Origin of the sequence: Streptomyces sp. NPDC090499 (assembly GCF_044769305.1) — a bacterium.
Classification (GTDB): domain Bacteria; phylum Actinomycetota; class Actinomycetes; order Streptomycetales; family Streptomycetaceae; genus Streptomyces.
Genome location: NZ_JBIVXP010000023.1, coordinates 87,963 through 144,732, shown reverse-complemented (window position 1 = coordinate 144,732; position 56,770 = coordinate 87,963). Strand labels below are relative to the sequence as shown.

Here is a 56,770-nt window from a genome sequence, read left to right as displayed (position 1 = left end):
ACGATCTCCCAGAACCGGCCCTGGTGCGGGGTGTCCGGGGTGCCCTCGTACATCACCTGCGTCGCGCCGTTGGCCAGCGGCCCGTACACGATGTACGAGTGGCCGGTCACCCAGCCGACGTCGGCCGTGCACCAGTACACGTCCGTCTCCGGCTTCAGGTCGAACACCGCCCAGTGCGTGTACGACGCCTGGGTGAGGTAGCCGCCCGAGGTGTGCAGGATGCCCTTCGGCTTACCCGTCGTGCCGGACGTGTAGAGGATGAAGAGCGGGTGCTCGGCGTCGAAGGCCTCCGGCGTGTGCTCGGCCGACTGCCGCTCGACGATCTCGTCCCACCACACGTCCCGCGAGTCGTCCCAGGCCACTTCCTGCCCGGTGCGGCGCACGACCAGCACGTGCTCGACGTTGCCCGCCTTGCCGACCGCCTCGTCCACGGCCGGCTTCAGCGCGGCCGGCTTGCCGCGCCGGTAACCGCCGTCGGAGGTGATGACGACCCTCGCGTCCGCGTCCTGGATACGGGTGGCCAGTGCGTCCGCCGAGAAGCCGCCGAAGACGACGGAGTGCGCCGCGCCGATCCGGGCGCAGGCGAGCATCGCGATCGCCGTCTCCGGGATCATCGGCATGTAGACCGCGACCCGGTCGCCCTTCTGAACTCCGAGCTCCAGCAGGGCGTTGGCCGCCCGGGAGACCTCGTCCTTCAGCTCGGCGTAGGTGATCGCGCGGCTGTCGCCCGGCTCGCCCTCGAAGTGGATGGCGACCCGGTCACCGTGCCCGGCCTCCACATGCCGGTCCACGCAGTTGTACGCGACGTTGAGCTCGCCGTCCTTGAACCACTTGGCGAACGGCGGGTTCGACCAGTCCAGCGTCTCGGTCGGCTCCTTGGCCCAGGTCAGGCGGCGGGCCTGCGCGGCCCAGAAGCCGAGCCTGTCAGCCTTGGCCTGTTCGTACGCCTCGGCCGTGACATTGGCGTTCTCGGCCAGGTCAGCGGGCGGCGCGAAGCGTCGCTCCTCCCTCAAGAGGTTGGCCAGGCTTTCGTTGCTCACGACATCTCCCTTTCGAAGGGTGTCCGTTGTGTCCCAGGCCACAGCTCATCAGACCTGGGGCCCCGGTGACAAGGGCCGCCGAACAATTGGTTTAGACCTATCAGGGTCCGGCGGGGCAGGGTACGGCGGGGGTGCCGCACGGGTGCCGCGGCGCGACCGCCGCGGTCGGGCACGCTGAGCCTGCCAGGGTCCGGCGTGCCGGTGCACACCGGACCCGCCGATGCGTACCGACTCAGCCGACCCAGCCGACCCAGCCGACTCAGCCGACTCAGCCGACTCAGCCGACTCAGCCGACTCAGCCGATGCCGCCGACCTCGCCGATGCCGGCCGTGTGGCGGCGGCGGGCCCGGTCATCGCGTCGCTCACGCCGGGCTGGGCAGCTCCTCCGTACCGGGCACGCCCTCGAACACCCCTCCCTCCCCGTCCGCACCGCCCCGGCGCAGCAGGTACGCCTGCGCCTCGCCCACATCGAAGTACATCCCGTGCAGCTCCAGCGCACCCGCCGCCAGCGCCCGCGTCACGGAGTCGTGCGCCCGCAGGTGCTCCAACTGCTGGACCACGTTGGTCAGGCACAGCCGCTCCACCGTGTCCGCCGCCGCCCGCCCGGCCAGCCGGGCCCCCGCTCCGCCCTCGTCGGCCAGCCGCGCCAGGCTCGGCAGCCCGTGCCGCAGCCAGCGCCCGAGCGGGGTCGCCGCACCCCCGGTCCCGGAGCCGAGCAGCGCCTGCATCGCCCCGCACCCGGAGTGCCCGCACACCGTGATGGACCGCACCTTCAGCACGTCCACCGCGTACTCGATCGCGGCCGCCACCGAGTCGTCGCCGTTCTCCTCACCCGGAAGAGGGACCAGGTTGCCGACGTTGCGGACCACGAACAGGTCACCGGGACCACTGGAGGTGATCATCGAGGTGACGAGCCGGGAGTCGGCGCAGGTGAGGAAGAGCTGCGACGGCCGCTGCCCCTCGCGCGCCAGCCGGGCCAGCTCCGCCCGGACCAGGGGAGCGGTGTCCCGCTGGAACGCGCTGATCCCGCGGGCGAGTTCATGACCCGTGCCGGCCGATCTCCCGTGCCGACGCCAGGGACCGTGACCCGCACGCGCGCCGGGACCGTGACCCGTGTGCGGCTCGGCGCGGCGGCCGGGCTCCGGTCTGTGGCCGTACTCCGGTGCGCGGACGCCCGCGCGGCAGCCGGTCAGTTCGGCGGAGCCGCCCTGCGCGGTGTGGGCCCTGCGCCAGTCCCGCAGCGACTCGTACGCCGCGTGGTCCATGAACGAACCGTCCAACTCCACCACGGCGCGGGCACCTTGGGGTACGAGATGCAGGACTCTGCTGAGCCGGGGCACCGCGAGGAACGTGAGCTGTCCTCTTACGTGTACGTGATGGACTCCTTCCTTCTCTTCGTGGGTGATGCGGGTGCGGGTGAGGCGGTGCAGGGCGACGGCGACGGCCACGGAGACCCCGAGGACCACGCCCTCCAAGACGCCGATGAGGGCCACCCCGAGCGTGGTGACGGCGTACACCAGCACTTCTCGGTGGCGGGTCACCGTGCGGATGTGGTGCAGGGACACCATCTGGATGCCGACGGCCATCACCAGGGCGGCCAGCGAGGCGAGCGGGATGAGATCCAGCACCGGGACCATCAGCAGCGCGGCGACTACTACGAAAACGCCGTGCAGCATCGTGGAGTTCCGGCTCACGGCACCGGATTGCACATTCGCCGAACTCCGTACCGCGACCCCCGCGACCGGCAGCCCGCCGAGCGCCCCCGACACGATGTTGGCCGCGCCCTGACCGAGCAGCTCCCGATCCAGGTCGGAGCGGCCGAGCCGGGACTGGGGTCCGGTGCGGCCGGCCACCAGTTTGTCCACGGCGACCGCACCCAGCAGTGACTGCACGCTGCACACCAGCGTGGTGGTGAGCACGGCGGCGACGAGGCCGAGTGCCGGCCCTTCGGGCAGCCCGGCCAGGGCGTGACTGCTCCAGGACGGCAGGTCGACCCGGGGCAGGGAGAGCCCGGTGAGCGCGGCGGTCGCGGTGGCACCGGCGACGGCGACCAGGGCGGCCGGGATCGTGTGCAGCAGGCGGCCCGCTCTGCCCGGGATCCGGGGCCAGCCCAGCAGCAGGGCCAGAGTCAGTGCGCTCATCGCGACGGCGGCCGGGTGCAGGTTCGCCAACTGGGCGGGCAGCGCACGGACGTTGGCGAGGACCGAGCTCTGCGGGGTGCCGCCGAGGACGATGTGCAGCTGGGCGACGGCGATGGTGACGCCGATGCCGGCGAGCATGCCGTGCACCACGGCCGGGCTGACGGCGAGCGCGGTGCGGGCCACGCGCAGGCAGCCCAGGCCCAGTTGGGCCAGCCCGGCGAGGACGGTGATGCCGCAGGTGGCCCGCCAGCCGTACCGGTGGATCAGGTCGGCGGTGACCACGGTGAGGCCGGCGGCGGGGCCGCTGACCTGGAGCGGACAGCCGCCGAGCCGTCCGGCGACCAGGCCGCCGACGGCCGCCGCGACCAGGCCGGCCTGGAGCGGGGCGCCGGTGGCGAGGGCGATGCCGAGGGAGAGCGGCAGGGCGATCAGGAACACCGCGACGGCCGCGGACAGGTCGGCGCCCGCGACGGAGAAGCGGCGGCGCGGCGGCGTCGGCGCGGGGGGCGGGTGCTGCGGCTGCCGGTCGGCGCCGGTGACGGCCTTGGGAGTTGTGGCCCGGGCCAGGCCGAGGCCCTCGGGGTGGGTGGGTACGCAGGCTGATGACATGTTTCCCGTCTCCTCCGGGGCGGCGCGGTCGCGGATCTGGGCGGGATGAACCAAAGTTCAGTAAATGAATCGTAATGCAGGGTAAAGGTCGGGCATGGATTTTCTTCGCAAATGGGGCATCCATTCACCTCAATGGATGAAGTGAGCAGTTCATCGGCTTGTCGTATTAATCCCTCTCTCGGTCCTATGCGATCTTGGCCGCGCTGTCGGCAGATACCCGGCACATCGCCATGAAACGCCGTCACCGGCGTTAGCCGAGAGAAGGAAGAAGGTGAGCGGAATTGGCCGCCACCCAGAGGATTGCGGTCGGTGCCGTGGCCGCCGCGGCCTGTGCCGCGTCGGTCGCCGGTTGTGCGACCGGTACCAACTCCGAACAAGGGGCGCCCGGACCGCAGAAGGGAGCGCCGGCGCCCCAGAGCGTGGTCCGTCTGATCGGCGACGGGTCCACCGCGTACACCGGGGCGCAGCCGCATCTGCCCCGGCCCGAGCGGCTCAAGGCCGGTGAGAAGCCACCGCAGTTCGTGGTGTTCTCCTGGGACGGCTCGGGCGAGGACAGCCAGAAGCTGTTCTCGCACTTCCGCAAGGTCGCCAAGGAGAACCACGCGAACATGACGTTCTTCCTCAGCGGTGTCTACATGCTGCCCGAGGAGAAGCGCGACCTGTACCGGCCCCCGCAGCACTCACCCGGCAGCTCCGAGATCGGCTTCAACGACGAGCAGGGCATCACCGACACGGTCAAGCAGCTACGGCTGGCCTGGCTGGAGGGCAACGAGATCGGCACCCACTTCAACGGGCACTTCTGCGGCCCCGACGGCGGGGTCGGCGAGTGGTCGGTGGCCGAGTGGAAGAGCGAGATCGCCCAGGCCAAGCAGTTCGTGAAGACCTGGAAGACCAACACCGGCATGAAGAACGCCGCACCGCTGCCCTTCGACTACGACAAGGAGCTCATCGGCGCCCGCACCCCCTGCCTGGAAGGGCAGAAGAACTTCGTGAAGGCGGCGAGCCAACTGGGCTTCCGCTACGACACCAGTGGCGTCAACAACCAGGTCTGGCCCAAGAAGAGGGAGGGGCTGTGGGACCTGTCGATGCAGCTCGTCCCCTTCCCCGGCCACACCTACGAGCAGTTGACCATGGACTACAACTTCATGGTCAACCAGTCCGGCACGTCGACCCAGGGTGACCCCGACAAGTACGACTACTGGGGCGACCAGATGCGCGACGGGCTGCTCCAGGGCTTCAACCGGGCCTACAACGGCAACCGTGCACCGCTCGTCATCGGCAACCACTTCGAGTCCTGGAACGGCGGCACCTACATGCGCGCCCTCGACGAGGTCGTCGCGGACGTCTGCAACAAGCCCGAGGTGCGCTGTGTCTCCTTCCACCAGCTGGCCGACTGGCTGGACGCCCAGGACCCGCAGGTCCTGGCGAGGCTGCGCACCCTGAACGTGGGCGAGGCCCCGCGGCAGGGCTGGGAGTCCTTCCTGTCCGGCCGCCCCGCCCCGGCACCGAAGGGGGTGCCCGGGGCGCCGGCCGTCAAGCAGTAGGCGCGGAGCCGGAGCCCGCCGCCCGTCAGGCGGGGGCGGTCACTCCCTCGCCGAGCACGAAGCCGGGGTCGATCTGCGCCGCCAGGTCGGCCCCGGTGCGCTCGTTCCCCCACGACAGGGCGTTCTTCAGGTGGAAGTGGACCATCTGCCGGGTGTAGCGCTCCCAGTCCCGCAGTTGGTACGTCGCGTCGGTGGCCACCTTCAGGGCGCGAAGGGCGCGGGAGTTGGGGGTCTCCAGGAGCTCGAACCGGGGCGGTCGGCCCTTCTCCATGGCGCGCACCCAGTCCGAGTGCCCGACCGTGACCAGCAGGTCGTCCCCGACCTCCGAGCGCAGGAAGTCGATGTCCTCCTGCCCCTGCACCTTGTTGCCCACGACCTTCAGGACGACGCCGAAGTCCCGGGCGTACTCCTTGTACTGGCGGTAGACGGAGACCCCCTTCCGGGTCGGCTCGGCGACGAGGAACGTGATGTCGAAGCGGGTGAACATGCCGGAGGCGAAGGAGTCCGAGCCCGCCGTCATGTCCACCACGACGTACTCGTCGGGGCCGTCGACGAGGTGGTTCAGGAACAGCTCCACCGCCCCCGTCTTGGAGTGGTAGCAGGAGACCCCCAGGTCGGCGTCCGTGAAGGGCCCGGTGACCATCAAACGGACGGCGCCGCCGTCGAGTTCCACCGGCCGCGCACAGGCGTCGTACACCGGATTGGGCTCCCGCACCCGGACCAGGCGTGAACCCTCGCCGGGCGGGGTGGTCTTGATCATCGTCGCGGCGGAGGCGATGCGCGGGTTGTGGCCGCGCAGGTAGTCCTTGATCAGAGAGAGCCGCTCGCCCATCGCGGGCAGTGCCTCCGCCTCCGCCTCGTCGAGGCCGAGCGCCGGGCCCAGGTGCTGGTTGATGTCGGCGTCGACTGCGACGACCGGCGCGCCGACGGCCGCGAGATGGCGGATGAACAGGGAGGAGAGCGTGGTCTTGCCGCTGCCGCCCTTCCCGACGAAAGCAATTTTCATGTTCACGAAGGGTAGTCGCATAGTGGCTTAACGTGTCATACGGAGTGAAGAAGACCACTCCTTCGTGGAGCCCCGGGGCGGGGTGCGTACTGTCGTACTCATGAGTACGACTGGTGCGACCGCCGATCCGCTCGCGGCCCTGGGCGCGCTGCCCGGGGTGGCCGAGTCCGTGGAGTCCGTGCGCAAGGCCGTGGACCGGGTCTACGGGCACCGGGTCATGCGGCGCCGTAGCAACGCCGTCACCTCGGAGGCCGCGCTGCGGGCCGCCCGGGGCAGTGCCGCACTGTCCGGTGCCGACTGGGCGCTGGAGGAGGTGCGGCGGCGCTCCGACTTCGGTGTGGACGACGACGCGCGCGTGGTCGGCGCGGCCCTGCGGCTGACCGCGGAGGCGGGCCAGCTGCTGTCCATCTGGCGCCAGTCGCCGCTGCGGGTGCTTGCCCGGCTGCACCTCGTGGCGACCGCGACGGGCGGCGACGAGGTCGGCAGGCCGCGCCGGGCCGGCGAGGCCGTCGACGAGCCGCTGGTGGAGCTGGCGCTGCCGGCCGCCGACGAGGTGTCGGGGCGCCTGGAGGGGCTCTCCGAACTGATCGTCGCGGGGAGCGAGGCGCCCGCGCTGGTGACGGCGGCCGTGGTGCACGGCGAACTGCTTGCGCTGCGGCCCTTCACCTCGGGCAACGGGCTGGTCGCGCGCGCGGCCGAGCGGATCGTGCTGATCGCCAGCGGCCTCGACCCCAAGGCCGTCTGCCCCGCCGAGGTAGGCCACGCCGAACTGGGCCGTGCCTCCTATCTGGCGGCTCTGGACGGCTATGTCTCAGGCACTCCGGAAGGGATGGCGGCCTGGATCGCGCACTGCGGGCGCGCGGTGGAACTCGGCGTGCGCGAGTCGACGGCGGTGTGCGAGGCGCTGCAGCGCGGGGCGGCGTAGGAGCCGGGACCGGGCGGACGGCCGCGCGGGGCTCCGGAAAAGGGTTGCGGCGGTACGAGATCTCGTACCGCCGCTGGCATGCTCACCGGGTTACCAAGCGTCCTCGATATGTCGCCCATCAGGTCGGGAACTTTGCCCGTCACCTGGTGCGGCTGGCCCGTAATCGACGGGTCGACGTCGCGTGGGTGCCTAGTGTCCATGCTGGGTCCGTGGGGCCAAATGCGTTTTAAAGGTGATCCTCTCGGATGTCCTTTGGTCTCGCGGGCCGCTAACCCCTTTGTACTGCAAGCCCGGAGCAAGCGGAACCCCTGCCTGCAGTTCTTTACTTTTGGGTTCAAACACGCACCAAAGGGGCGCGCTTAGGCCGAGCGGGTGAAGAGGGCCTGGGGTGCCGGTTCAGGCGACCGTGCTCCGGCGCCGGCTCGCGTACCAGACCAGGCCCGCAGTGGCGGCCGCCGCTCCTATGGCCGCCGCGGCGACCAGGGCCGGCCGCGGGGGCGCGGAGATCCGCTGCTTGAGCCGTACCGGCCGGTGGAAGTCCAGGATCGGCCAGCCGCGGGCGAGGGCCTCGCGGCGCAGCGTGCGGTCCGGGTTCACGGCGTGCGGATGCCCGACGGCCTGGAGCATCGGCAGGTCGGTCGCCGAGTCGCTGTAGGCGTAGCTGCGGTCGAGGTCGTACCCCTCGGAGGCGGCCAGCTCGCGGACGGCCTCGGCCTTGGTCGGCCCGTACGCGTAGTACTCCACCTCGCCGGTGTAGCAGCCGTCGTCGCCGACGACCATGCGGGTGGCCACCACCCGGTCGGCGCCGAGGAGTTCGCCGATCGGCTCGACCACCTCGGCGCCCGAGGTGGAGACGATGACTACGTCCCGGCCGGCCTTGTGGTGCTCCTCGATGAGGGAGGCCGCCTCGTCGTAGATGATCGGGTCGATCAGGTCGTGCAGGGTCTCGGCGACGATCTCCTTGACCTGCTGGACATTCCAGCCACGGACGAGGCCGGACAGGTATGCGCGCGTGCGCTCCATCTGGTCGTGGTCCATACCGCCGACCAGGAAGACGAACTGGGAGTACGCGTTGCGCAGCGCCGCCCTGCGGTTGATCAGACCGCCTTGGTAGAACGACTTGCTGAACGTGAGCGTGCTCGACTTCGCAATGACCGTCTTGTCCAGGTCAAAGAAGGCTGCTGTGCGGGGCGAGGAGTGGTTTTCCACGCCCCCGAGCATAGGCGCCCACCATTCGGCGTAAGGTGGGGCGCGTGGGTTTGCCTGAGAGGGCTCTCGGGTACACCATGGAAGTCACGGATCGTTCGCGACCGTGCTAACGCGGTCCGGCTCCTCCCCCCCCGAGTCGGCCGTGAAGACGACCCCCACTCTCCCCCCCGGTGGGGGTCGTCGCATGTCCGGACGGGTTTTTCCTCCTCTCTCGCGGGCCGTGAGGCCAGGCTGGGCGGCTTCGGCCGCCCTTTTCGCATACCCATGATCCGTCACGTTGAGTAGTCGTGACGCTGCGCTGTGGAAGCCGCGCAGAGCCCGGAACGGGCCTCACCGGTATGGGTGACGGCGATATTCACAACCATCGAGTTGTCCACAGTTTTGGACCAAGATCCACACGATTTCCGGGTTCGCTGCACCGTGATTCCAGCGCGCTCCGGCGGCGGCGAGTTCATGGCCGGTTCCGTTTGTCGGGCGCCAATGGCCGGTTTCTGTCGGCCGTGCATATGGAGCCGCTTGCCGGTTCTTCGCACGTTTGGGAATCGCGTGGCCGCAGGGGCCATGCGGGAGAACGCAGCCAAGGGGGAAGCTCACGTGGCCGGAACCGTCACCCACGACCCGCCGTCCGCCGCCTCGGGACGGCCCGGACGCCCGATGATCGTCACCGAGGACGCCGAACTCCTCGACGACCTGCTCCGCCTGTGCGCCGCGGCGGGCGCCAAACCCGAAGTCCACCACGGCCCGCCGGAACGCGGCGGCGGCTGGGAGTCCGCCCCGCTGGTCCTGGTCGGCGACGACGCCGCACGACGGGTGCGCGGGGCCGCCCGCAGGCGCGGGGTGGTCCTGGTGGGCCTCGACCAGGACGACCCCGACGTGTGGAAACGGGCCGTGGAGATCGGCGCGGACCACGTCCTGATGCTGCCCGACGGCGAGCAGTGGCTCGTGGACCGGATCGCCGACGTCGTCGAGGGCGTGGGCCGCCCGGCCCTCACCGTCGGCGTCATCGGCGGCCGGGGCGGGGCCGGCGCCTCCACGCTGGCGTGCGCGCTCGCCGTCACCTCCGCGCGGGAGGGACTGCGCACCCTGCTGGTGGACGCGGATCCGCTGGGCGGCGGAATCGACGTACTCCTCGGCGGCGAGACCGCCGAGGGCCTGCGCTGGCCCGCCTTCGCCGCCTCGCGGGGCAGGCTCGGCAGCGGCGCCCTGGAGGAGTCCCTGCCCGAGCTGCACGCGCTGCGGATCCTCAGCTGGGACCGCGGCGACTGCGTGGCGATCCCGCCGCCCGCCGTCCGCGCGGTGCTCGCCGCAGCCCGGCGGCGCGGCGGCACGGTCGTCGTCGACCTCCCGCGCCGCCTGGACGACGAGGTCGCCGAGGTCCTCACCCAGCTCGACCTCGCCGTCCTGGTGGTCCCCGCCGAACTCCGCGCCGTCGCCGCGGCCGGCCGGGTGGCGGCCACCGTCGGCATGGTCGTGCGCGACCTCAGGGTGGCGGTACGCGGACCGTACGCGCCGGGTCTGGACGACCGCGAGGTGGCCCGGCTGCTCGGCCTGCCGCTGGCCGGGGAAGTACCCGCCGAACCCGGCCTGTCCCGCCCGAACCGCAAACCACCCGGGGCCGTCCCCCGCGGACCGCTGGCCCGCTTCTGCAAGGGCTTCTGGGAACGCACCCTGGTCGAGGCCGGCGGTGTCGCATGAGGCCCGGCACCGCGGGCGCGGACGGCCCGGCCCTGCTCGACGGGGTACGGCGCTGGCTCGCCGAGAGCGGCGCCGAACCGACACCCGCGCGGGTGGCACAGGCACTGCGCGCCCAGGGGCGGGTCCTCGGCGACGCCGAAGTCCTCGGCGCGGCCGAGCGGCTCCGATCCGAACTGGTCGGCAGCGGACCTCTGGAGCCCCTGCTCGCCGACCCCACGGTCACCGACGTCCTGGTGACCGCCCCGGACCGGGTCTGGGTGGACCGCGGCGGCGGCCTGGAACTCACCCCGGTCGCCTTCCCGGACGCGGCGGCGGTACGGCGCCTCGCGCAGCGGCTGGCCGCGGTGGCCGGCCGGCGCCTGGACGACGCGCGTCCCTGGGCGGACGCCCGGCTGCCCGACGGCACCCGCCTGCACGCGGTCCTGCCTCCGGTGGCCGTCGGCTGCACCTGCCTGTCCCTGCGGGTGGTCCGCCCGCGGGCGTTCACCCTCGACGAACTGGTCGCGGCCGGGACCGTGCCCCCGGGCGGCGACCGGATCCTGCGGGCCCTCCTCGCGGCCCGACTGTCCTTCCTGGTCAGCGGTGGTACGGGCACGGGCAAGACAACCCTCCTGAGCGCCCTTCTGAGCCTCGTCGGCCCCGGCGAGCGGATCGTGCTCGCCGAGGACTCGGCGGAGCTCAGGCCCGAACACCCGCACGTCGTACGGCTGGAGACCAGACCCGCCAACCAGGAGGGGGCCGGCCTCGTCACCCTGGAGGACCTGGTCCGGCAGGCCCTGCGGATGCGGCCCGACCGACTCGTCGTCGGCGAGGTCCGCGGGCCCGAGGTGGTGGACCTGCTGGCCGCGCTCAACACCGGTCACGAGGGCGGCTGCGGCACCGTGCACGCCAACGCGGCCGCGGACGTGCCGGCCCGCCTGGAGGCCCTCGGCACGGCCGCCGGGCTCGACCGGGTCGCTCTGCACAGCCAGCTCGCCGCCGCGCTGTCGGTGGTGCTGCACCTGGTACGGGACCGCGCGGGCCGGCGGCGGATCGCCGAGGTGCACGTCCTGGAGCGGGACTCGGCCGGGCTGGTGCGCACGGTACCGGCACTGCGCTGGGACGCGGCGGCGTTCGCGCGGGAGCAGGGGTGGGAGCGGCTGCGGGGGATGCTCTGCGGTGACGTGGGGGAGCCGTGAGCTCCGGTCCGAAGTGACGTCAGTGATCAGTGACTTGAAAGGGGTGTGTGATGGGTGAGACGACGATCGGTGCGGCCCTGGTGTGCGGTGGGGTCATGGCCTGGCTGCTGGCCGAGCGGCACCGTGAGGTACGGCGGACGCGGCTGCTGCTCGCCGGCGGCGGGGTGGTGGCCACCGGGCCGCCCTCCTGGGAGCAGGCGCTCGGGGAACTGCGGCGGCTGCGCGGCCGTTGGCGGGGTGAGTGGTGGGCCCTGGCCGCCGGCTTCGCGCTCGCGCTCCTCGCCGCCTCGGTCCTTCCGGCCCTCGCGGGGGCGGCCGGGGTGCCGGTGCTGCGCCGGGTGCGGCTGGCCCGGCAGGCGCGGCGGACCCGGCAGGCGCGCGCCGACGCGGTGATCGCGCTGTGCGGGGCGCTCGCCGGTGAGGTGCGCGCGGGACGGCAGCCGGGTGAGGCGCTGCTGCGGGCCGCACGGGACTCCGGCGGGCTCGGCGAGGCCCGGCCGGCCGTGGTCGCGGCGGCCCGCTTCGGCGGGGACGTGCCGGGGGCGCTGGCGCTGGCGGCGCGGCAGCCGGGCGCCGACGGCCTGCTGGGGCTCGCGGCCTGCTGGCGGGTGGCGGTCGACCAGGGCGCCGGACTCGCGGCCGGTCTCGACCGCCTGGACGCCGCCCTGCGTGCCGAGCGCGATCAACGCGCGGATCTGCGGGCCCAGTTGTCGGGTGCTCGGGCCACCGCGGTGCTGCTCGCCGCGCTGCCCGCCCTCGGTCTGCTGCTCGGCTCGGCCATGGGTGCCGACCCGCTGCGGGTGCTGCTGCACACCGGGGCGGGCCTGGGCTGCCTGGCCGTGGGTGCGGTGTTCGAGGGCGCCGGGATGTGGTGGGCGGCTCGGATCGTGCGGGGAGCCGAGGCGGCATGAGCGCGGAGGTTGTCCACAGGCTGGGGGTGACGGTCGCGGTGCTGATGGCCCTGGGCTGGTCGGCATGGCGGCTGGAGCGGGCGCGGCGCAGGCGCTGGGCCCGGCGGAAGGTGGCCGAACTGCTCGGCCTGGAGCGCCTGGAGCGCCTGGAGCGGCTGGAGCCGGCGGAGAAGCACTCCGCCGTCAGCGGTGCCGTCCGCGGCTGGCTGCCGGTCGTCGGGGTGGTGTGCGGCGGCTGGGTGCTGGTCGGCGGGGTCGTCGGGGTGCTGCTGGGGCTGGGCGTCGCGGCGGGGCTGTGGCGTTGGCGGAGCGGGGCGGGCAGCCTCGACCGGACGGCTGAGGCGGAGGCGGCCGAGGCCGCCCGTCAACTCCCGCTCGCCGCCGACCTCCTGGCCGCCTGCATCGCCGCCGGGGCCGGTCCGGTGGTCGCCGCCCAGGCCGTCGGAGAGGCGCTCGGCGGGCCTGTCGGGGAGGCGCTGGCGCGGGGCGCGGCGGAGGTGCGGCTGGGCGGCGAACCGGCTGTCGCCTGGCGGCGGTTGGCGGGACTGCCGGGTGCCGCCGCCCTGGCCCGGCTGCTCGCACGCGCGGACGAGTCCGGGATGCCGGCGGCCGCCCCCGTCGCCCGGCTCGCCGCGGACGCCCGTGCCGACTGGGCGAGGAGTGCGACCGCACGGGCCCGACGGGCGGCGGTGCTGATCTCGGCGCCGGTCGGGCTGTGCTTCCTGCCCGCGTTCATCGCGGTCGGTGTGCTGCCCGTGGTGATCGGACTCGCGGGCGGGGTGCTCCGAGGGGGTGGTGGCTGAAGGGCACGACAAGCGGGGCCGCCGACAGGAACTGAAGTGAGATCCAAGCGAATTCAAGCTGGTTCGAGGGAGTCGAAATGCGTGAGATGTGTTGGAAGATGTGGAAGCTGGGGCGCCGGGACGCCGGAATGGTCACCTCCGAGTATGCGATGGGGATCATCGCAGCCGTCGGGTTCGCCGCGGTCCTCTACGCGGTCGTGACGAGCGGGCAGGTCAGCGCGGAGCTCCAGGCCATCGTGAAACGAGCCCTCAGTGCGCGGATGTGAGCGGGGGCGCGGGGCGGACCGGGGGTTCGTGACCGCGGAGGCGGCCGTGGTGCTGCCGGTGCTGGTGGCGTTCACGATGGCACTGGTGTGGGGGCTGCTCGTGGTGGCCGCCCAGATCCGGTGCGTGGACGCCGCCCGCACCGGGGCACGGGCCGCGGCGCGGCAGGACGCCGAGGACGCGGTGATCGCGGTGGCGAAGGAGGCGGCGCCGGACGGGGCGAGGGTGACGGTGGGGCGGGAGGGTGACCTGGTGCGGGTGACGGTGGTGGCGAGGCCGCCGGTGCTGGGCGCGTTGCCGTTCGAGGTGCGGGAGTCGGCGGTGGCACTCGCGGAGGGGCCGACGGGGGCGGGGCGGTGAGGGGGCGTGCGGTGGCCTTTCGGCTGCGGCTGCGTGGGGGCTGGTCGCGCAGTTCCCCGCGCGCCTGTGGGGCGCGTCGCAGCGAGGCGCGTGATCGAGGCTCGGCCACTGTCTGGAGCGTCGGGGCGATCGCCGTGCTGTGTGTGGCGTTCGGGGTGGTGCTGGGGCTGGGGCACGCCGTAGTCGTCCGGCATCGCGCGGCCGGTGGCGCCGACATGGCAGCCCTCGCGGCGGCGGACCACTGGGCCGAGGGGACGGCGGCGGCCTGCGCCCAGGCCGACCGGCTGGCACGGGCACAAGACGCGCGGCTGACCCGGTGCGTGATCGTCGGTGACATCTCGGATGTCTCGGCGGCCTCGGGCGGCGGGCCGTTCACCGCAGAGGTCAGGGCCAGAGCCGGCCCCGCTACACCTCGCCCCTGACAACACGCCCCTGACAACACGCCCCAAAGGGGCGCGGGGAACTGCGCGACCAGCCCCCACCGACCCGCAGCCGAACGACTACCCCACCGGCGCCCCCTTCAACAGCACCGTGAGGAGCCGCACCGCCCCCCGCTTGTGCAACGGCTCGTTCCCGTTCCCGCACTTGGGGGACTGGATGCAGGACGGGCACCCGGCATCGCACTCGCACGCCGCGATCGCCTCCCGGGTCGCCGTCAGCCACGTGCGGGCCGTGTGGAAGGCGCGCTCCGCGAAGCCGGCGCCGCCGGGGTGGCCGTCGTAGACGAAGACGGTCGGCAGGAGCGTGTCGGGGTGCAGCGGGATCGACACGCCGCCGATGTCCCAGCGGTCGCAGGTCGCGAAGAGCGGGAGCAGGCCGATGGAGGCGTGTTCGGCGGCGTGCAGGGCGCCGCCGAGGATCTCCGGGTTGATCCGGGCCTCGTCGAGCTGGTCCTCGGTGACGGTCCACCACACCGCGCGGGTGCGCAGCGTACGCGGCGGGAGGTCGAGTTTCGACTCGCCCAGGACCTCGCCGGTGATGAGCCGGCGGCGCAGGAAGGAGACCACCTGGTTGGTGACCTCGACGGAGCCGTAGCAGAGGCGGCCGTCGCCCCAGGGGATCTCGGTGTCGGTCTCCAGGACGGAGATGGCCGTGGTGTCGCGGGCGACCGTGGAGTACGGCGGCTCGGCCTGCTCGACCAGGGCCACCGAGTCCTCCAGGTCGAGGGAGCGCACGAGGTAGGTGCGGCCCTGGTGGAGGTGGACCGCGCCCTCGTGGACCGTGGAGTGGGCGGCGCTCGCGTCCACCGTGCCGAGCAGGCGGCCCGTGCCCGCCTCGACGACCTGCACCGGGCGGCCGCCCTCGCCGCGGATGTCGGTCAGCTCGGCGGCCCGTTCCCGGCGGGTCCAGTGCCAGGCCTTGGTCCGGCGGCGCAGCAGCTTCGCAGCCTCCAGCTGCGGCAGCAGCTCCTTGCTGGCGGGGCCGAAGAGGTCGAGGTCGTCGTCGGTGAGCGGGATCTCGGCCGCGGCGGCGCACAGGTGCGGGGCGAGGACGTACGGGTTGTCGGGGTCGAGGACGGTCGATTCCACCGGTTGGTCGAACAGGGCCTCGGGATGATGGACGAGGAAGGTGTCCAGCGGGTCGTCACGGGCGACCAGGACCGCGAGAGCGCCCTGCCCGGCGCGGCCCGCGCGACCCGCCTGCTGCCACACAGAGGCCCTCGTACCGGGGTACCCGGCGATCAGTACGGCGTCCAGCCCGGAGACGTCCACGCCCAGCTCCAGGGCCGTCGTGGCGGCAAGTCCGAGGAGTTCCCCGGAGTGCAGCGCGCGTTCGAGGGCGCGCCGCTCCTCGGGGAGGTAGCCGCCCCGGTAGGCCGCGACACGCCGGGCGAGGGAACGGTCGACCTCGGCCAGCCGTTCCTGGGTGATGACGGCGATCAGCTCCGCGCCGCGTCTGGAGCGCACGAAGGCGACCGAGCGCACCCCCTGCACGGCGAGGTCGGTCAGCAGGTCGGCGGTCTCGGCGGTGGCGGTACGGCGGACCGGGGCGCCCTTCTCGCCGTGCAGCTCGGTCAGCGGCGGCTCCCACAGGGCGAAGACCAGCTCGCCGCGCGGGGAGGCGTCGTCGGCGATCTCCACGACCGGCAGGCCGGTGAGGCGGCCGGCGGCCACGGCCGGTTCGGCGGCGGTCGCGGAGGCCAGCAGGAAGACCGGGGAGGCGCCGTAGCGGGCGCACAGTCGGCGCAGTCGGCGCAGTACCTGGGCGACGTGCGAGCCGAACACGCCCCGGTAGGTGTGGCACTCGTCGACGACGACGTACTTCAGCGACTTCAGGAAGGAGGACCAGCGGGCGTGCCCGGGCAGGATCCCGCGGTGCAGCATGTCGGGGTTGGTGAGCACGTAGTTGGCGTACTGGCGGATCCACTCCCGTTCCTCGTAGGGGGTGTCGCCGTCGTACACCGCGGGGCGTACCGCGTTCCCCAGCGGTTGTGAAAGTTCCTTCACGGCGCGGCACTGGTCGGCAGCCAGCGCTTTGGTGGGCGCCAGGTAGAGGGCGGTGGCGCCGCGGCCGTTGGCGGCCTCGGAGCCGTCCAGGAGGGTGGACAGGACCGGTACCAGGTAGGCCAGCGACTTGCCGGAGGCGGTGCCGGTCGCGACCACGACCGAATCGCCGTCCAGGGCGTGCTCGGCGGCCAGCGCCTGGTGCTCCCAGGGATGCTCGATGCCGCACTCCTGCACGGCCGCGACGACCTCCGAACGAATCCGGTCAGGCCAGACGGCATGCCGACCCGCACGCGGGGGCAAGTGCTCCGTATGAGTGATGCGCGAAGCCCGGCTCGGCCCGGAGGCGAGCCGGTCCAGGACCGTGCCCGGAGCGAACCCGGACCCGGCCGGAACCGGCGGTCGATCGGATCGGTGATTTATGGCCATCGGGACCGAGTGTGTCACTGGCGTGACGGACAATGGGGCCAAGGCGTCGTGCACGCCTGCCGTAAGTGATTGAATGCCATCGCGGCTGGCGAACCGTCCCGGGGGCCGCAAGCCGAGGTGTCCCGAGGGGCGACCGCTCGATAGCAAGGTGCTGGAGGATCCGTGGACCTGTCCCTGTCGACTCGTACAGTCGGCGATCGTACGGTCGTCGAGGTCGGTGGCGAAATCGACGTATATACCGCGCCCAAGCTGCGCGAGCAGCTGGTCGAGCTGGTGAACGACGGGAATTTCCACCTCGTCGTCGACATGGAGGGCGTGGACTTCCTCGACTCCACCGGGCTCGGCGTGCTGGTCGGCGGCCTGAAGCGGGTGCGTGCCCATGAGGGCTCGCTGCGCCTGGTCTGCAACCAGGAGCGCATTCTGAAGATCTTCCGTATCACCGGCCTCACCAAGGTGTTCCCGATCCACACCTCGGTCGAGGAAGCGGTGGCGGCCACCGACTGACCCCGGGCCGGCCGACGTACCCCGGACCGCCGATCGGTCCGTGCCGTCCGGCCGGCCCTCGGCACGGGCCCGTGCGCGCCATGCGTCGTACGGATGCCCGTGTCACCCCCGCCCGTTCGGGCCCGCATGCCCGTTCCGGCAGCCGTGCACGGGCCGCAGTGCCCGCGGCGGACGCATTCATCGGGGGGTTCCGGGTTCTTCGGCGGCCCGGCCCCCCATCGCACGCCCGTAGTTCCGAGGGGGACGTATGGCCACCGTTGAACTCCGCTTCAGCGCGCTGCCCGAGCACGTCCGCACCGCCCGACTGGTGGCGGCGGCGGTGGCTCGCAGGGCCGGAGTGGACGAGGCCGTCCTGGACGAGGTCCGGCTGGCCGTCGGCGAGGCCTGTTCCCGTGCCGTGGGACTGCACCAGGCCGCCGGCATCACCGAGCCGGTGCGGGTGGCGCTGATCGAGGAGGAGAAACAGTTCTCCATCGAGGTCGGCGACGAGGCACCCCGTTCCGTTCCCGGCGACCGGGCCTCCGGTGGCGCGGCCGACGCGGACGTGGAGGCCGAGGAGGACGAGATGGGCCTCGCGGTCATCAGCGGCCTTGTGGACGACGTGGAGGTCACGGCCGGGGAGCACGGCGGGCTGATCCGCATGACCTGGCCGACGACCCCGCCCGGAGTCGCGCTCACCTGAGAGCCGCTCCGTCCGTGTGACGAAGTTCTGTGCAGCGAAGGGCCCCGCCGAGTGGGGCCCTTCGCCATGTCCGCACGTCCCCGCGGCCCTGTCACCTGCGGCCGGTCGTAAAGTGATCTCGTGCGATGTGTTTAGTGAATTGATTCACGATCAGTCGGGCGATAATTTGATCAAGTAAACGACCGCTGTCAATGCTTTTAGGGCATTACTGCTTTCGGGTTGGTCGGCCTGATCTCGATCATTTGCTGAAGAGCACGAGAAGGCCAATTCCGTTTACCGTCCCCTGTTTAGATCACTCGCGGGTACCTAGAATCCGTCCACATCTTGAGCTCAGCCCAAGCGTCAAGGAGGACGAATGGCGGGGCTTTCTACCCCTCATCAGTTGGGCCATCACCCCACAACCTTCGCAGCCGCAGTCCTGACCGACGACAACCGGGTCCTGGTGGCGGTCATCGCCGCCGTGGCGCTGGCCGCGCTCGTGGTCGCCTGGATCCTGGTCCGCCAGGTGCTCGCGGCCGGCGAGGGCACCGACAGCATGAAGAAGATCGCGGCGGCGGTCCAGGAAGGCGCCAACGCCTATCTGGGCCGACAGTTGCGCACGCTCGGCGTATTCGCCGTCGTGGTGTTCTTCCTGCTCCTGCTGCTGCCCGCGGACGACTGGAATCAGCGCGCCGGCCGGTCGATCTTCTTCCTGATCGGCGCCGCGTTCTCGGCGACCACCGGCTATATCGGCATGTGGCTCGCCGTGCGCAGCAATGTGCGCGTCGCCGCGGCGGCCCGTGAAGCCACTCCGGCGGAAGGCGAACCGGAAAAGGATCTCACCGCCGTCTCGCACAAGGCCATGAAGATCGCTTTCCGCACGGGCGGCGTCGTCGGCATGTTCACGGTGGGGCTCGGCCTGCTCGGCGCCTCCTGTGTGGTGCTGGTGTACGCGGCCGACGCGCCGAAGGTGCTCGAAGGCTTCGGTCTCGGTGCCGCCCTGATCGCCATGTTCATGCGTGTCGGCGGCGGCATCTTCACCAAGGCCGCCGACGTCGGCGCCGACCTGGTCGGCAAGGTCGAACAGGGCATTCCGGAGGACGACCCGCGCAATGCCGCGACCATCGCCGACAACGTGGGCGACAACGTCGGCGACTGCGCGGGCATGGCGGCCGACCTCTTCGAGTCGTACGCCGTGACCCTGGTCGCCGCGCTGATCCTCGGCAAGGCGGCCTTCGGCGACTCCGGACTGGCCTTCCCGCTCCTGGTACCGGCCATCGGCGTGCTCACCGCGATGATCGGCATCTTCGCGGTCGCCCCGCGCCGCAGCGACCGCAGCGGCATGAGCGCCATCAACCGCGGCTTCTTCATCTCCGCGGTGATCTCGCTGGTGCTGGTCGCGATCGCGGTCTTCGTCTATCTGCCCGGGAAGTACTCCGACCTCGACGGGATCTCCGACGCGGCCATCCGGGCCAAGGACGGCGACCCGCGGGTCCTCGCGCTCGTCGCGGTGGCCATCGGCATCCTGCTGGCGGCCGTCATCCAGCAGCTGACCGGCTACTTCACCGAGACCAACCGGCGTCCGGTCATGGACATCGGCAAGACCTCGCTGACCGGTCCGGCCACCGTGGTCCTCGCCGGCATCTCGATCGGCCTCGAATCGGCCGTTTACACCGCCCTGCTGATCGGCCTCGGCGTGTACGGCGCGTTCCTGCTCGGCGGTACGTCGATCATGCTCGCGCTGTTCGCGGTGGCGCTGGCCGGCACCGGACTGCTCACCACCGTCGGCGTGATCGTCGCCATGGACACCTTCGGGCCGGTCTCCGACAACGCCCAGGGCATCGCCGAGATGTCCGGCGACGTCCAGGGCGCGGGCGCGCAGGTGCTCACCAACCTGGACGCCGTCGGCAACACCACCAAGGCCATCACCAAGGGCATCGCCATCGCCACCGCCGTTCTCGCGGCGTCGGCGCTCTTCGGGTCGTACCGGGACGCGATCACCACGAACGTGCAGGACGTGGGCGAGAAACTCAGCGGCGCGGGCTCCCCGTTGACCCTGTCGATGGACATCTCGCAGCCCAACAACCTGGTCGGCCTCATCGCCGGCGCGGCGGTCGTCTTCCTCTTCTCCGGACTGGCCATCAGCGCCGTGTCGCGGTCGGCGGGTTCGGTGGTCTTCGAGGTGCGGCGGCAGTTCCGCGAGCACCCCGGGATCATGGACTACACGGAGCAGCCGGAGTACGGCAAGGTCGTCGACATCTGCACCAAGGACGCCCTGCGCGAGCTGGCCACGCCGGGACTGCTCGCCGTGATGGCGCCCATCTTCATCGGGTTCACGCTCGGTGTCGGCGCCCTCGGTTCCTACCTCGCGGGCGCGATCGGCGCGGGCACCCTGATGGCGGTGTTCCTGGCCAACTCCGGTGGTGCCTGGGACAACGCCAAGAAACTCGTCGAGGACGGCCACCACGGCGGCAAGGGCAGCGAGGCCCACGCCGCCACGGTCATCGGCGACACGGTAGGCGATCCCTTCAAGGACACCGCCGGGCCCGCGATCAACCCGCTGCTCAAGGTCATGAACCTGGTCTCCCTGCTCATCGCGCCCGCGGTGATCAAGTTCTCCTACGGTCATGACAAGAGCATCGGCATCCGGATCCTGATCGCGGTCCTCGCGCTGATCGTGATCGTCGGCGCGGTCTACGTCTCCAAGCGGCGCGGTATCGCCGTCGGCGACGACGAGGACAGCGCCGAACGGGTGGCCAAGCCGGCCGATCCCGCGGTGGTTTCGTAGGCGGTCTTACGCCGCCCACCGGCGCCTTCGCGAGAGGGTGCCGGTCAACGAGCGGGCGGACGACGTGTGCTGACACGCCGTCCGCCCGTTTCGTACGTCGGGGCGCCCACGGCCTGCCGTACGTCGGGGCGCCCACGGCCTGTCGTGCGCCGGAGCGTGCCGGCGTGTGCTCGGGGCCGGGATGTGCGCGCCGTCTCGTCGTGAGCCTTCTCTCCCCGGAGCGAATCTACCCAAAAGCTTATTTAATGGGTGCTTCCATGTGGGTGCTGTCCGTCCGCCGTGTAGATTCCGGGGGCCGAGAGCCATGGAAGGGACCGATCCGGTGAACAAGAAGCTCGCGGCCGCACTGTCCGGCGGTGCGGTACTGGTAGTGGCGCTGTCCGGGTGCAGCAGCAACAAGGGCACCGACCCGAAGCTGATCGCCTGGGCCAAGACCGTGTGCGACGCGGTGCCGGCGCAGGACGCGAAGATCAAGGCGGCGAACGAGGCGATCTCCACGACGGCCTCGGACACCACGAGTTCGGCCGCGACCATCCAGAAGACCGACTCCCAGGCCTTCCAGGACATGTCCGACGGCTACAAGGCGCTCGCCGCGGCCATCAGCAGCGCCGGTGCGCCCCCCGGGGTGGACGACGGCGCCAAGCGCCAGCAGAACGTCGTCACGACCCTCAACAGCCTCTCCGCGTCCTACGCCGCCCTGAAGAAGAAGGTCGACGCACTCGACACCAAGGACCAGGCGAAGTTCGCCTCCGGTCTGCAGGACGTCGCCTCCCAGACGACGCAGCTGGAGACGCAGAGCAAGAGCGGCACCGCGGCGCTGAACGCCCTGGAGCAGGGCGAGGTCAAGGACGCGATCGCCGAGCAGGCCAGCTGCAAGAAGGTCTCCTCGACGTCGTCGACGGGCGCGCCGGATACGGCGTCGGCCCCGGCTTCGACCTCGACGTCGTCGACCGCGGGCTGAGGCAGGGGCGGAACCCCGGAGGCCGAGGTCCGGGCCGGTGTCGGCGTGGGTGCCGGTGCCGGGGCGGGTGCCGGGGTCGGGCCGGGTCCCTGCGCCGGGCGGAGTTCGGCGGTCCGCGGCCGTGTGCTGAGCCCGTGGCCGGGGCCGGCCGCGGGCCACAATGGAGGGCGTGACTGACTCCGGCCTCGCCACCCTGCCCGCCTCCGACCGCCCCGACGTCGCCGCACGGCTGCGCACCGCCCTGCTGGGCTCCTCCTTCACCGCCGACGGCCTGCTCGACCTGCTCGGCGCGCCCGCCTACGCCGCGCTGGCCCGCAGCGAGACGGTGCCCGCGCTGCGCGCGACCCGCGGGGACACGCCCCTGGAGACGCTCGTCCGGCTGTTCCTCCTCCAGCAGCCCGTGCCGCACGCGCGCGTGGCCGGCGTCCTGCCCGTCGACGACCTCCTGGACAGCGGCTGGCTGACCCGCACGGGCGGCGACGAGGTCGCGGCCACCGTGGACGTACGGCCGTACGGCGGGCCCGACGGCGAGGACTGGTTCATCGTCTCCGACCTCGGGTGTGCCGTCGGCGGCGCGGGCGGCATCGGACGGCGCCACGAAGAAGTCGTCCTCGGCGTCGGCGGCGCGTCCACGACCCTCGCCGGCATCACCGTCCGCACCCCCGTCGCCGCCGCCCTCGACCTCGGCACCGGCTCCGGGATCCAGGCGCTCCACGCCGCCCAGCACGCCACGCGCGTGACGGCGACCGACGTCAACCCGCGGGCGCTGCACATCACGGCGCTCACGCTGGCGCTCTCCGGCGCACCGGCGGCCGACCTGCGCGAGGGCTCGCTCTTCGAGCCGGTCAAGGAAGATGAGACGTACGACCTGATCGTGTCCAACCCGCCGTTCGTGATCTCTCCGGGCGCCCGGCTGACGTACCGGGACGGCGGGATGAGCGGGGACGATCTGTGTCGCTCGCTCGTTCAACAGGCCGGGGAGCGGCTGAACGAGGGCGGGTTCGCGCAGTTCCTCGCCAACTGGCAGCACGTCGCGGGGGAGGACTGGCAGGACAGGGTCAGGTCGTGGGTGCCGCGCGGCTGCGACGCGTGGATCGTGCAGCGCGAGGTGCAGGACGTCAACCAGTACGCCGAGCTGTGGCTCAGGGACTCCGGCGACCATCGCGGGGACCCGGTGGAGTATCAGGCGCGGTACGACGCGTGGCTCGACGAGTTCGAGGCGCGCAAGGTGAAGGGGGTGGGATTCGGCTGGATCACGTTGCGCAGGACGGGGGCTGCCGTGCCCTCGGTCACCGTCGAGGAGTGGCCGCATTCGATCGAACAGCCGCTCGGTGAGACGATCCGCGCGCACTTCGACCGCCTCGACTACCTCCGTGACCACGACGACGCGGATCTCCTGGAAGGTCACTTCAGGCTCGCCGTGGAAGTGGTCCAGGAGCAGGTCGGGCTGCCCGGCGCCGAGGACCCCGAGCACGTGGTGCTGCGCCAGCACCGCGGGATGCGCCGCGCGACCAAGGTGGACACGGTCGGTGCCGGGTTCGCAGGGGTGTGCGACGGCACGCTGAGCGCGGGGCGGATTCTCGACGCCATCGCGCAACTGACCGGCGAGGACCCGGTGTTGCTGCGCGACCGCACGCCCGCGCAGATCCGGCTGCTGGTGGAGCAGGGGTTCCTGGAGCCGGCCGTCTGACGGACCGGAAGACGGGCTCGGCTGTCCGGCTGCCGGGCTGGGCGGGCCGGGGGACGATCCGCGGGTGGGCCGGCCTGCGGGACACGCCGAGAGAAGAAATGGCCGGAAGAATCTGGCCGGAACGTTCGCTCCGGCTCCCGGCGGCGGTCCAGGGGCTGTCCAGTGGCGGTCCATCGCCGGTCCCCCGCCGGTCCGCCCCTCGTCCGCCGATCGGATGTTCGAGGGCGTTCCGGCCGCTCGTTCACCTCGATTTCGCCCGTCGGCCCCCCGCCCGCCGCCCGCACGTGCCAGTCTCCGGGCGCTGGGCAGTCACGGGCGGCAGGGAAGGGGAGCGCGGACCATGGAGAGCGCACCGGCGATCTTCGCGGGGGCGGTGTTCGCCCTGTTCGGAGGCGCGCTGCTGGTGTGGACCGGCGTCCGGCTCCGGCGTGGCGAGCCCGTCGCCCAGGGTGTGAGTCAGGTCGCATCGGCGACCCTCGCGAGCCTCGCCGCGGTGATCGCGCTGGGCCTCGGGGCGTACTGCCTGACCCGCCTCTGAAGGCACCTCTCCGGTAATCGGAGCATCACGCTCCGGACAGGGTCCTGAGGGCGACTGGGGACTCCGGGCGGCAGGAATGGCGGTAGTCGGGTTACCGTTCGAGTGGCCGTTGTGGGCTTTTCCCGTTTGACACGGGGGCGGGATGTACCGTCACACTCCGCAGCGTCACCAAGTGAGCGGGCTCCGTGCCCGTGCCACGACCCCGGGAGCAAGGCCTGGGGAGGCCCCAGCGTCGACCGGAGAGAAGAGCGAAGTTGTCCCCGACCAGCGAGACCGCACAGGGCGGCCGCCGACTCGTCATCGTCGAGTCCCCTGCCAAGGCGAAGACGATCAAGGGCTATCTGGGCCCCGGATACGTCGTCGAAGCGAGCGTCGGGCACATCCGTGACCTTCCCAACGGCGCCGCGGAGGTGCCCGAGCAGTACACCGGCGAGGTCCGGCGCCTCGGCGTGGACGTCGAACACGACTTCCAGCCCATCTATGTGATCAACGCCGACAAAAAGGCGCAGGTCAAGAAGCTCAAGGACCTGCTGAAGGAGTCCGACGAGCTCTTCCTCGCCACCGATGAGGACCGCGAGGGCGAGGCCATCGCCTGGCACCTCCAGGAGGTCCTCAAGCCGAAGATCCCCGTCAAGCGGATGGTCTTCCACGAGATCACCAAGGACGCGATCCGGGCCGCCGTCGCCAACCCGCGCCAGCTCAACCAGAAGCTCGTCGACGCCCAGGAGACCCGCCGCATCCTCGACCGCCTCTACGGCTACGAGGTCTCGCCGGTCCTGTGGAAGAAGGTCATGCCGCGCCTGTCCGCCGGCCGTGTCCAGTCCGTGGCGACCCGGCTCGTGGTGGAGCGGGAGCGGGAGCGCATCGCGTTCCGGTCCGCCGAGTACTGGGACCTGACCGGCACCTTCGGGACCGGCCGGGCAGGGGACCCGAGCGACCCGTCCGCCCTGGTCGCCCGCCTCCAGGCCGTCGAGGGCAAGCGCGTCGCCCAGGGCCGCGACTTCGACTCGCTCGGGCAGCTCAAGACCGCGAACACCCTCCACCTCGACGAGGCGAACGCCCGCGCGCTCGCCGCCGCCCTGGAGAACACCCGGTTCTCGGTCCGTTCGGTCGAGTCCAAGCCGTACCGCCGCTCGCCCTACGCCCCGTTCCGTACGACGACCCTCCAGCAGGAGGCCTCGCGCAAGCTCGGCTTCGGCGCGAAGGCCACCATGCAGGTGGCGCAGAAGCTGTACGAGAACGGCTACATCACGTACATGCGTACCGACTCCACGACGCTGAGCGACACCGCGATCGCGGCCGCCCGCGCCCAGGTCACGCAGCTCTACGGCGCCGACTACCTGCCCTCGGCCCCGCGGACGTACGCCGCGAAGGTCAAGAACGCGCAGGAGGCGCACGAGGCGATCCGCCCCTCGGGTGATCGTTTCCGCACGCCCGCCGAGACCGGACTCACCGGTGACCAGTTCAAGCTCTACGAGCTGATCTGGAAGCGGACCGTCGCCTCCCAGATGAAGGACGCGACCGGCAACAGCGTCACGGTCAAGATCGCCGGCACCGCCGCCGACGGCCGGGACGTCGAGTTCAGCGCCTCCGGCAAGACGATCACCTTCCACGGCTTCCTCAAGGCCTACGTCGAGGGCGCCGACGACCCGAACGCCGAGCTGGACGACCGCGAGCGTCGGCTGCCGCAGGTCGCCGAGGGCGACCCGCTGTCCGCCGAGGAGATCACGGTCGACGGGCACGCCACCAAGCCCCCGGCCCGCTACACCGAGGCCTCGCTGGTCAAGGAGCTGGAAGAGCGCGAGATCGGCCGCCCGTCGACGTACGCGTCGATCATCGGCACGATCCTGGACCGCGGCTACGTCTTCAAGAAGGGCACGGCCCTCGTGCCGTCCTTCCTCTCCTTCGCCGTGGTCAACCTCCTGGAGAAGCACTTCGGCCGACTGGTCGACTACGACTTCACCGCCCGGATGGAGGACGACCTCGACCGCATCGCCGCAGGTCAGGCGCAGGCCGTGCCGTGGCTGAAGCGCTTCTACTTCGGCGAGGGCGGCGAGGACACCGCCACCGGCGGCGCGGCCGACGCGGGCAACGGCGACGGGGACCACCTCGGCGGCCTCAAGGAGCTGGTGACCGACCTGGGCGCGATCGACGCCCGCGAGGTGTCGTCGTTCCCGGTGGGCAACAACATCGTGCTGCGGGTCGGCCGCTACGGCCCGTACATCGAGCGCGGCGAGAAGGACGCGGAAGGCCACCAGCGCGCCGACGTGCCGGAGGACCTGGCTCCCGACGAGCTCTCCGTCGAACTCGCGGAGGAACTGCTCGCCAAGCCGAGCGGCGACTTCGAGCTGGGCGCCGACCCGGAGACCGGCCACCAGATCATCGCCCGGGACGGCCGCTACGGCCCGTACGTCACCGAGGTGCTCCCCGAGGGCACCCCGAAGACCGGCAAGAACGCGGTCAAGCCGCGCACGGCCTCGCTCTTCAAGACCATGTCCCTGGACACGGTCACGCTGGCGGACGCGCTCCAGCTGATGTCGCTGCCGCGCGTCGTCGGCGCCGACGCCGAGGGCCAGGAGATCACCGCGCAGAACGGGCGCTACGGGCCGTACCTGAAGAAGGGCACGGACTCGCGGTCGCTCACCTCCGAGGACCAGCTCTTCACGATCACCCTCGAAGAGGCGCTGGCGATCTACGCCCAGCCCAAGCAGCGCGGCCGGGCCGCCGCCAAGCCGCCGCTGAAGGAGCTGGGCACCGACCCGGTCAGCGAGAAGCCGGTCGTGGTCAAGGACGGCCGTTTCGGGCCGTACGTCACCGACGGGGAGACCAACGCGACCCTGCGCTCCGGCGACAGCGTCGAGACGATCACCCCGGAGCGCGGCTACGAGCTGCTCGCCGAGAAGCGGGCCAAGGCGCCCGCCAAGAAGACGGCGAAGAAGGCGCCCGCGAAGAAGGCCGCGGTCGCCAAGAAGGCCGCGCCGGCGAAGAAGGCGGCGGCCAAGAAGACCGCCACGAAGAAGACGACGACGGCCGCGAAGAAGGCGCCCGCCAAGAAGGCGACGGCCTCCAAGACGGCCACGGAGGACTGAGCAGGCTCGTCTTCGGGGCGGTCGTGGGCGGTCGTGGGCGGTCGTGCAGGTGTGAGCCGGCCGTCCCCGGACCGGCTCCGGGCGTCCCGGTACCGCTGGAGCGCCCTCAGGTCCTCACATCGGCTTCGCATTGTGCACGCCCCGGCATCAACTTGGTGTCGGGGCGTGCGTACCTGTGGACGGTCGCCGCGGGCTGTCGGTGGCTGCCGATAGGCTGAAAGCATGACGCGAGCCGAGCAGCCAACGGCCCCCCAGACAGACCCGGACGACGCGCTGGTAGCGGATTCCCGCGAGCGCGCCGTCCGCTCTCTGCTGCGCCGACCCGAACTGAGGCGCTTGTGGGGCGCCCAGCTCGTGAGCGGGATCGGTGACAGCCTCGCGCTGCTGGTGCTTGTCGTGCTCACGCTCCAGGCAGCCGTCGCCCAGGGCTCCTTCGGCGGCGGCTACCGCGGTGCCGCGCTCGCGGTGACCGTCGTCTTCGGGGTGCGCATTCTCGCCACCCTGCTCTTCGGCGCGGTCCTGCTGGGCCCGCTCACCACGCTGACCGCGCAGGACGGCCCGCTCGACCGCCGCTGGACCATGGTCGGCGCCGACGGCCTGCGCACCGTCCTGCTGATCATCGCGCCCCTGTGGATCGACTGGACCCCGGCGAACGCCCTGACGCTCGTCCTGGCGACGGCCTTCGCCACCGGGATCGCCGAGCGCTTCTGGACCGTCTGCCGGGAGAGCGCGGCCCCCGCGCTGCTGCCCGCCCCGCCCCCGGAGGGCGCGACGGTCCGGCCGCTGCCCGACCACCTGGACGCCCTGCGCCGCCTCTCGCTGCGGACGACGTTCCTCGCGATCCCGCTCGCGGCCGCCGCCCTGGTCGTCGCGTCGCTGGTCAACAACCTGCTGGGCACGGGCATCGCCTGGTTCGCCCAGCACCAGGCCGCCCTCGGCTCGTACCTGGCGGCCGGCCTGTTCGCCGCGTCCCTCTCGGTGCTGGTCTACCTGGAGGTGCCCGGCACCCGCACCCCGCGCGCGCGGTCGCCGCTGGAGGGCCTGCGCCGCCCCAAGACCGCCGACGGCACCGACACCGGCCGCACCGGCGCCATCCCGCTCCTGGTGCTGGCCTGCGCCGCGGTCGCCGGTGCCATCTCCGCCGCCGTGGCCGTGTCGGTGCTGCACGCCAGGGACCTGGGCGGCGGCCCGGTCCTGTACGGCCTGCTGGTGCTCGCCCTGACCGGCGGGGTCGCCGTCGGCATCCGTACGGCTCCCGCGCTGCTCCCGACGCTCTCCCGCCGCCGCCTGCTGTCCCTGGCGATCGCCTTCACCGGCATCGCGCTGCTGGCCGCGGGCCTGGTTCCCGACGTCACCACCGTGCTCCTGATCGTCGCGCTGGCCGGCATCGGCGCGGGCGTGGCCGCCAACACCGGGCACACCCTGCTCGACCAGGAGACCGAGGACTCCCGCCGGGCCCGGACGACCGAGCATCTGCACGCGGTGGTCCGGGTCGCCATAGCGCTCGGCGCGCTGGTCGCCCCGCTGGTGGCCGGGCTGATCGGACCGCACCGCCTGGAGAACGGCAAGTTCGTGTTCGCGCACGGCGGAGCCGCGTTCACGCTGATGCTGGTCGGCGCGCTGCTGCTGCCGGTGGCCGCGGTGGTGCTCGCCAAGGTCGACGACCGCGCGGGCGTACCGCTCCGCCACGACCTGCGGGACGCCCTGCTCGGCGGCGACGACCCGGCGCAGACACCCACGGCCAACGGCTTCTTCATCGCCCTGGAGGGCGGCGACGGCGCCGGCAAGTCCACCCAGGCCGAGGCGCTCGCCGAGTGGATCCGTGCCAAGGGCCACGAGGTCGTCCTCACCCGCGAACCCGGCGCCACCCCGGTCGGCAAGCGGCTGCGCTCCATCCTCCTCGACGTCTCGTCCGCCGGTCTGTCGCACCGCGCGGAGGCCCTGCTGTACGCGGCCGACCGTGCGGAACACGTCGACACCGTCGTCCGGCCCGCCCTGGAGCGTGGCGCGGTCGTCATCTCCGACCGGTACATCGACTCCTCCGTGGCCTACCAGGGCGCCGGCCGCGACCTGTCCCCGACCGAGGTCGCCCGCATCAACCGCTGGGCGACCGCAGGACTCGTCCCGCACCTGACCGTCCTGCTGGACGTGGAGCCGGAGACCGCCCGCGAGCGGTTCACCGAGGCGCCCGACCGGCTGGAGTCCGAGCCCGCCGAGTTCCACGCGCGCGTGCGGGCCGGCTTCCTCACCCTCGCCGCCTCCGACCCCGGCCGCTACCTGGTGGTCGACGCCGGCCAGGAGCCCGAGTCGGTGACCACCGTCATCCGGGCCCGGCTCGACACCGTGCTGCCGCTCTCCGAGGCCGAGGTCAAGGCCGCCGAGGAGGCGCGCAAGAAGGCCGAGGAGGAGGCCCGCCGCAAGGCCGAGGAAGAGGCCGCGCGCAAGGCCGAGGAGGAGCGCCTGGAGCGCGAGCGCCAGGAACAGCTCGCCAAGCTCCGTGCCGAGGAGGAGGAGCGCAAGCGCCGCGAGCTGGAGGAGGCGCAGCGCCGCGAGGCCGAACGGCAGGCGGAGGAGGCCCGGCTGCGTGCCGAGGAGGCCCGTCGCCGTGCCGAGGAGGAGCAGGCCCGGCTGCTCGCCGAGGAGAAGGCCCGCGCGGAGGCCGAGGCCCGCCGCAAGGCCGAGGAGGAACAGCGCCGCAGGCAGGCCGAGGAGGAGGCCCGGCTGCGCGCCGAGGCCGAGGAACGGCGCCTGGAGAAGCAGCGCAAGGCCGAGGAGGCCCTCCTCAAGGCCGAGCAGGCGCGGAGGGCCGCGGCGGAGGCGGCGGCAGCGGCCGACGTGGCCGCCCAGCAGTCCGCCGTACGGCAGCCGACGGCTCCGGGCGTCACACCGGAGGCGACGACCATGCCGACGCCGGTGGTGAAGCCGGACGCGCGTGACGACGAGACGAAGGTGCTGCGTCCGGTACGGGACGAGCAGGCACCCGCGGCCCGCGAGTCCGAGGCCGAGGTGACGGCGCAGCTGCCGCAGCCGCCGGTGCGGCCCGCGGGGGCGGCGGACGAGACGGCCGTGCTGCCGCCGGTACCGGCGGGTGCCGCGGACGAGACGGCGGTGCTGCCTCCCGTGGGCGCGGCCGAGGAGACCGCCGTACTGCCGCCGGTGCGGCCCGCGGGCGCGGCCGACGAGACCGCTGTGCTGCCTCCCGTGCGGGACGACGCGGAGGCGCCCACCGACGCCCCGGCGGACCGGATGCCGCCCGGCTTCTTCCGGGACGAGCGGGCGGGCGGGAACCCCGACGGCTCCGAGGGCCGCACCCGCGAGATGCCACAGGTCGACGCGGACGGCGCCGCCGAGGAGCCGGCGCCGCGCCGGCGCCCCCGGCCCGACTGGGCCGAGGAGACCCCGCTGGACGACCTGCCGTCGCTGGCGGACGAGCTGCTGGGGTCGTACGAGGAGCCGGAGTACGACGACGAGCGCGGCCGCCGGGGCCGCGGTCGGCGCGGCTGAGAGCTCGGGTGCGGCGGGGGCGGTGCGGGTCGGGATGCCGACCGGCACCGCCCCCGTTGTCAGTGGGCACCCGCACAATGGAGTCCGGACCGCAGAACCGGCGGACTTCGACGGCGGAAGCCGGTGCGCCCGGATCTTCCAACCGGTACGTACGGCGATATCGACATGACGAAAGGGCGGCGTGACCCATGACCGTGTGGGACGACCTCGTCGGGCAGGAGCGGGTGAGTGAGGTGCTCACCGCCGCCGCCCGGGACGCCGACGCCCTCGTCACCGCCGCCGCGACCGACCAGCCGCTGCCGGAGTCGTCGAAAATGACCCACGCCTGGCTGTTCACCGGCCCGCCCGGCGCCGGCCGCAACCAGACGGCGCGGGCCTTCGCCGCCGCCCTCCAGTGCGTGAGCCCCGACCGCGCCCTGGGCGGCGCCCCCGGCTGCGGCTTCTGCGACGGCTGCCACACCGCGCTGGTCGGCACCCACGCGGACGTCACGACGGTCGCCGCCGTCGGCGCCGAGATCCTGGTCAAGGACATGCGTGACACCGTCCGCAAGTCGTACACGTCCCCGGCGACCGGACGCTGGCAGATCATCCTGGTCGAGGACGCCGAGCGGCTGAACGAGAAGTCGGCCAACGCCGTCCTCAAGGCCGTGGAGGAGCCCGCCCCCCGCACGGTCTGGCTGCTCTGCGCGCCCTCGCTGGAGGACGTGCTGCCCACGATCCGCTCCCGCTGCCGCCACCTGAACCTGCGCACGCCCTCCGTGGACGCGGTCGCCGACATGCTCGTGCGGCGCGAGGGCATCGAGCCGCAAGCTGCCGCAGCCGCGGCCCGCGCCACCCAGGGGCACGTCGACCGGGCCCGCCGGCTGGCCACCGACCCGGCCGCCCGCGAGCGCCGCGCGGCCGTGCTGAAGCTGCCGCTGCGGCTGGACGAGATCGGCGCCTGCCTGAAGGCCGCCCAGGAGCTGGTGGACGCGGCGGCGGAGGACGCCAAGCAGCTCGCCGAGGAGATGGACGGCAAGGAGACCGAGGAGCTGAAGGCGGCGCTCGGCGCGGCCCAGGGCGGGCGCCTGCCGCGTGGCACGGCAGGCGTGATGAAGGACCTGGAGGACATGCAGAAGCGCCGCCGCACCAGGACCCAGCGCGACAGCCTCGACGTCGCCCTCACCGACCTGACCGGCTTCTACCGCGACGTCCTCGCGCTCCAGCTGGGCTCCAGGGTCGCGATCGCCAACGCGGACGCCGAGGACTCCCTGGAGCGGCTGGCCCGCGCCGGCTCGCCCGAGGCCACGCTGCGCCGGATCGAGGCGATCGCCGCCTGCCGGGACGCCCTCGACCGGAACGTGGCGCCGCTGCTGGCGGTGGAGGCGATGACGATGGCGCTCAGAGCGGGCTGACGACGGCATCCGGCGCGCCCCGACGTGCACGGCGTTGACCAGGGTCACCCGTACGAGCCACAGTCGCCGCGCACGGCACGGAGATCATTTTCCGGCGTTACGCTCGATTGATGCACACCAGGCGAATCACCCGCCGGACCCCAATTCGACCCCGGGCCCACACCCGGGCGATGGCGGCCGCTCTGCTCGCGGCCGCCGCCCTGCTCGCCTCCGCGTGCTCCTCCGCGGGGAACGCGTCGACGGCGACGTCGGCGTCCACGTCGGCCGGCACCGCCCAGCTGGCCGCACTTCCCCGCTCGACACCGTCCGCACTGGCGTCGTACTACGACCAGAAGCTCACCTGGCGCGACTGCGGCGTCCCCGGTTTCCAGTGCACGACGATGAAGGCCCCGCTGGACTACGCCGATCCCGGCGCGGGTGACGTCCGGCTGGCGGTCGCCCGCAAGAAGGCCACCGGCAAGGCGAAACCGCTCGGATCGCTGCTGGTCAACCCCGGCGGGCCGGGCGGCTCGGCGGTGGACTACCTCCAGCAGTACGCCGGCATCGGCTACCCCGCCGAGGTGCGGGCGCGCTACGACATGGTCGCCGTCGACCCGCGTGGAGTCGCCCGCAGCGAACCCGTCGAGTGCCTGGACGGGCCGCAGATGGACACGTTCAGCGAGACCGACATGACCCCCGACGACCAGCAGGAGACGGACCGCCTGGTCGCGGAGTTCAAGACGTTCGCGGAGGCCTGCGGGAAGCATTCGGCGCAGCTGCTGCGCCATGTCTCCACCGTCGACTCGGCGCGGGACATGGACATCCTGCGGGCGGTGCTCGGCGACCGGAGGCTGAACTATGTCGGGGCGTCCTACGGCACCTTCCTCGGTGCGACCTACGCCGGCCTCTTCCCGGGCCGGGTCGGCCGGATGGTCCTGGACGGTGCGATGAACCCGTCCCTGTCGGCGCGCGAGCTGAACCTCCAGCAGACGGCGGGGTTCGAGACGGCGTTCCAGTCCTTCGCCAGGGACTGCGCGAAGCGCACCGACTGCCCGCTCGGCGACAAGGGCAGCACGCCGACGCAGATCGCCGACAACCTTGCAACGTTCTTCAAGAAGGTGGACGCGCACCCCGTCCCGACCGGCGACCCGGACGGCCGCAAGCTGACCGAGTCCCTGGCGACGACCGGCGTGATCGCGGCGATGTACGACCAGGCCGAGTGGGAGCAACTGCGCGACGCCCTGCACACGGCGATGAAGGACAACGACGGCGCGGGTCTGCTCGCCCTCTCCGACAGCTACTACGAGCGGGACGCGGACGGCCGTTACTCGAACCTCATGTTCGCCAATGCCGCGGTGAACTGCCTGGACCTGCCGCCCGCCTTCACCAGCCCCGAGGGCGTCGAGAAGGCACTGCCCGAGTTCGAGAAGGCGTCCCCGGTGTTCGGCCCGAACCTGGCGTGGGCGTCGCTGAACTGCGCGTACTGGCCGGTTCGGGCCACCGGCGAGCCGCACCGGATCGAGGCGAAGGGCGCTGCCCCCATCGTCGTGGTCGGCACCACCCGCGACCCCGCGACCCCCTACCCCTGGGCCCAGTCCCTGGCCGGCCAGCTCTCCTCGGGCCGCCTCCTCACCTACGTCGGCGACGGCCACACCGCCTACGGCCGGGGCAGCACCTGCATCGACTCCGCGATCGACACCTACCTCCTCCACGGCACCCCGCCGGCGAAGGGAAAGCGCTGCTCATAGCCCCTGCGACCGCCCTCGGAGCCCCCGCTCCGGGGCGTGTACGGAGCACCCCCGGAAACTGTGTAGACTTACCGACGTCGCTGATCGCACCATAGTGCGGGCGACGCGCCGCTTTAGCTCAGATGGCCAGAGCAACGCACTCGTAATGCGTAGGTCTCGGGTTCGAATCCCGAAAGCGGCTCCACCAAACCCCAGGTCAGCCCTATGATCTGGGGTTTCTTGTTTCTGTCGACCTTGAGATCGGGGCTGATGGGACACCTGCGGCCTGTGCATCGCAATGCGTAGGTCTGAAGTCGGCGGCCGGTGGCCGCTGTGGAACATGGGGCTGTGACCTGGTCTTTTGATCCTTGCTGTAGATCCGCTTTGGCCCGGTCGGTTCGACGTGGTGGCCATTTGGCGGCCGAGCGTGCAGCGACCGTGCCGATGGCTCCCTGTTCAACCTTGCGGGTGGAGGTGTGCTGGCGCATGGGGTTTATGCCATCCGGACAATCGCGCGATCGGTGTCGGATCGGGAAGAAGGGAGCACCGACGGAAGTGCTCCCGTCGCACCGACGGAACGGCCGGCATCGTGGTCTCAGCCTTCCGGCAGCCGCATGCCTTCGTCCTGTCGTTCGTCGACCCGGCCACCTGTGGCGTGAACTGCGGCTGCCCGCGCTGCGGATCGCCCCCGTCACAGGACGGCTCCCCGCCTCCGAGGAGCGTTGGTGCGTGGAGCACTTCGTGCCGGCGGCTCCCGCGGCGGGCGTCTGGCCCTGCGATGCCCGCGCTCTGCTACCGGGAGAGGAGATGCGTAGTCTCTGTGGGCAGTCTGCGGGGCATGCCCCCATTTCGGCAGCGCGGATCTCAGGACCGAGCGCTCATCTCGGCGTCTGAGAACTCGTCGGCCCTGGGAGCTGGGACCGACACTGTGCTGTTGAGGATCACGTCCAGGGTCTGGCGGACCTCGCGGCCGGGGCCGACCGCGAGCCCCTCCCCCAGCCGGCGGACGAGACGCGTGTACACCGCGTGGGCGTCATGGGTGCGGCCCTCGTCGTGCAGCGCCGACATCAGAAGGGCGACTCCGCGTTCCCGGAGCGGATGCTCCCCGACGTGCCGTAGCAGGTGCGGGATCACTCTGCTGCCGTTACCGGTCGCGATCGACAGGGCGAAGTATTCCTCGGCCGCGATCGCCCGCTGCTCCTCCAGCGCCGCCGCATGCGAGGCGAATCTCGGCACGTCGAGCCCGTCGTACACGCCACCGCGCCACAACGCCAGCGCGCGTTCGTACAGGCCGCGGCTCGACTCCTGCCGGCCGAGAGCCTTCGCTGACTCCGCCTCGGAGCAGAGCCGGGAGAACACGACGTGGTCGATCCGTTCGACCTCAATGCCGAACACGTAACCGTCGCGAACCCGATCGAGACGTACATCTCCGGCGCACGAGGACGCGATCGCGCGCCGGATGGAGCCGAGGCAGTTCATCACCTGCTCGCGTGCGGTCCGTGGGGGGCCGTCGTCCCACATCGCGTCGATGAGCGTATTTGTGGAAATGAACGCGTTCGGTCGCGTCAGCAGAGCGGAGAGAATGACCCACTCTCGCCTGCGATTCACACCGATACTGGACCGGAGAGGCTCGGCGTAGGGCTGCCCGAGAATCCCGAAATCGGGCATCGGTCATCCTTTCGGCAGGGAGTGGAGCCAAAAGGCGCGTCGAATGCCGATAAAGCCACGCGTGCGCGCCTGCGAAATTATATGCAGCGCGGGATTCATTTCTGCGCCCGAGTATGACTCTTTGGCATTATTTGGGGTTTTCTTGACGCCCTCCTCCCGGGCGATGGCCTGGCGATGGGGCGGCGATGGAGCGAGCTGCCATCTTCGTGCGCATCGGCTCACTGGCAGGGAGAAGGACCGCCCTATGGATCAGATGGTTCTGAAAGCGCAGCAATGGGTCAATGCAACATACAAAGGTGTATCCGGATACAACCCGTGCACCGAGAACGGAATGACGGGCTGGGAGACGATCTACTGCCTCACCCGGGCGCTCCAGCACGAACTCGGCATCACCACGCTGTCCGACAACTTCGGGCCGACGACGTGGGCGGACCTGAACGCCTACGGCCCGGTCGGGCGGGACTCCGGCAACATCAACATGCGGACGATCGCCGAGGCGGCCCTCTACTGCAAGGGCTACAGCGGCGGGGACATCGACGGTGGCTTCAACGTGGACACCGGCGCCGGCCTGACCGCGCTTGTGGCGGACATGGGCCTGCCGGGCCCGCAGCAGCCGGACTCCCAGATCTACAACGTGGAGCCGAAGGTCTTCAAGGCGCTGCTGACCATGGACGCGTACGTGCTCACGTCCGGCGGCTCCAGCATGATCCAGACGTGCCAACGGTGGCTCAACGACGCGTACTACGGGAAGGGCCAGTTCTTCATCGGGCCGTGCGACGGTCACTTCTCCCGCAATGTGCAACAGGCCCTGGTTCTGGCAATCCAGTATCAGATGGGCCTGACGGACAGCCAGGTGACCGGCTCCATCGGCCCGACCACCGAGGGGGCGCTCAAAACGACCGCCTACGTGTCCAACGGCTCGCAGGACTCGGGGGACGCCGGATGGGTCCGGTTGTTCCAGTGTGCCGTCGCGTTCAACAACTACGACAACCACTGGGGGGACGGCGGCGGGACGTTCACCTCCGATCTGGCCTTCACGGTGACGCGCTTCCAGCAGTTCTGTTCGCTCGACGCCACCGGTGCCGCTGACTACGAGACCTGGATGTCACTGCTGGTCTCGACCGGGGACCCAGACCGCAAGGGCACCGCCTTCGACTGCATGTATCCGCTGAACGCGACGACGATCCAGACGGTGAAGGACAACGGGTACTCCACCGTCGGCCGCTATCTCATAGGCGGCACGAACAAGGTTCTGACCAACTCCGAGATCGCGCTCATTTTCGACAACGGACTCTCCCTCTTCCCGATCTATCAGGACGAGGGAAACGCGCTCAGCGACTTCAGTAACCCGCAAGGTGTGGCAGCCGGAAATGACGCTGCCGAAGCAGCGATCTCCTTCGGAATTCCGTACGGCACCGTCATCTATTTCTCGGTCGATTTCGACGCGACCGACGACGACATCACCAGCGCGATCATTCCGCACTTCCAAGGAGTCCGTGACGGAATAAGCGCGATGGGCAGCCAGTATGCGATCGGTGTGTACGGATGCCGCAACACCTGCATCCGCCTCGCGGCCGAGGGGCTCACCACCCGAAGCTTCGTCAGCGGCATGTCGACCGGCTACAGCGGCAATCTTGGTTACCCGCTCCCGGACAACTGGGCCTTCGACCAGATCAAGGACTTCACGCTGGCCTCCGGCACCAGCGGCGCGGTGGAGATCGACAACGACATCGCCTCCGGCAGGGATCCCGGCATCAACAGCGTGACCCGGCCGCGTGATCCCAACGACGCCTTCTACACCTATCTGATCTGGCTGGAAGCCAGAGCGGGCCAGTGGATCGACCAGGGGCACACCGACCGGTCCGCACCCGAATTGGTCGCCCAGTACCTCCGGGCGCGCGACGGGCTCTACAAGTTCACGGGTTCCGACACGGTCTTCGGTTCGCTCGACCAGGATTTCATCGACTTCGTGAACGCCTATCCCGACGAACCGTTCGCAGCCCCGTTGCGCGACCCCGACCTGCTGTGGGACTCCGACATCGATCACTTCGGCGCGTCTTTCGGCGCCGTGCTCACCACCGGTCTCCCGGGCGACCTCACCACGGCCAACCTTGCGGACTTCGGCAGCTGGGGCGGCGATCTCGTCAGTGTGCTGGGACAGTTCCACCAGAGCGGGCTGTCCGACGACCAGGCGTACGACTTCGCCGCACAGAAGATCGCCGGCAAGGGCGACGACACGAACTTCTCGCTTGGCGACTTCCTCGCCGACATCGACGCATGGGTCCTTGGCAACGTCACCCGGCAGGGCTCCAGTCAAGCTCTGTCGACGGGTATCAAAGCGAACTACGCTGGGCCGGCCACGTCTTCCGCACGGCGCCAGGCGTTCTACGCGCTCCGGTTCGGCAGTTCGACCGACACCCTGGCCTCGGCTCTCGTGAACGCCATGATCGGCGGCGACTCCGCGGCGGAAATGGTCGGCATTCGAGCCGCCTTCTGGTTCGAGAACTTCGGATCGGCGAGTTGCCCGTCCCCTGAGTTCATGTCCAGCGACTCGGTGACCGGTGTGGGCAAGGCGTTCCGTGACGCCATCATCCAGTACTGCTCCTGAAGCGAGGGACTTGACATGAATGACTCGAAGGTCACCCGTCGGCAGGTGCTGGTCCTCGGAGGTCTCACCCTGGGCGTGGGCACTGTCACCGTCACCGGCCTGAGCCGCCCGGCATGGGCCGACTCCGCCCCCGATGCGGTGCTGGTTCCGGTCGGCGCGAGCCCGGTGGCGGTCCTGCCGGGTGTCGGCGTCCAGCCGGCCGCGTTCCCAAGACAGCTGGCCGTGCAGGTAAAGCACGCGGGCGCGGACCTCCCGGCCGGAACCGAGGTGGCTCTCACCTACGATCCCCGCCTGTACTCCCCCCTGCCCGCAGCGGTGGCCACGGTCGGCGACCGCCTGCTGAGCACCACGAGCAGCACCACCACCAATCCCAGGACGGCGCTCGCGACCTGCACGGTGACCCTGACCGAACCGGTCGCCGCAGGCAGTGATCCGGTGGTCGTCGTGGGCACCGCATACCCGGTGCTCTATCCGCGTGACCTGGTCGTCGGGCCCGCGGACGCGACCGCCGCCGTGGGCCGAAAGAACGTGAAGCCGAGCGGGCGGCTCAGCCTGCGGCCCCGTCGGCCGGGCACGTTCGGCGGTGTCGCCACACCCTGGGGACTGGAGGTCAGCGGTGTGTGGACCCGTTACGAATGGGCGAACGGCAAGCGCTGGTACTACTTTCCCGTACAGATCACCTTGCAGAGCGTCGGACCGGGCCCGGTCCCCGCGGTCGCGGCCTTCTCCATCGCACTGGATCCCCAGGTCGTGCGCGACGTCAGTGTCACCACCGCCCGGCTCAATCACAGGACGCACGACGCGGGCATACGGCTTCTGTCGCAGACACGGACCGCGTCGCTAATCGAGACCCGTTGGAGCACGAGGACGAAACTCAAGCCCGGTGAACGGCTCGACCTCGGCCTGGAGGTCAGGACCCGGAGGCCCAGGGGTGATCTGCCGACGATCAAACATCCCTCGGTAGGGTTGATCGATATGGGCAACCACGTCACCCAACGACAGACTGGCCAGACCTCGATGTCGCGTACCGATGCGGTGTGGGAATGATCAGTGGTTATGCCTGCATCCTGCCTGGAGTGATCGCCGTCGGCTGGATCTTGTCGTGGTGGGGAGCGCGGTGGATCCGGTGGAGCCTGCTGGCCACCGGCGTCGTTGTGTCCATGCTCGTCTTCGTCATGGGGTTCCATGTGTCGTCGCCGCCCCTCAGTCCGGACAGCGGCTGCACCCGCGAACAGGTGCAGTGCATGGACGGGCGTCCGATCCCCTGGCTGGAGGCCGGGCTGTTCGGCTTCGCATGCTGCGTGCTGTTGCTGATCGTCACGACCGTGGCCGAAATCGTCATCCGGCTCGAAAACCGGTCCTCGGTGGAATCACCACACTGATCTCCGGGCGCTCCAGCGGGAATTCAGCACTTCCCGCTGGAGGACCCGGAGTTCAACTGTCGGCGGATGACAAGACTCCCTGGTCATCGAAGGGGATACGGCTGTTCGTCCGCGACGAACGCACGCACCCGGGCGCCAGGCAGGGAACGTCCTCCGGCTCACCGAGGCGGGCCAGGAGAGCGATGCCGACGTCCACGGTCAGCGTGCTGGTGCTGGTGCGGGTCAGAAGGCGGCCCAGAGCTCGGGCTGCCGTTGTGTTTTCCAGGGGCAGATCGGCCTTCGCAGCCCGGACATGACGATCCCGAACGTCCAGTGTGTGCAGCCTGTGGTGGATCTCGTCGGCGGCGCGGACCGTGTCCGCATGGGACAGCAGCGGAGCGAGGATCTCGCGCACGCCTGCTTCTGCCTCGCGCCGACCCAGTCTCGCGCGCCTTTGTGGTGAGTCGGGCAAGAGGTAACCGCCGTGAGGCAGCCGACCGTCGGGATCCGACTGGTACAGGCGCAGTGCGTATGCGTACAGGGAGGGCCGACGGGCGGAGACTTCACCACTTGCCTGGGCGCTCGCTCACCGCATCGGGTGGCACGGGGCAACCTGCTGCATATGCTCTGATCAGGCACAACGTCACTACGCGGCACGGCGGAACACCACGCAACACGATCCCTGACGGTCTCGTAATGCGTAGGTCTCGGGTTCGAATCCCGAAAGCGGCTCCACGGAAGGCCAGGTCAGACTGTTGTCTGCCCTGGCCTTTTCTCGTTTGGTCCCGCACCGGCCCCGGCCCGGCTACGGAGTCAGCCCCGCCTTTTCGCAGGCGGATCGCAGGTGGGGCGTGCATATCTGGGCGATGGTGTACATGCCGTCCTTGACGAGGGTCTGCCGGATGTTGGCGGTTGTCACGGCCACGGGGGTCAGGAGCACGGACGGGATGCGGCGGGTGGTGGGGCTGTCGGTCGTCGTCGTGGCGATGGTGTGCAGCTGCTCGCCGCGGCCCAGAGCGACGGCCATGGCAGCGGCTGCCTCGGCCTCGGCGCGGAAGGACTTGTACACCGTCATGGTCTGCTCGCCGTTGACGATGCGCCGCACCGCCTCGAGGTCGGCGTCCTGGCCGGTGACCGGTGGAAGGCGCCGGACATGGGCGCTCTTGAGCGCGGAGACGGCGCCTGCGGCGATGGCGTCGTTGGCGGCCAGGACGCCGTCGATCCGGCCCGGGCCCAGGGCCGAGATGGCGGCGGTCATGCTGGCATTGGCGTTGTCGGTGCTCCAGCCCGGGGTGTTGTAGGACCGGCCGATCCGCACCTTGCCCTGCAGGACGGAGAGAGCACCTCTCTTGTACGACGCGGCGTTGGAACTGGTCGGGTCGCCGTTGAGCATGACGACGGTCCTGTCCTCGGACGGCGCGGGCATGGCCTTCAGGAGAGCCTGGCCCTGCAGCGTGCCTACCTCTACGCCGTCGAAGCTGACGTAGCCCGAGATCGGGCCGTCGGCGAGCCTGTCGTAGGCGATGACGGGCACGCCCGCGTCGTGCGCCTCCTGGACGGTGGAGCGCAGCGCCCGGTGGTCGGTGGCGCCGAGGACGAGGACCCGGACCCCCTTGGTGATCATGGCGATCACCTGCTGCCGCTGGGCGGTCGGGTCGTCGTCGGCGTTCGCGTAGGCGACCTCGCAGTGCGGGCAGAGCTGTTTCACCCGCTGCTCGAACAGCGGCTTGTCGGAGTTCTCCCAGCGTGGCACCACCCGGCTCGGCAGCAGCAGGCCGACGGTGAAGCTGTCCGGGGTGGCTGTCCCGTTTCCTGTACATGCGGCCGAAGCCACGGTCAGCAGGCCTGCGAGCAGCGCGCCGACGGCATACCGCGCACGAGTCGCCACGTGTTGCCTGCGATACGTCATGATCGGTCACCGCCCTCGGTTCCCGGATCGTCCGCGCCCACAGGAGCGGGTTCACGACGCGGTACCGCTATCTCGCTGCACACCTGCTTGCCGCCGGCCATCGGCACGGTGCCGAAGGACTCCGACACCGCCTCGACCAGGAGCAGGCCGCGGCCGCCGGTCGACTCCCAGTCCACGATCACGGGCCTCGCGGGCGCCCGGGGAGAGGAGTCGCTCACGCAGACACGCACCCGGCCACCGCGGAGCGTCAGTTCGAGACGGACCGGACCCTGGGTGTGCACCAAGGCGTTGGTGACGAGTTCGGACACCACCAGAAGCACCGGGTCGGTGGCCTCCTCGACCCTCCAGCGGCGCAGCGTCCGCGCGGTGAAGCGGCGGGCGTGCATGACGGCGTCGGGCAGCCGCCACACGGCCCAGCCCGAGCGGATGGGCCGGGTCTTCATGCCGTCGTAGCGCAGCAACAACAACGCCACGTCGTCCTCACGACGACCGTGGTCGCCCAGCAGGTCGTCGGCCACCCGCCCGGGATCCGACGGGTCGGCCGCGGCGAGGACGGCGCGGGCGCGGCGCATGCCCTCGTCCAGGGGCAGATCGGCGGCCTCGACCAGTCCGTCGGTGACCATGGCGAGCAGCATTCCGGGCGCCAGTGCCACCGCTGTCATCGGGAAGTCCGCCTCCATGGAGATGCCCAGCGGAAGGCCGCCCTCGACCTCGACCTCCTCGGCGCTGCCGTCGGGATGGCGCAGCAGCGGCGCGATGTGCCCGGCCCGGACGAACAGGACGTCGCCCTCGTCCATGTCCAGTTCGGCGTAGCAGCAGGTGGCGAACAGATCCGTCTCCATGCCGACGAGGAGGCGGTTGGCATGCGAGACGACCACGTCGGGCGGGTGGCCCTCCACCGCGTACGCCCTGACCGCGGTACGCATCTGTCCCATGATCGTCGCGGCTGCGGCGCTGTGGCCCTGCACGTCGCCGATGACCAGCGCCACCCGGTCCTCGGAGAGTGCGATCACGTCGTACCAGTCCCCGCCCACCTGCAGCCCTCGGCGGGCGGGCAGATAGCGGGCGACGGCGATCCCGCCGGGAAGCTCGGGCAGGCGCCGCGGCAGGAGGCTGCGCTGCAACATCGTCGCGAGTTCTTGTTCGGCGTCGTGGGCGTGGGCGCGGGTGAGGGCCTGGCCGGCCAGGGAGGCGGTGGCGGTGAGCAGCGACCGTTCCTCGGGGAGGAACTCGTGCGGCCGGTCCCAGCCGATCAGGCACACGCCGACGGCCCGGCCCTTGGGCGGCAGCGGCAGGACGGCAAGGCCTCCCGGGCCGATGCCGTCGAGTCCCGGTTCGACGGCGGTGCCCGCCGGCCACAGGTCCATACGTCCGTCGCGCAGGGCCGTCTGGAGGGTGGGCAGGGCACTGAGGGGTGCGTCGGGCCACTCCGAACGCCACTGGCGACGCCAGGTCTGCGGCCAGGCGTCGGGCTGGGGCGGGTCGAGCAGGGTGACCTGGAGCCGTTCGTCCTGCAGCTCGGCGAGCGCCACCCGGTCGGCGCCCACGGGTTCGCGCAGGGCGTGGGCGACCACGTGGCTGACGTCACGCACGGTGGCGGCCTCGTCGAGTGCGGCGGTCAGCCACTGGATCCGGGAGACGTCGTCGGCCCCCCGGTGCAGGACCGAGGTCGCCGTCACCACACCCAGCACCTGCTCCGGCCGGCCGTCCGTACCCGCCGTCACGCGGCACCTCAGGCTCAGCCAGCGCATCTCACCGGTGGGGCAGCGGACGCGGAAGTCCAGTTCCCGTCGGCCGGAGGTCCGGGGGGACGGCTCCAGCACCGACATCAGCGCGGACAGGTCTTCCGGCAGCGCGTGCGCGAGCAGGGAGTCCGCCTTGCCGTCGAAGTCGTCCGGCCGGATGCCGACCAGCTCGCGCAGCGTCTCGTCCGCGTCGATCACGCCGGTTTCCGGCACCAGGACGAAGGAGCCGACGCGCATGCGGCGCAGTGCGGAAGCCAGAGGTGCCGACGGCGGTCCTCCTTCGGCCTCCGCCTCCAGTACGCCGGCGACCGCGTGGGCGTAGCGCTCCAGGAAGCGCTGCTGCTCGGCTTCGAAGCCGTTCTCGCCGGTGCCCACCACGACGAGGCAGCCGAGCCGTCTGCCCTCGGTGCCCAGGGGCAACGCGCCGAGTGACGTGCGGGCTCGCGGCGGCACCGGACCTCCCTCGGGACAGGAGGCGAGTGCCGCAGGGCCGAGCCAGACGGGGTGGGCGGCGCGGAAGGCGCGGGCCGCGGGCGAGCCGCCGGACACGGCCAGGCGCTCCGGCAGTCTGTACTCGACGGGGGCGCATCCCGCCGTGTCCACCGACCGAAGGTCACCGGAATCCGCGCCGGGCACGTCGGGCACATAGAGCACGGCCATCGCCGTTCCGGCGAAGGCCAGGGCGTGGACGCCCACGGGAACCCCCGGCCCCGGTGGTGCGTCGATGTCGGCCGTCCCCGGTTGTGAGAGTCCGGCCCGGGCGCTGCCGTGGTGAGGCATGTCCGCAGCCACCTCCCGTCCGCGCCGAGGGTGCCGATCGGAGGTGCCGACCTGCTGCCACTGCGCACTCCCCTTCACCAGAATCACACAGGGGGGCGAATGGGACATATTGACATCGTGTCGGCTGGGTGATAGCGGGTTCGCGGTTCGCCATGGCCGGTGTCACACTGGCGAAGCGGTCGCTTTGCGGCTTCTACCCGGTATGCGCGGGTGCGGGCCGATTCTGCCTCGCTCCGGCGGGCCGTGCCGCTGCACCGCGGTCGCAGCCGCACGGCTTCGGGGAGGAGGGAGGCCTCGCGCATGAACGCCCGCGTCCGGGACACCGCCCTGGCCCTTGCCGCGCTTTCCGCGGCCGTGTCCCTCACCGCCTGCGGATCGGATGCCGGGAACACCTCCGGCGGTGGGAGCGCGCGGACGATCGGCGTGCTGCTGCCGGACTCCACCACCGCCCGCTGGGAGGTGTGGGACCGGCCCCTGCTGGAACAGAAGATCCGGGAAGTGTGCGGCGACTGCACGATCGAGCACGCGGACGCCAAAGGTGACGTGGCCGTCCAGCAGGAACAGATGGACTCGTCGATCGCCCATGGGGTCGATGCCATCGTGCTGGCGGCCGTCGATGCCAGGGCCCTGGGTGCCTCGGTGGGAAGAGCGGCTGCCGCGCACATCCCGGTCATCGCCTACGACCGCCTCGCCGAGGGCCCGATCTCGGGCTACGTCTCCTTCGACGGCCAGGAGGTCGGCAGGCTCCAGGGCAAGGCGCTGCTGACGGCGATGGGCGCGAAGGCGCACGGCGGCCGGATCGTGATGATGAACGGCGACCCCGGCGACCCCAACGCGCTGTCGTTCAGGCAGGGCGCGCTCTCCGAACTCCAGGGGAAGGTGACGATCGCCAAGCAGTACGACACACCGCAGTGGAGCACCGAGACGGCGGACCTGAACATGGCCGCTGCCCTCTCCGCCCTGGGCGCCGACGGAGTCGACGGCGTCTACGCCGCCAACGACGGGCTCGCCGCCGGCAGCATCGCCGCCCTCAAGGCCGACGAGGTCGACCCGTTGCCGCCCGTCACCGGGCAGGACGCCGAGCTCGCAGCCGTACGACGCATCGTCGTCGGCGACCAGTACATGACGGTCTACAAGCCCTTCGGGCCCGAGGCCGCCGCGGGCGGCGCCATGGCCGTGGCAGCCGCCCGCGGCCAACGCCTCGACCAGGTGGCCACCAGGCGGGTGAAAACCCGCAACGGCGCGGAGGTTCCGGCCGTGCTGCTCACCCCGGTGTCCGTGACCCTTGCCACCATCAAGGACACCTTGGTGAAGGACGGCGTGTACACGCTCGGGCAGATCTGCGCCCCGCCACTCGTACGCGACTGCCACCGGGCCGGACTGACCTGACAGGCGGGACCGGCCGCCCCGGCCCCCGGAAGGAGACGATTCCCTTGCCGCCTCCCTTGCTCGCCCTGCACGGCGTGTGCAGGCGCTTCGGAGTCATCGAGGTCCTCCGGGACATCGAGCTGGAAATCCACGGCGGCGAGGTCCTTGCCCTGCTCGGCGACAACGGAGCCGGCAAGTCCACCCTGGTCAAGGTGATCTCCGGGGTCGCTCCCGCGGACCGGGGCAGCATCGAATGGGACGGCCGGCCCGTTCACATCCGGCGTCCCCAGGAGGCCCGCGACCTCGGCATCGCCACCGTCTACCAGGACCTGGCGCTGTGCGGAAACCTCGACGTCGTCGGCAACCTCTTCCTCGGGCGGGAGATCCGCAGGTTCGGCTTCCTCGACGAGGTGGAGATGGAGCGCCGGACCGCGCAGCTGTTGGAACGGCTCACCCGGAGTGTTCCCGACCTGCGCGGACCCCTGGTGTCACTGTCCAGCGGCCAGCGGCAGACCGTCGCCATCGCCCGCTCGCTTCTCGGCGACCCGCGCGTCCTCCTGCTGGACGAACCGACCGCGGCGCTCGGGTTCGAGCAGACCACCGAGGTACTCGACCTCGTCGACCGGCTCCGCGACCAGGGCCTGGGGATTCTGCTCATCAGCCACAACATGGGGGATGTGAAGGCCCTCGCGGACCGGGCCGCCGTGCTGCGGCTCGGCCGCAACAACGGCTTCTTCGACGTGAGCACCACCTCCCAGGAGCAGATCGTCTCCTCCATCACGGGCGCCACGGAGAACGTGCCCCGCCGGCCGGCCGCCCCAGAGGCCGAGTGGTGAAAGGGAAGCGTGACATGCCGGACGAGAGGCGGGCGGATTCCGCGGCAGCCACCGCGAAAGCCGGTCAGCGCCATGCCGGGCGGGCCGTCAGCCGCGCCGCGGCGGGCTGGATCGCCGTCCGGCGGCGCAGGCTGGGCGCCGGTGAGCTCGGCTACCTTCCCGTCACCCTGGTCCTCGCCGCGGTCTGGATCATCTTCCAGAGCCTGGATTCCACCTTCCTCTCACCCCGCAACCTGTCCAACCTCAGCGTGGACATCGTGGGTACGGGCTTCATCGCGGTCGGCATCGTCTTCGTGCTGCTGCTCGGTGAGCTCGACCTGTCGGTCGGCTCGATCAGCGGGTTCGCCGCCGCGGTCTTCGCGGTGCTCAACGTCGACAACGGCGTGCCGGAATGGCTCGCCCTGATCGCCGCGGTCCTCACGGGCACCGCGGCGGGCACGGCCCAGGGGTACTCCATCGCCAGGACCCGGGTGCCGGCCTTCGTGGTCACCCTCGCCGGGCTGCTGACGTGGAACGGTCTCATGCTCGCCATCCTCGGCACCAGCGGCACCATCAACCTCGACGAGAACGGGCTCATCGCCCACCTCACCGGCTACTACTTCACCAACGCGGGCGTCGGCTACGCGGTGGCGGCACTCGCCACGGCTCTGGTCTTCCTCGGCTCCTATCTGGACAGACGCCGCCGCAGGGCCGTCGGTATGCCGCACCGCCCGCTGCACACCCTCGCGGTGCGCACCGGAGCGGCGGCGGTGATCGCGTTCGGCTCCGCCTACCTGCTGAACCAGTTCCAGGGCCTGCCGCTGGCCCTGCTGATCTTCCTCGTCACGGTGGCCGGCCTCGACATCGTGCTCCGTCGCACGCACTACGGCCGCAGGGTCTACGCACTCGGGAGCAGCGTCGAGGCGTCCCGTCGCGCCAGCCTCAACGTGACCGCCGTACAGACGGCCGTGCTCGCGGTCTCCGGCACCCTGGCGGCGACCGGCGGCCTGTTCCTGGCCTCGCGCATCACGTCGGTGAGCCAGAACTCCGGCTCCGGCGTCCTGCTGCTCAACGCCATCGCCGCCGCTGTCATCGGCGGTACCAGCCTGTTCGGAGGACGCGGTACGACCTGGTCCGCCGTGCTCGGCATCCTGGTCATCCAGTCGATCGCCTCGGGTATGGCCCTCACCGACACCCCCACCGCCGTCCAGCTGGTGATCACCGGCGGGGTGCTCTTCGTCGCGGTGGTCCTCGACTCACTGTCCCGGCACACCCAGCAGGCGCACGGGCGGGCCTGACCCTTCACCGGAGGAGCGGGGGACGCTCCCATAGGTACGTATATTGGACAAAATGATAGATGTCGGCCGGGTGGCGTGTGTCTGCCGGCCGAGTGAGGCTGCCGTCGGACGGCAGGAGCTTCGGGACCCAGCGCGAGGAACGTACCGATGAGACGCAGACCCGTCCTCCGCGCCACCGCCTCCGCCCTCTCCGCGCTGGCGCTGCTCAGCGCCTGCGGCGGCGGCTCCGGCGGCACGGCCACGTCGGGCGGCGACAAGCCGCTGGTCGGCGTCGACTACCCGCGCTCCGACACCGATTTCTGGAACGCGTACATCAAGTACACGCCGGAGTACGCCAGGCAACTCGGCCTCTCGCTGAAGACCACCAACTCGCAGGACGACGTCGCCAAGGTCGCCGCCAACGTGCAGACACTCATCCTGCAGGGCGCCGAGGGCATCGCGATGGCGCCGCAGAGCACCTATGCCATCGCGCCGATCCTGACGCAACTGCAGGCGGCGAAGATCCCGGTCGTCACCATCGACACCCGCCCCGACACCGGCAGGGTCTACATGGTGGTCCGCGCCGACAACCGTGCCTACGGCGAGAAGGCGTGCAAGTACCTGGGCACCGAGCTGGGCGGCAAGGGCAAGGTGGTGATGTTGCAGGGCGACCTCTCGTCGATCAACGGCCGTGACCGCACCGAGGGGTTCGACGCGTGCATGAAGGCGAACTACCCGGACGTCAAGGTGTTCGCAGAGGCCACCAACTGGGACGGGGACGTCGCCGCGCAGAAGCTCCAGGCCGACCTGACCGCCCACCCGGACATCAAGGGCATCTACATGCAGGCCAGCTTCGCGCTGTCCGGCACGCTCCACGTGCTCAGGCAGCAGGGGCTGCTGGTCGGATCGAAGGACCCGAAGCACGTGTTCGTCGTCTCCAACGACGGCATCCCCAGGGAGCTGAGGAGCATCTCCGGCGGCACCATCGATGCCACCGTGTCCCAGCCGGTGGACCTCTACGCCAAGTACGCCCTGTACTACCTGAAGGCCGCGATCGACGGGAAGACGTTCAAGCCCGGCAGGACCGACCACGGGAGCACCATCGTGCGGGTCCGTGACGGAATCCTGGAAGACCAGCTCTCCGCCCCGCTCGTCACCGCCGACGGCGGCACCTACGGCGGCGTGCCCAGCCTCAGGAGCACCGACAGATCCCTGTGGGGCAACAATCTCGGCTGACCGCTTCGAGGGGCCCCAGGACCGGGGTGCCGCAACGCGCGGTCGGAGCGGAGGTTCGTCCTACCCGGGGAAAATCGCTGCAAAAGGGCCGCAAATAAAACCGGAGCCAGGACTGGGGCCACACCTGAGGCAACATCGTGGTTAACGGAGAGTGTCGCGCGGTCAGGACGCGGGCACCGCCGTCGGCCTGATGGGGTGAGGGACATGGCGGAGCCGAGGCTCGCTGTCGCCGTGGTGACCATGGGGAACCGGCCCGACGACGTCGACGCTCTGCTCAGGTCCGTCGCCAAGCAGGACCTCGCCCCCGCCCGGATCGTGATCGTCGGCAACGGCTGCCGGCTGCCCGAGTTCGCCCGCCGCCTCGACCTGCCCGGCGAGGTCACCACCGTCGACGTCGAGGACAACCTCGGCTGCCCCGGCGGCCGCAACGTCGCCCTCGCCACCCTGCGCGCGTTCGGGGACGTGGACGTCGTCGTCGAACTGGACGACGACGGCCTGCTCGTCGACGTCGAGGTGTTCCGGCAGGTACGGGACCTGTTCGCCGCCGACCCGCGGCTGGGCATCGTCGGCTTCCGGATCGCGGACGAGCGCGGTGTGACCCAGCGACGGCACGTGCCGCGCGTCGGCAACGCCGACCCCCTGCGCGGGGGTTACGTCACCGGGTTCCTCGGCGGCGGGCACGCCCTGCGCATGGCCATGCTCGCCGAGACCGGCGACTGGCCCGCCGAGTTCTTCTTCGCGCACGAGGAGACCGACCTCGCCTGGCGGGCCGCCGACGCCGGCTGGCGGATCCTCTACGCGCCCGAACTGCTGCTCCAGCACCCCCGGACCTCGCCCGCCCGGCACGCCGTCTACTTCCGGGTCACCGCGCGCAACCGCGTCTGGCTGACCCGCCGTCGGCTGCCCCTGCCGCTCATCCCGGTCCACCTCGGCGTCTGGATACTGATCACGCTCCTGCGCACCCGCTCGACGGGCGGCCTGCGGGCCTGGTTCGCCGGCTTCGCCGAGGGGCTGCGCGAGCCGGCCGGGGAGCGCCGTCCGATGCGCTGGCGCACGGTCTGGCGGCTCACGCGGCTCGGGCGTCCGCCCGTCGTCTGAGGCCGGGAAGCAGGGGAGCCGGGCCGTAGTCCGGTCCGGTTCGGTTCGGTCCGGAAACGGGACGAGGGCCCCGGTCGATCACCTCCGCCGACCGGAGCCCTCTCGCGTCCCCGGACCCTGGCCTGCGGCGACACTCCCCCGAGTCACGCGATCCACGCGTGCGCCGTCGGACCCGGTCCGATGTGAAGATCACATCAGGGCGCGCCAACGGATCGCTAACATGTGGCCAGCGGTTCTCCCGGCGGCTGCCAACCGGTTGGCGCGAAGCCGCCGTTCGGCTCCGGGAACAGGCCGGAAATCCAGCGGATTCCGGCTCCGACCGGCACAGAGAAGGTGGCGGGAACTCATCCCCTACGGGATGCGATTCCGCCAGGATCCAGGACCGGCGGGCACCTCTGCCGTGCGGGGAGGCGAAGGGTGGAGTGATGCGGCGGTACGAGCTGCGGTTCGGACTGCTGGGACCTCCGGTCCTCTACGACGCGGCCGACGTACGCCCCATCGGCAGTCCCAAGGTGCGCGCGCTGCTCGCCGCGCTGCTCCTGGAGGCCGGACGGGTCGTCTCCGTCGAGTCGCTGCGGGAGGCGCTGTGGGGCGGGGCGCCCCCGGCGTCCGCGCGCGCCTCGCTGCACAACCATGTCACCCGGCTGCGCCGGCTTCTCGACGACCCGGAGCGGCTGCGGGCCGTACCGCCCGGGTATCTGCTGCGGGTCGACGACGGTGAACTGGACGTCGACGTGTTCGAGACCCGGGTGGCCCAGGCGCGCACGGCGCACGGGCGGCGGGAGTGGGCACGGGTGCTGCGCGCCTGCGCCGACGCGCTCGCGCTCTGGCGCGGCAGCCCGCTCGGCGGCCTCCCCGCCGAACTCGGCGGCTTCGCCTTCGTGCAGCGCCTGGAGGAGGCCCGGCTGCTGCTCCTGGAGTGGCGCTACGACGCGGAGCTCGCCCTCGGCGGGCCCCGGCTGGGCGGCGTCGTACCGGAGCTGGCCGCGCTCGTCGCGGAGCACCCGCTGCGCGAGGTCTATCACCGCCAGCTGATGCTCGCCCTCCACCGCGGCGGCCGGCAGGCGGAGGCCCTCGCCGTCCACCGCGACCTGCGCAACCGCCTGCGCGAGGAACTCGGCATCGAGCCCGGCCCGGCGGTACGCCGGGCCCATGTGGAGGTGCTGCGGGGGATTGGCGCGGTGGGGGAGACGCCGACGTCCGAGGGTGGCTCGGGCGGTGGGGCGGGTGCGGGCGCGTCGGGGCCGGTCGCGCAGTTCCCCGCGCCCCAGGGGGGTACGTCACCTGACCGTCGGCCGAAAGCCGAAGGCGCCGATCCCGGCCAGCCGCCTGACCCGGGTTCTACGCGCGACGACTCCGTGTCCCCCCGCCCCGCCCAACTTCCCCCGTCCCCGGCCCACTTCACGGGGCGCACCGCCACCTGCGAAGAACTGGCCCTCGCCCTCGCCCACCCGCCCGCGCCCGCTCCCGCCCGCACCGCCCTCGCCGTCCTCACCGGCATGGCCGGCGTCGGCAAGAGCGCGCTCGCGCTGCACGTGGCACATCAACTGAAGGATCGTTTCCCCGACGGCCAGCTCTACGTCAACCTGCACGGCGCCACCCCCGGCATGCCCCCGCTCGCCCCCGGCCAGGCGCTCGCCGCGCTGCTGCGGGACCTCGGCGCCGATCCCCGGCTCATCCCCGAACACCCGGACGCGGCCGCCGCGTTGCTCCGCTCCCTGCTCGCGCCGACCCGTACCCTGCTGCTCCTCGACGACGCCGCGAACGCCGCCCAGGTGCGGCCGCTGCTCCCCGGCGGCCCCGGCTGCGCGGTGATCGTCACCAGCCGTTCGCCGCTCACCGCGCTCGACGGTGCCCGCCGCTTCCCGCTCGGGCCGCTGACCGGCGAGGACAGCGCGGCTCTGCTGCGCGCGGTCAGCGGGCGTGCGGAGATCGACGCCGGTCACCCGCTCGTCGGCCTCACCGGACGGCTCCCGCTCGCCCTGCGCGTGGTGGCCGCCCGGCTGGCCGCCCGCCGTGCCCTCACCCCGGAGGTGCTGGCCGGTCAACTGGCCGCCACCGAGGACAGACTGCGCCACCTCGAATACGACGACCTGAGCGTCCGGCGCTCTCTCGCCGTGGCCCATGGCGCCCTGGCCGGCTCCGACCGCGCCCCCGACCGCGACGCCGCCCTCGTCCTGCGCCACCTCGGCGCCCTCGACCTGCCCACCTACGGCGCCCCCCTGATCGCGCGGCTCATCGGCACCGACGAGCGCCGCGCCGAGGCCGCCCTGGATCGCCTGGTCGACGTCGCCCTGCTGGAGGAGACCGCGTACGGCCGCTACACCCCGCACGACCTGGTACGGGACTTCGCCCGCGAACTGGCCGACGGGAGCGATGGGAGCGACGGCAGCGCTCGTACCGGCGGCAGCGCTCGTACCGGCGGCACCGGCGGCACCGACCGCGTCGAGGCTGCTCTCACCGCCCTGCGCTGGTTCGCCGCCGTCGCCGAACGCGCCCTCCTCGCGATCCTCGAACCGGGACGCGACCAGGGCGACCGCCGCCGGCCCACCACCGCGCAGCCGCCCGAACACCAGCCGTACACCGCCGCCCTGTCGTCCTTCGAGTGCGCCGAGCGTGCCTTCGCCTGGGGCGACATGGAGCTGGAGAACATCGTCGCCCTGGTGGAGCGGTACGCCGACACCGCCGACGCGCGGATCAGCGCCTACCTCTCCACGCTCGTCCGGCTTCTCTACCCCTACGTCCTGCGCAGCGGCCGGGTCGCCGAGATGGAGGTGCTCGGCACCGCCGCCCTGGCCGCCGCCCGGCGTCTGGGCGACGAGCCCGCCGAGGCCTACGCGCTGGGCGACCTCGCCGGCCTGCGCTTCCTCACCGGCCGCCAGCGGGAGGCCCTCGCCCTGACCGACGGGGCGCTGGCCCTGTGGCGGCGGCTGGGCAGGGCCTCCTGGATCCGGCGTGCCCTGAACAACCGGGGGCTGCTGCTCGAAGGGCTCGGCCGGTACGACGAGTCGGGCGAGGCGCTGCGGCAGAGCCTGGACTACTCCCGGCAGCTGAACGACCCCTACGGCGAGGCTGTCACCCACAGTCATCTCGGCAACCTCTACGAGCACAGCGACCCGCGCGCCGCCATCGAGCAGCACCGGCGCTCCCTCGCGATCGGGGACGCCATCGGCGCCGTCATCCTGCAGCACTCCGCGCACTGCAACATCGGCTACGCCCAGCTCCGCCTCGGTGAACCGGCGGCCGCCGCCGCGCACTTCGAGGAGAGCCTGCGCATCCTCGGCGGCCACGGTGACTGGCACGGCGAGTCCCAGACCCGGCTCGGTCTGGTACGCGCGCTGCGCGCCCTCGGCCGGACCGACCACGCCCACCACGAGTGCACCGAACTCCTGCGCCGTGCCGACGCCCGCGCCGACCGCTACAGCGGCGGTCTCGCCCGCCACCAACTCGGTCTGCTCCTGCGCGAGCAGGGGCGCACCGGCGAAGCGTACGACGCCTGGCACGCGGCCCTCACGGCCCTGGACGGCACGGACGAGCCGGACGTCCTCGCGGAGCTGCGGGCCCTGCTGACACCCGGTGACCGCCCCGACCGCCCCGACCGACCCGACTGTCCCGGCCGTCCCGACCTGCCTGACCGACCCGGCTGATCACTTCGCGTCGGCATAGCACTCCACCACCGCGGTCGTGAACGGGAACCGTACGGGTGTCTGCCCGAACGTCAGCCGGCCGGCCAGGTCGGCCGCCTCCCGTATGGCCGTCACGACCGTCTCGGTCTCCTCCTCCGGGCAGTGCACGATCACTTCGTCGTGCTGGAAGAAGACCAGCTCGGCCGCCAGGTCCGCGCAGGTCCTGCGCAGCGCCGCGAGCATCAGCAGGGCCCAGTCGGCGGCGCTGCCCTGGACCACGAAGTTGCGCGCGAAGCGGCCTCTGGCCCGGGAGTTGGTGGAGGCGTAGCCCGGTACCCAGCCCTCGGCCGCCTGTTCCTCCGGCTCCTCCTGGGGCATCCCCGCCTCCTCGGTGCCGTCGCCCGCGCCGGTCGCCGGCGGGCAGGTCCGGCCCAGCCAGGTGCGCACCAGCCGGCCCTCCTCGCCGGCCCGCGCCGCCTCGTCGACGTAGGCGACCGCCTTGGGGAAACGGCGTCTGAGCGCGGCCAGGTTCTTCAGTCCGTCGCCCGAGGTCTGGCCGTAGACCGCGCCGAGGACGGCGAGCTTGGCCTGTGCGCGGTCGCCGGAGAAGGCGCTGTCGGAGACGGACTGGTAGAGGTCGGTCTCCCGCCCGGCGACCTCCATGAGTCCGGGGTCGCGGGAGATCGCCGCCAGCACCCGTGGTTCCATCTGGTCGGCGTCGGCCACGACCAGCCGCCAGCCGGGGTCGGCGACCGCGGCCCGCCGGATCACCTTCGGGATCTGCAGCGCGCCTCCGCCGTTGGTCACCCAGCGCCCGGTGACCGTACCGCCCGCGTGGAACTCGGGCCGGAAACGGCCGTCGCGCACCCAGTCCTGGAGCCAGGTCCAGCCGTGCGCCACCCAGATCCGGTACAGCTTCTTGTATTCGAGGAGCGGTTTCACCGCCGGATGATCGATGCCGGACAGCTCCCAGCGGCGGGTGGACTTCACCTTGATCCCGGCCTGGGCGAAGGCCTTGACCACGTCGGCCGGCAGATCCGGGCGCACCCGCCTGCCGAACGCCGCCGACACCTCGTCGGCCAGCTCGGCCAGCCGGCGCGGCTCGCCGCCGCCCGCGTACCGCTCGCCGAGCAGTTCGCGCAGCACCTTGCGGTGGACCTCGGCGCTCCAGGGCAGGCCCGCGCCGTTCATCTCGGCGGCGATCAGCATGCCGGCCGACTCGGCGGCGGTCAACAGCCGCATCCGGTCCGGGTGTTCGGCCCGGTCGTGCCGGCGCTGCTGCTCGGCGTAGACCGTGAGGAGCTCGTCGAGCGTCAGGCGGGCGGTGCCCTGCGGCTCGAACAGCGGGGACTGCGCGCCCGGCTCGGCCGCGCGCTGCGGCGGGTCGGGCGGGACGGGGCCGCCGCGGAGGCGGGCCAGGGCGGCGGCGGCCGAGTGCGGCTCGCCGGAACGTCCCTCGTGGCCCAGCAGAAGTGTCTCGGCGTCCTCGATGTCGTAGCACCGCTCCACTCGCACCCCCGTGGCGAGCAGACGCGGGTAGACCTCGGCGGTCGACCGCCACACCCAGCGCGTCACCTCCGGGCGGCCCCTGACCGCCCCGGCGAGATCGGGCTCCCGCCGCACCGGCCCGGCGGGCAGCCCGTCCGGACCGAGGGGGGCGACGTCCACGCCACCGTCCTCGGCCGGAGCGAGAGCCCACCGGTCGGTCATGCTGCGAGTGTGGCACCCACCACTGACAATCGCTCTGAGCTGCGATTTCAGTGCTCCGAGGGTCTTTCAGCCCGCCTCGTCCCCGTGCGGCTCGTCCGCTGCCGTCTCCGCTGCGCCCGCCGCCTCCGCCGCGACCTTCTTCTGTTCCAGCAGCAGCCCCAGCACCTTGTTCATGTACTCCTCGGTCGCCGGCTTGGTGATGCCCAGTCCGCTGAGCACGCCGTCGCCGTTCTCGTGTTCGAGGAGGGCCAGCAGCAGGTGTTCGGTGCCGATGTAGTTGTGGCCGAGGCGGAGGGCCTCGCGGAAGGTGAGTTCGAGGGCCTTCTTGGCCTCCGGGCCGTAGGGGACGAGGTCGGGGACGTCCTCCGAGGCCGTCGGGAGCGCCGCCGTGGCCGTCTGGCGCACGGTGTCGAGCAGGACGCCCTGCGCGAGGATCGCCTTCGCCGCGATGCCGTCCGGTTCGGCCAGCAGGCCGAGGACCAGGTGCTCGGGGCGGCCCTCCGGGTTGCGTGCCGCGAGCGCTTCGTTGTGGGCCGCCATCACCACGTTCCGCGCGCGCGGGGTGTAGCGGTCGAAGCCCTGGTTCGGGTCGAGAGCGGCGGACTCCTTCGGCACGAAGCGCTTCTGAGCCGCCTGCCGGGTGACGCCCATGCTCTTGCCGATGTCGGTCCAGGACGCGCCGGAGCGCCGGGCCTGGTCGACGAAGTGGCCGATCAGGTGGTCGGCCACGTCGCCCAGGTGGTCGGCGGCGATGACCGCGTCCTGAAGCTGGTCGAGGGGTTCGGGGTGCACCTTCTTGATCGCCGCGATGAGGTCGTCGAGGCGTACGGATGCCGTGATGTTCGGGTCGGTAGCCATATGTCAACCGTAGGTTGACACCCCTAACCTGTCAACCCTTGGTTGACACCCCGTCGGCGGGTGGGTCCGCGGTGGAGGATCGGAGCGTTGTCCACAGGGTGTGGACGGCCGCCGACCACTGTCGGCGTCGCATGGCACGATCGACACGTGACCAGCAGCCAGCCCAGCACCGTCGACCGAGCTTTCCAGAGCGCCCTGTACGACGACACCGACACCGGCCTCGACACGGGCGCGTCCCTCCTCGCGGCCGACTCCGGCGCCGACGCGGAACTCGCGCACCGGGGCCGGGAGTTCGTCGCAGCCGCCTGGCGGCGCGGCTGGCAGCCCGCCGACGTGGTCCGGCTGGTGCGGCGCGAGCTGGACGACCCGCACGTCCGGCTCGCCGCCGGGCTGATCCGGGCGCAGGCACCGGACGACCGGCCGCGCGGTCCCCGCTGGCGGGCACAGCTCGACGCGCTGCCGGAAGCGGACCGCCCCGCACGCGGAGGCGACCGCTTCTCGCACGCCACCACCGTCCTGGAGCTCTACCGCATGCTGCTGCGGCTGCCCGCCCTGGAGTCCCTCGACGAGCCCCGGCCCGCTGCGGCCGCGCACCGTCCGGAGTCCTCTCGCATGCTCACCCGGATCCGCGCGCTGCTCGCCAAGGCCGAGGCGACCGGCTTTCCCGAGGAGGCGGAGGCGCTCACCGCCAAGGCGCAGGAACTGATGGCCCGGCACAGCGTGGACGAGGCGCTGCTCGCCGCGGGGGCGCCCGCCCCGGACGCGCCGGGTGCCTGCCGGATCGGCGTCGAGCCGCCGTACGAGCAGGCCAAGGCGGTGCTGCTGGACGCGGTCGCCACGGCCAACCACTGCCGCGCGGTGTGGAACGAGCCGCTGGCCTTCTCCACGGTCGTCGGTTTCGAGGCGGACCTGGAGGTGGTCGAGCTGCTCCACACCTCGCTGCTGGTGCAGGCCACGCACGCGATGACGAAGGCGGAGGCGGCGCAGCGGGCGGGCGGCCGCAAGCGCACGAAGACCTTCCGCCAGTCCTTCCTGGCGGCCTACGCCCACCGGGTCGGCGACCGCCTCAGAGCAGCGGCCCGGTCGGCCCTGGCCGACACCGACCCGTCCCGGGACCTGCTCCCGGTCCTGGCCACGAGAGAGCTGGCCGTGACCGACCGCATGACCCGGATGTTCCCGGAAACCACCACGACCCGCTTGCGCGGAATAACCGACGAACCCGGCTGGACAGAGGGTACAAAAGCAGCCGACCAGGCCCAGGTCCACTCACACCCCCAACTCCCCTGAGCCACAAAGCGCCCCGTCAGGGGTGCGGGGA

40 protein-coding genes and 1 tRNA gene are annotated in these 56,770 nt (G+C 71.6%); 30 read left to right on the top strand and 11 right to left on the bottom strand.

Annotation, left to right across the window (positions count from 1 at the left end; all coding sequences use genetic code 11):
• Nucleotides 1–1,040, bottom strand: a 1,040-nt coding sequence (locus ACIQVL_RS45430) for an AMP-binding protein (RefSeq protein ID WP_403478455.1), incomplete at its 3' end; no start/stop codon positions are given.
• 362 nt (nt 1,041–1,402) lie between these two features.
• Nucleotides 1,403–3,790, bottom strand: coding sequence for a SulP family inorganic anion transporter (locus ACIQVL_RS45425; protein WP_403478454.1), 2,388 nt, complete (start codon nt 3,788–3,790; stop codon nt 1,403–1,405).
• A 281-nt stretch (nt 3,791–4,071) separates the two neighbouring features.
• On the opposite strand from ACIQVL_RS45425, the gene ACIQVL_RS45420 reads away from it, so the two are divergent.
• Entirely contained in the window at nt 4,072–5,334 is a 1,263-nt protein-coding gene (locus ACIQVL_RS45420; protein WP_403442161.1) for a hypothetical protein, read from the top strand.
• A 25-nt stretch (nt 5,335–5,359) separates the two neighbouring features.
• On the opposite strand, the gene ACIQVL_RS45415 is transcribed toward ACIQVL_RS45420, so the two are convergent.
• The gene (locus tag ACIQVL_RS45415) at nt 5,360–6,340 is read right to left on the bottom strand and encodes an ATP-binding protein (RefSeq protein ID WP_403478453.1); all 981 of its coding nucleotides are present in this window, start codon (nt 6,338–6,340) and stop codon (nt 5,360–5,362) included.
• A 100-nt stretch (nt 6,341–6,440) separates the two neighbouring features.
• Here ACIQVL_RS45415 and ACIQVL_RS45410 point away from each other — a divergent pair, with 100 nt between their 5' ends.
• Nucleotides 6,441–7,265, top strand: coding sequence for a Fic family protein (locus ACIQVL_RS45410; RefSeq protein ID WP_403478452.1), 825 nt, complete (start codon nt 6,441–6,443; stop codon nt 7,263–7,265).
• Nucleotides 7,266–7,661: 396 nt separating this feature from the next.
• Here ACIQVL_RS45410 and ACIQVL_RS45405 read toward each other — a convergent pair whose 3' ends face one another.
• Nucleotides 7,662–8,486 (bottom strand): HAD family hydrolase, encoded by an 825-nt coding sequence (locus tag ACIQVL_RS45405; protein ID WP_403442153.1) that lies wholly within the window; start codon nt 8,484–8,486, stop codon nt 7,662–7,664.
• A gap of 582 nt (nt 8,487–9,068) precedes the next feature.
• On the opposite strand from ACIQVL_RS45405, the gene ssd reads away from it, so the two are divergent.
• The 7 genes from ssd (at nt 9,069) to ACIQVL_RS45370 (ending at nt 14,107) form a co-directional block, all read left to right on the top strand.
• A complete protein-coding gene (gene ssd, locus ACIQVL_RS45400) occupies nt 9,069–10,169 on the top strand; it encodes a septum site-determining protein Ssd (RefSeq protein ID WP_403478451.1) in 1,101 nt (366 codons plus the stop codon).
• Nucleotides 10,166–11,347, top strand: a complete 1,182-nt coding sequence (locus ACIQVL_RS45395; RefSeq protein ID WP_403478450.1) for a TadA family conjugal transfer-associated ATPase — start codon at nt 10,166–10,168, stop codon at nt 11,345–11,347. The genes ssd and ACIQVL_RS45395 overlap by 4 nt, the downstream gene beginning before the upstream one ends.
• Nucleotides 11,348–11,397: 50 nt before the next feature.
• On the top strand, nt 11,398–12,258 hold the full coding sequence (locus tag ACIQVL_RS45390) for a type II secretion system F family protein (protein ID WP_403478449.1): 861 nt from the start codon (nt 11,398–11,400) through the stop codon (nt 12,256–12,258).
• Nucleotides 12,255–13,061 (top strand): type II secretion system F family protein, encoded by an 807-nt coding sequence (locus tag ACIQVL_RS45385; protein WP_403478448.1) that lies wholly within the window; start codon nt 12,255–12,257, stop codon nt 13,059–13,061. Before ACIQVL_RS45390 ends, ACIQVL_RS45385 begins: the two co-directional genes overlap by 4 nt.
• Before the next feature lie 77 nt (nt 13,062–13,138).
• Nucleotides 13,139–13,327 carry a DUF4244 domain-containing protein gene (locus ACIQVL_RS45380; protein WP_393815286.1) on the top strand — a complete coding sequence of 63 codons (189 nt, stop codon included), beginning with the start codon at nt 13,139–13,141 and terminating at the stop codon, nt 13,325–13,327.
• 28 nt (nt 13,328–13,355) lie between these two features.
• Nucleotides 13,356–13,685 carry a TadE family type IV pilus minor pilin gene (locus ACIQVL_RS45375; protein ID WP_403478447.1) on the top strand — a complete coding sequence of 110 codons (330 nt, stop codon included), beginning with the start codon at nt 13,356–13,358 and terminating at the stop codon, nt 13,683–13,685.
• Nucleotides 13,686–13,714: 29 nt separating this feature from the next.
• A complete protein-coding gene (locus ACIQVL_RS45370; protein ID WP_403478459.1) occupies nt 13,715–14,107 on the top strand; it encodes an Rv3654c family TadE-like protein in 393 nt (130 codons plus the stop codon).
• A gap of 78 nt (nt 14,108–14,185) precedes the next feature.
• On the opposite strand, the gene ACIQVL_RS45365 is transcribed toward ACIQVL_RS45370, so the two are convergent.
• Nucleotides 14,186–16,558 carry a DEAD/DEAH box helicase gene (locus tag ACIQVL_RS45365; RefSeq protein ID WP_403478446.1) on the bottom strand — a complete coding sequence of 791 codons (2,373 nt, stop codon included), beginning with the start codon at nt 16,556–16,558 and terminating at the stop codon, nt 14,186–14,188.
• Nucleotides 16,559–16,720: 162 nt separating this feature from the next.
• Here ACIQVL_RS45365 and bldG point away from each other — a divergent pair, with 162 nt between their 5' ends.
• The 11 genes from bldG (at nt 16,721) to ACIQVL_RS45310 (ending at nt 33,598) form a co-directional block, all read left to right on the top strand.
• Nucleotides 16,721–17,062, top strand: a complete 342-nt coding sequence (gene bldG / locus ACIQVL_RS45360; RefSeq protein WP_010986038.1) for an anti-sigma factor antagonist BldG — start codon at nt 16,721–16,723, stop codon at nt 17,060–17,062.
• 247 nt (nt 17,063–17,309) lie between these two features.
• Complete coding sequence (locus ACIQVL_RS45355; RefSeq protein WP_403442135.1) at nt 17,310–17,744, top strand: ATP-binding protein; 435 nt, start codon at nt 17,310–17,312, stop codon at nt 17,742–17,744.
• A 355-nt stretch (nt 17,745–18,099) separates the two neighbouring features.
• Nucleotides 18,100–20,511 carry a sodium-translocating pyrophosphatase gene (locus ACIQVL_RS45350; protein ID WP_403442133.1) on the top strand — a complete coding sequence of 804 codons (2,412 nt, stop codon included), beginning with the start codon at nt 18,100–18,102 and terminating at the stop codon, nt 20,509–20,511.
• 304 nt (nt 20,512–20,815) lie between these two features.
• Nucleotides 20,816–21,472, top strand: coding sequence for a small secreted protein (locus ACIQVL_RS45345; RefSeq protein ID WP_403478445.1), 657 nt, complete (start codon nt 20,816–20,818; stop codon nt 21,470–21,472).
• Between the two features lie 160 nt (nt 21,473–21,632).
• A complete protein-coding gene (locus ACIQVL_RS45340) occupies nt 21,633–23,162 on the top strand; it encodes a methyltransferase (protein WP_403478444.1) in 1,530 nt (509 codons plus the stop codon).
• A 340-nt stretch (nt 23,163–23,502) separates the two neighbouring features.
• Nucleotides 23,503–23,700, top strand: coding sequence for a hypothetical protein (locus ACIQVL_RS45335; RefSeq protein WP_403442127.1), 198 nt, complete (start codon nt 23,503–23,505; stop codon nt 23,698–23,700).
• A 254-nt stretch (nt 23,701–23,954) separates the two neighbouring features.
• Complete coding sequence (gene topA / locus ACIQVL_RS45330; RefSeq protein WP_403478443.1) at nt 23,955–26,789, top strand: type I DNA topoisomerase; 2,835 nt, start codon at nt 23,955–23,957, stop codon at nt 26,787–26,789.
• A gap of 222 nt (nt 26,790–27,011) precedes the next feature.
• Complete coding sequence (tmk, locus tag ACIQVL_RS45325; protein WP_403478442.1) at nt 27,012–30,293, top strand: dTMP kinase; 3,282 nt, start codon at nt 27,012–27,014, stop codon at nt 30,291–30,293.
• A 188-nt stretch (nt 30,294–30,481) separates the two neighbouring features.
• Nucleotides 30,482–31,687, top strand: a complete 1,206-nt coding sequence (locus ACIQVL_RS45320) for a DNA polymerase III subunit delta' (RefSeq protein WP_403442120.1) — start codon at nt 30,482–30,484, stop codon at nt 31,685–31,687.
• A gap of 110 nt (nt 31,688–31,797) precedes the next feature.
• On the top strand, nt 31,798–33,414 hold the full coding sequence (locus ACIQVL_RS45315) for an alpha/beta hydrolase (RefSeq protein ID WP_403478441.1): 1,617 nt from the start codon (nt 31,798–31,800) through the stop codon (nt 33,412–33,414).
• A gap of 107 nt (nt 33,415–33,521) precedes the next feature.
• Nucleotides 33,522–33,598, top strand: a tRNA-Thr gene (locus tag ACIQVL_RS45310).
• A gap of 659 nt (nt 33,599–34,257) precedes the next feature.
• Here the strand turns inward: ACIQVL_RS45310 and ACIQVL_RS45305 are convergent.
• The gene (locus ACIQVL_RS45305; RefSeq protein WP_403442115.1) at nt 34,258–35,061 is read right to left on the bottom strand and encodes a BTAD domain-containing putative transcriptional regulator; all 804 of its coding nucleotides are present in this window, start codon (nt 35,059–35,061) and stop codon (nt 34,258–34,260) included.
• Nucleotides 35,062–35,305: 244 nt separating this feature from the next.
• On the opposite strand from ACIQVL_RS45305, the gene ACIQVL_RS45300 reads away from it, so the two are divergent.
• From ACIQVL_RS45300 to ACIQVL_RS45290, 3 genes are all read left to right on the top strand, one after another.
• A complete protein-coding gene (locus tag ACIQVL_RS45300) occupies nt 35,306–37,669 on the top strand; it encodes a glycoside hydrolase domain-containing protein (protein ID WP_403442112.1) in 2,364 nt (787 codons plus the stop codon).
• 75 nt (nt 37,670–37,744) lie between these two features.
• Complete coding sequence (locus tag ACIQVL_RS45295; RefSeq protein ID WP_403442109.1) at nt 37,745–38,716, top strand: hypothetical protein; 972 nt, start codon at nt 37,745–37,747, stop codon at nt 38,714–38,716.
• The gene (locus tag ACIQVL_RS45290; RefSeq protein WP_403442106.1) at nt 38,707–39,051 is read left to right on the top strand and encodes a hypothetical protein; all 345 of its coding nucleotides are present in this window, start codon (nt 38,707–38,709) and stop codon (nt 39,049–39,051) included. The genes ACIQVL_RS45295 and ACIQVL_RS45290 overlap by 10 nt, the downstream gene beginning before the upstream one ends.
• Before the next feature lie 52 nt (nt 39,052–39,103).
• Here ACIQVL_RS45290 and ACIQVL_RS45285 read toward each other — a convergent pair whose 3' ends face one another.
• The 3 genes from ACIQVL_RS45285 to ACIQVL_RS45275 all read right to left on the bottom strand — a co-directional run bounded on the left by ACIQVL_RS45285 (nt 39,104) and on the right by ACIQVL_RS45275 (nt 43,464).
• Nucleotides 39,104–39,445 (bottom strand): hypothetical protein, encoded by a 342-nt coding sequence (locus ACIQVL_RS45285; protein ID WP_403478440.1) that lies wholly within the window; start codon nt 39,443–39,445, stop codon nt 39,104–39,106.
• A 390-nt stretch (nt 39,446–39,835) separates the two neighbouring features.
• Nucleotides 39,836–40,918, bottom strand: a complete 1,083-nt coding sequence (locus ACIQVL_RS45280) for a sugar ABC transporter substrate-binding protein (RefSeq protein ID WP_403478439.1) — start codon at nt 40,916–40,918, stop codon at nt 39,836–39,838.
• 17 nt (nt 40,919–40,935) lie between these two features.
• A complete protein-coding gene (locus tag ACIQVL_RS45275) occupies nt 40,936–43,464 on the bottom strand; it encodes a SpoIIE family protein phosphatase (protein ID WP_403478438.1) in 2,529 nt (842 codons plus the stop codon).
• A 300-nt stretch (nt 43,465–43,764) separates the two neighbouring features.
• Between ACIQVL_RS45275 and ACIQVL_RS45270 the strand changes: the two genes are divergently transcribed.
• From ACIQVL_RS45270 to ACIQVL_RS45245, 6 genes are all read left to right on the top strand, one after another.
• Complete coding sequence (locus tag ACIQVL_RS45270) at nt 43,765–44,853, top strand: sugar ABC transporter substrate-binding protein (protein ID WP_403442097.1); 1,089 nt, start codon at nt 43,765–43,767, stop codon at nt 44,851–44,853.
• A 44-nt stretch (nt 44,854–44,897) separates the two neighbouring features.
• Nucleotides 44,898–45,668: an ATP-binding cassette domain-containing protein gene (locus tag ACIQVL_RS45265; protein WP_403442094.1), complete on the top strand. Its 771-nt coding sequence runs from the start codon at nt 44,898–44,900 to the stop codon at nt 45,666–45,668.
• 14 nt (nt 45,669–45,682) lie between these two features.
• Nucleotides 45,683–46,945, top strand: coding sequence for a sugar ABC transporter permease (locus tag ACIQVL_RS45260; RefSeq protein WP_403442091.1), 1,263 nt, complete (start codon nt 45,683–45,685; stop codon nt 46,943–46,945).
• Nucleotides 46,946–47,092: 147 nt separating this feature from the next.
• Nucleotides 47,093–48,160 (top strand): sugar ABC transporter substrate-binding protein, encoded by a 1,068-nt coding sequence (locus ACIQVL_RS45255; protein WP_403478437.1) that lies wholly within the window; start codon nt 47,093–47,095, stop codon nt 48,158–48,160.
• A 204-nt stretch (nt 48,161–48,364) separates the two neighbouring features.
• The gene (locus ACIQVL_RS45250) at nt 48,365–49,258 is read left to right on the top strand and encodes a glycosyltransferase family 2 protein (RefSeq protein ID WP_403478436.1); all 894 of its coding nucleotides are present in this window, start codon (nt 48,365–48,367) and stop codon (nt 49,256–49,258) included.
• A 425-nt stretch (nt 49,259–49,683) separates the two neighbouring features.
• Entirely contained in the window at nt 49,684–52,905 is a 3,222-nt protein-coding gene (locus ACIQVL_RS45245) for a BTAD domain-containing putative transcriptional regulator (protein ID WP_403478435.1), read from the top strand.
• On the opposite strand, the gene ACIQVL_RS45240 is transcribed toward ACIQVL_RS45245, so the two are convergent.
• Both ACIQVL_RS45240 and ACIQVL_RS45235 read right to left on the bottom strand, forming a co-directional pair.
• A complete protein-coding gene (locus ACIQVL_RS45240; RefSeq protein ID WP_403478434.1) occupies nt 52,906–54,594 on the bottom strand; it encodes a bifunctional 3'-5' exonuclease/DNA polymerase in 1,689 nt (562 codons plus the stop codon).
• Between the two features lie 66 nt (nt 54,595–54,660).
• On the bottom strand, nt 54,661–55,452 hold the full coding sequence (locus ACIQVL_RS45235) for a Clp protease N-terminal domain-containing protein (protein ID WP_403478433.1): 792 nt from the start codon (nt 55,450–55,452) through the stop codon (nt 54,661–54,663).
• 147 nt (nt 55,453–55,599) lie between these two features.
• Between ACIQVL_RS45235 and ACIQVL_RS45230 the strand changes: the two genes are divergently transcribed.
• Nucleotides 55,600–56,739, top strand: a complete 1,140-nt coding sequence (locus tag ACIQVL_RS45230) for a DUF2786 domain-containing protein (RefSeq protein ID WP_403442077.1) — start codon at nt 55,600–55,602, stop codon at nt 56,737–56,739.
• Nucleotides 56,740–56,770: the final 31 nt, after the last annotated feature.

Excerpts from the sequence above, each read along its gene's own strand:
- ACIQVL_RS45365 (WP_403478446.1), bottom strand. The coding sequence starts at position 16,558 with ATGGCCATAAATCACCGATCCGATCGACCGCCGGTTCCGGCCGGGTCC.
- ACIQVL_RS45355 (WP_403442135.1), top strand. The coding sequence starts at position 17,310 with ATGGCCACCGTTGAACTCCGCTTCAGCGCGCTGCCCGAGCACGTCCGC.
- ACIQVL_RS45275 (WP_403478438.1), bottom strand. The coding sequence starts at position 43,464 with ATGCCTCACCACGGCAGCGCCCGGGCCGGACTCTCACAACCGGGGACG.
- ACIQVL_RS45415 (WP_403478453.1), bottom strand. The coding sequence starts at position 6,340 with ATGAAAATTGCTTTCGTCGGGAAGGGCGGCAGCGGCAAGACCACGCTC.
- ACIQVL_RS45335 (WP_403442127.1), top strand. The coding sequence starts at position 23,503 with ATGGAGAGCGCACCGGCGATCTTCGCGGGGGCGGTGTTCGCCCTGTTC.
- ACIQVL_RS45340 (WP_403478444.1), top strand. The coding sequence starts at position 21,633 with ATGGAGGGCGTGACTGACTCCGGCCTCGCCACCCTGCCCGCCTCCGAC.
- ACIQVL_RS45380 (WP_393815286.1), top strand. The coding sequence starts at position 13,139 with ATGCGTGAGATGTGTTGGAAGATGTGGAAGCTGGGGCGCCGGGACGCC.
- ACIQVL_RS45345 (WP_403478445.1), top strand. The coding sequence starts at position 20,816 with ATGGAAGGGACCGATCCGGTGAACAAGAAGCTCGCGGCCGCACTGTCC.
- ACIQVL_RS45260 (WP_403442091.1), top strand. The coding sequence starts at position 45,683 with ATGCCGGACGAGAGGCGGGCGGATTCCGCGGCAGCCACCGCGAAAGCC.
- ACIQVL_RS45250 (WP_403478436.1), top strand. The coding sequence starts at position 48,365 with ATGGCGGAGCCGAGGCTCGCTGTCGCCGTGGTGACCATGGGGAACCGG.
- ACIQVL_RS45320 (WP_403442120.1), top strand. The coding sequence starts at position 30,482 with ATGACCGTGTGGGACGACCTCGTCGGGCAGGAGCGGGTGAGTGAGGTG.
- ACIQVL_RS45395 (WP_403478450.1), top strand. The coding sequence starts at position 10,166 with ATGAGGCCCGGCACCGCGGGCGCGGACGGCCCGGCCCTGCTCGACGGG.
- ACIQVL_RS45270 (WP_403442097.1), top strand. The coding sequence starts at position 43,765 with ATGAACGCCCGCGTCCGGGACACCGCCCTGGCCCTTGCCGCGCTTTCC.
- ACIQVL_RS45300 (WP_403442112.1), top strand. The coding sequence starts at position 35,306 with ATGGATCAGATGGTTCTGAAAGCGCAGCAATGGGTCAATGCAACATAC.
- ACIQVL_RS45410 (WP_403478452.1), top strand. The coding sequence starts at position 6,441 with ATGAGTACGACTGGTGCGACCGCCGATCCGCTCGCGGCCCTGGGCGCG.
- ACIQVL_RS45350 (WP_403442133.1), top strand. The coding sequence starts at position 18,100 with ATGGCGGGGCTTTCTACCCCTCATCAGTTGGGCCATCACCCCACAACC.
- ACIQVL_RS45240 (WP_403478434.1), bottom strand. The coding sequence starts at position 54,594 with ATGACCGACCGGTGGGCTCTCGCTCCGGCCGAGGACGGTGGCGTGGAC.
- ACIQVL_RS45305 (WP_403442115.1), bottom strand. The coding sequence starts at position 35,061 with ATGCCCGATTTCGGGATTCTCGGGCAGCCCTACGCCGAGCCTCTCCGG.
- ACIQVL_RS45255 (WP_403478437.1), top strand. The coding sequence starts at position 47,093 with ATGAGACGCAGACCCGTCCTCCGCGCCACCGCCTCCGCCCTCTCCGCG.
- ACIQVL_RS45425 (WP_403478454.1), bottom strand. The coding sequence starts at position 3,790 with ATGTCATCAGCCTGCGTACCCACCCACCCCGAGGGCCTCGGCCTGGCC.
- ACIQVL_RS45385 (WP_403478448.1), top strand. The coding sequence starts at position 12,255 with ATGAGCGCGGAGGTTGTCCACAGGCTGGGGGTGACGGTCGCGGTGCTG.
- ACIQVL_RS45405 (WP_403442153.1), bottom strand. The coding sequence starts at position 8,486 with ATGCTCGGGGGCGTGGAAAACCACTCCTCGCCCCGCACAGCAGCCTTC.
- ACIQVL_RS45235 (WP_403478433.1), bottom strand. The coding sequence starts at position 55,452 with ATGGCTACCGACCCGAACATCACGGCATCCGTACGCCTCGACGACCTC.
- tmk (WP_403478442.1), top strand. The coding sequence starts at position 27,012 with ATGACGCGAGCCGAGCAGCCAACGGCCCCCCAGACAGACCCGGACGAC.
- ACIQVL_RS45245 (WP_403478435.1), top strand. The coding sequence starts at position 49,684 with ATGCGGCGGTACGAGCTGCGGTTCGGACTGCTGGGACCTCCGGTCCTC.
- ACIQVL_RS45315 (WP_403478441.1), top strand. The coding sequence starts at position 31,798 with ATGCACACCAGGCGAATCACCCGCCGGACCCCAATTCGACCCCGGGCC.
- ACIQVL_RS45390 (WP_403478449.1), top strand. The coding sequence starts at position 11,398 with ATGGGTGAGACGACGATCGGTGCGGCCCTGGTGTGCGGTGGGGTCATG.